Raw genomic sequence first — 57,671 nt, 5'->3', positions numbered from 1 at the left:
TTGTTGACGATGACGAAGATCGTCTTCGTTCCCAGCTGCGCTGCGGTGTACAGGGCCGTGAGTCCGTAGTTCGCAGACCCGTCGCCGACGGTGGCGACAATGGTCTTCTGGGGGTCACCGATCGCCATCCCCACCGCGACCGGCAGACCGAAGCCGAGCCCTCCCGAGGCCGGGAAGTGGTACATGCCCGGTCTGTCGATGACGATCCGCTCGAGGTATTCGAGGTCGAGCGTGGTCGTCTCATTGACGTAGACGACGCTGTCGTCGACATGATCGTTGAGCACGGCGAGCACCTCGACGCCGGACATCCCCTGCTCCGTTCGGGCGGGCGCGGTCACGGTTCGGGACCCGCGGTCGCCTCGGCGCGTTCCTCGATCCGCCGTCGCCTCCGCCAAGTCGGCGAGCGCAGTCGCGACGTCCGCGACGACGGCGCGACCGAACGGTGCCCGCGTCGCTTCCCTCGGATCTTGGGTGATCTGGATGACCTCGGTACCCGGCTCCAGATAGTTCGCCGGCTCCCAGCGGTGGTACCGGAACGTGGCTGCACCGATGACAAGGACGACATCGTGGCCGGACAACCGGTCGCGCACCGACTTGATGCCCGGGACGAGGACGCTTTCGAAGTTCGGGTGCGTCGTCGGGAACGGGCAGCGTGTCGGTGATGGGGCGACGAAGACGGAGGCATCGAGGCGTTCGGCCAGAACCATGGCATCCTCATAGACGCTCGGATCAGCGACTGCGGCGGCATCGACCTGCGGGCCGAGGACGAGGGCAAGGTTCTTCGCCCCGTCGAGGACGTCGGTGAGTTCGCGGCGCAGCGACTCCGGCATGGTTCCCGCCGTCGCCACCGAACGCTTTGCCAACAGTGCGTCATCGGGAAGGGCCGGTTCGTCCCAGTCGTCGAGCGGAACCGAGACGTAGACGGGACCGCTCGGGTGAGTCGTGGCCTCGAGCGCCGCCTGCGAGAGTGTGCGCGGCACGTCGGTGGCCGACAGCGGCTCGTGTGAGTACTTCACCAGCGGAGCAGGCAGGGTCGAAGCATCGACGCTGGCGAGCATCGTCTCCTGACCGACGGTGCGGCGCACCTGCTGACCTGCGAGGACGACGAGCGGAACGTGGCCGTAGCGGGCGTTCGTCAGCGCACCCATGCCGTTGCCCGACCCTGAGGCGGCGTGCAGATTGACCAGCGCCGGTCCTCCCGCGGCCCGTGCGTATCCTTCGGCCATGCCGACGACGACCTGCTCATGCAGACCGAGGACGAACCGGAAATCCTCGCCGAGTCCTGCGAGGAACGGCAGCTCGTTCGAACCCGGATTTCCGAAGATCGTCGTCATCCCGTGAGCACGGAAGACCTCCAGACTCGCGTCGAGGACTGTCATCTCTCCGTCGTCTCTGTCGGATTGGTCGGCCATGGTGCCTCTGCTTTCGTTCGTGGTGCTCTCGCGGAGGGGTCGAGTTGTGTGGCGCCTCTCTCACCTCACCATATCCGTTGGCGCATCAGCCCAGCACGCGGATCGGCTCTCCTGCGATCCAGGCTGCGATGTCCTCGACTGCCTGAGTGAAGAAGATCCGATAGGTGTCTTCGGTGACGTATCCCAGGTGCGGGGTGAGCACGGTGCGCGGTGCGCTGCGCAGGCGATGGTCCACCGGCAGCGGCTCTTCGTCGTGGACGTCGAGTCCGGCGCCACGGATCCCACCGGCCTCCAGCACGGTGATGAGTGCGTCGGTGTCGACGAGTCCGGCGCGCGAGGTGTTGACGAGGATGCTGTCGGACTTCATCGCCGCGAGTTCGGCGGCTCCCACGAGTCCTCGGCTGCGCTCGCTGAGTTTGTAATGAAGAGTCACCACGTCGGCGGTGGAGAACAGTTCGTCCTTGCTCACCGCGCGCACGCCCAAGGCGTCCGCCCGTTCCGCGTCGAGGTTCTGGCTCCACGCCACGACGTCCATGCCGAAGGCCGCACCGACCCGCGCGACCTTCGTTCCCAGACGTCCCAGACCGACCACGCCGAGGCGGTGCCCATCGAGGTCTCCCCCGACGGTCGACTGCCAACCGCCGCCTCGGACGGCGGCGTCCTCGGCCGGGATGCTGCGCAGAACGGAAAGGATGAGCCCCCAGGTCAGCTCGGGTGTCGCCGAGGTGGTCGACTCGGTTCCGCAGACCACGATCCCCTGCGCACGCGCCGCCTCCACGTCGATGGAGGCGTTGACCCGTCCCGTGGTCACGAGCAGACGCAAGTTCGGCAGCCGTTCCAGCCGGACGGCGGTGAAGGCGGTTCTCTCTCGCATCGCCACAGCCACCTCGGCGCCGGAGAGGACCTGCACCAGGTCATCGTCGTCGACGATGGGACGATCGATGAACTCGACCTCGGCGTCGAGACCGCTCCAGTCCGCGAACCTGCATGCCACCTGCTGATAGTCATCGAGAACGACGATGCGCATTGTGTTCCTCTCCTGAAGTCGTGTGACCTACATCCTAGAGCCGATAGGCTGGGCTGGTGAGTGCACCGATCATCCTGAGACAACGCAGCGGCCCCATCATCACGGTCATCGTGTGAGCATTCCTCGCTTTCCTCCTCGGCGACGCGCTGCTGCGCGGGGCGTGGGACACCGTCGGTCGTTTCGGTCCAGGACTTGTACTCATCGGCTGGCTCGCGTTCATCATCCTCTGGCGGCCGGCTCTCGTCGTCGGAGCCGACGAAGTGCATCCGACCGTGGAACGCTCCCGGAATGCCGCGACGGAAGATCGATTCCGGACTGACCGGCGGAACCCGACCGGAGTCTCTGGACAATCACCCCGCGTTCGAGCTGCTGCGTCGATGGGAGCATACCCAGGCCCATGCGCCTGAAACGGCTGTGCGAAGCGGTCCGTCCGGCGTTGCCGATCACGTCAGCACTCGATGGAGTCTGGGCGTCATCGGGGTGACTCTGGTGCTGGTGCTCCTGGTGGCAGTCGGACTCGTCTGAACACAGCAGGACCGGCCCCGTGGGGAACGTGATCCCACGGGGCCGGCAGTCTCGGAATGCTTCGATCGATCAGTGCATCACTTCTTGAAGCCGATCTCGGTCCAGTCGGGTGTTTCGAGCTGTCGCGGTCCGAGGTTGAGGACGTCATTCCTCACGCCCCACACATATGGTGTCGGGTAGAAGGGGATGAGCGGCTTGAGCTTGAGCACCTCGGCATCGCCCTCGTTCGCCAGCTTCTTCGCCTCGGCCGGATCGAGTGATTTCGTCGCAGCCTTGAACTTCTCGCCGATCGCATCGCTTGAGATCTTCGAGTGGTTCTGCGCGGAATCCGCCGGGTAGAACAGGTTCGATCCCGAGGAGATCGGGAAGGCTGTACCCTGCCAGGTGAACGTCGCCATCTCGAAGTTGCCGTTGAGCACGTGGTCGGCGAAATACGCGGCGACCGGAACGGTTTCGATTTCGACCTTGAAGCCGATCTCGTTGAGGTCCTTCATCAACTGTTCGGCACGCTGGGCATTCGAAGCGGTATCGGCGGGAACGACGATCTTGAACTTGAGCTTCTCTCCGTCCTTCTCGCGGACTCCCCCGTCGCCTTCTTTCCAGCCGGCGTCGTCGAGGATCTTCTTCGCCTTCTCCTGGTCGAAGTCGAGGCTGCCGGCGGTGTTGTCCCGGTAGCCCTCCTGGCCGGGCATGAATGTGACGTTGTTGATGAGAGTCACCGGTGCTTCGACGGGGCCGATCGCAGCCTGGGCGATGGCTTCGCGGTTGATCGCATGACCGATCGCGTCACGGACTTCCTGCTCCTTGAGCGCACCCTTCTTCGCATTCATCGTCAGGTGTGTGTATTCCATGCCCTGCGACTTGTACATCTCTCCGTCTTCGCGCTTGCCGGCGGTCTTGTAGGAGTCGCCATCGGTGCCGACATCGACAAGGTCGATCTCCTTGTTGGCATATTCCTGAGCCTGCTGTGCCTGAGAGACGACCTTGAAGATCACCTTGTCGAGTTTGGGTTCCTGTCCCCACCATTTGTCGTTCTTGACCATGGTGATGACGCCGGACTTCGTGTCGACCTTGTCGGCCTTGTAGGGACCGTTCGAAGGCAGGACTTTCTTCGTGTAGTCCTTGTTGAAGGAGTCGGCATCCTCGGTGATCTCATTGGGCAGGAAGGCGCCGATGTAGTTCGGCCAATCGATGTTCGGGGTCTTGAAGGTGACCTTGACGTCGTGCTTGTCCTTGCCGGATTCGATCTTCTCGATGTCCTCGTAGCCCTTGGTCGAAGCGACCTCGAACTCGTCGTGGTTTCCGTCGCGAGTCTGCCAGAACGCCTTGTAGTCGTCGACGTCGATCGGTGTGCCGTCCTCCCAGACGGCGTCCTTATTGAGCTTGACGTCGATGACCAGAGGATCCTCGCTGGCGATCTCGACGCTCTCGGCGTAGTTCTTGTCGACTTCCCAGGTGCCGTCATCCTTGATCTTGACCGGTCCGCCCAAGGTGGTGCCGTAGATGTTGTTGTTGTCCACGTGGGCGCCGTCGGCGTGGTAGTAGTTGAGGCTCGCGGGGATCTCGGTGATCGGGTAGGTCAGCGTGCCGCCGTCCTTGACCTCGTCGTATCCGGCTTTCTGGTAGTCGGTGGTGGGGAGTCCGGAGATCTCCTTGTCCGCCTTGTCGCTGTCGACTCCGCCGGAGTCCTTGTTCGCCTGCTGGCAGCCGGACAGTGCCAGGCCCAGCGCAGCGGTCGCGGCGACGACCATTGTCGCCTTCTTCCTCATTCTCATGAGTTCCTCATTTCTAGTGTGGTGTTCCTCGAGGTGGGCTAGGGGTGCGGCTTCAGGTCGCGGTGTCGAGCTCCGTGATCCGCTCCGCATGGTGGCAGGCGACGAGGTCGCCTTCCAGTGACCGCGGACGGGGGTCATCGGTCAGGCACATCTGCCTGTCCCCGTCCGGCAGCAGGTTGAACAGCGGGCACCTGGTGCGGAAGTTGCAGCCGGAGATCTCATCGGTCGGGCTCGGCAGATCTCCGGTGAGCAGCACCCGTTCCCGAGACCGTTCGACTTCGGGGTCGGGGACGGGGATCGCTGACATCAGTGCACGTGTATAGGGGTGCCGCGGCTGCCGATAGAGCGCGTCGGATTCGCCGTACTCGACGATCCGACCGAGATACATCACGGCGACATAGTCCGATATCTGGCGGACGACCGCGAGGTCGTGAGCGACGAACAGATAGGACAGTCCCAAGGTGTCACGCAGGTCTTCGAGCAGATTGATGACACCTGCTTGGACGGAGACGTCCAGAGCCGAGACGGGTTCGTCGAGGACAAGCAGCTTCGGGTTCGTCACCAAGGCCCGAGCGATGCCGATGCGCTGCCGCTGCCCACCGGAGAACTCATGCGGATAGCGTTCGGCCATCGACGCGTCGAGGCCGACGAGTTCGAGCATCTCGGCAACCTTGTCGTTGCGCTCCTGAGCCGACACTTTGTGCACGGTCAGCGGTTCGGCGATCACTTCGCCGACCGGCAGCCGCGGGTCGATGGCGGCCATCGGATCCTGGAAGACGACCTGGACGTCTCTGCGCATGGCCAGACGTTCACGCTTGTTCAGGTCCGCGACATCGATGCCGTTGATGACCAGCCGCCCCTTCTGCGGGGCGACCATCTCCAGGACTTCACCGATCGTCGTCGACTTCCCGCAGCCCGATTCGCCCACCAGTCCGAGGGTCTGGCCGGCCTTGATCTCGAGATCGATTCCGTCGACGGCTTTCACCGTGCCGATCTGTCGCTTGAACACGGCACCTTTGAGCAGAGGGAAGTGCTTCTGCAGACCGGTGACCTCAAGGATGTTCGGTGCTGCGTCGTCTTTCACTCGAGTCGCCACCGGGTCGGGGCGCGGGTAGATGTCCTTGGCTTTCAGATCGCCCCGGGCGATCTCGTCGGCACGGTGGCAGGCCGCCTGCACGCCGGTGACACCGTGTTCGACGAGTTCGGGCTCGACCTCGCGGCATCTGTCGACCGCGATCGGACAACGCGGTGCGAACGGGCACCCCGGCGCGAGATTCGACAGCGAAGGCGGTTTGCCCTCGAGCGGAACGAGTCTCTGGGTTCCCGCTGTGGCAAGGTTCGGCACCGAACGCAGCAGTCCTGTCGTATAGGGCATCTGCGGGCTGTGGAAGACCTGCTCCACTCCCCCGGTCTCGACGAGGCGGCCGGCGTACATGACAGCGATTCGGTCGGCGTTTCCAGCTACCACGCCGAGGTCGTGGGTGATCAGCACGATCGCGGCACCGGTGATCTCGCGTGCTTTCTGCAGCACGTCGAGGATCTGAGCCTGAATCGTCACGTCCAATGCCGTCGTCGGCTCGTCGGCGATGATGAGATCGGGATCATTGGCGATCGCAATGGCGATCATGGCTCGCTGCCGCATGCCTCCGGAGAACTCGTGCGGATATGACTTCACCCGCCGCTCCGCCCCTGGGATGCCGACGATTCTGAGCAGTTCGATCGCCCTATCGTTCGCGGCCTCTTTCGACAGGCTCGGGTCATGGATGATCAGACCCTCGGAGATCTGTTCTCCGATCGTATAGACGGGAGTCAGTGCCGACAGCGGGTCTTGGAAGACCATGGCGATCTCGCGGCCACGCAGCTTCGACATCTGGTGGTCGTTCATGTCGAGAAGAGACTGGCCGCGGTACCGGATGGAGCCGGCGATCTGAGCGGTGGAGGGAAGCAGACCCATCACAGCCATCGAGGAAACGGATTTGCCTGAGCCGGATTCGCCGACGATGCCGAGGAACTCGCCCGGTCTGACCTCGTAGTTGACCCCGCGCACCGCTTGAACGTCGCCCTTGGGGTTGGGGAAGGTCACCGTCAGGTCTCTGACCTCAAGGATGGGTTCTGCCGCGGTGACGGGGGCGAGGTCGATGTCGAGGGTTTCAGTCACGGTTGACTCCTGAGGTCGGATCGATCGCATCCCGCAGGGCATCGGCCATGAGGCTGATCGCGAAGAGCATGAGCACAAGCACCCCGGCGGGGAAGACGAACAGCCAGGGACGCGTGGCCGCCGCTCCGGAGCCTTCGGCCAGCAGAGTGCCGATCGACACGTCGGGTTTCTGAATGCCCAGATTGAAGTAGCTCAGGGAGGTCTCGGCAAGGATCGCGGAGACGACCCCGAGCGTCGCATCGACGATGAGGATCGAGGCCACGTTGGGAATGATGTGACGGCTGAGGATCTTCGGAGTCGAAACGCCCATATAGCGGGCGGCTCGGACGAAGTCGCGATCCTTGATCGCCTTGGTCTGGTTGCGCACGACTTGAGCCATGATCATCCAACCGAAGAGCACGAGGAAGACGACGATGGCCGTCCACGACAGCTGCCTCAGCAGAGGCGCCATGAGCACAAGGATGAAGAAGGACGGCAACACGAGCAGCAGGTTGATGAACCAGACGATGATCGTCTCGACTCGACCACCGAAATAGCCTGCCGCCGATCCGATGATGGCGGCCAGAATGCTCGCACACGGCCCGGCGATGATGCCGATGAGCAGGGATTTCTGCAGTCCCACGACGGTCTGAGCGTAGATGTCCTGGCCGATCGTGTTCGTACCGAACCAATGCTGGGCGCTCGGGCCCTCATTGAGTGCGAAGACATCCTGGTCGGTCGGCGAGTAGATGTTGATGGTGTTGCCGAACAGAGCGAAGAGAACAAAGAATGCGAGCAGGATCCCTCCGACCCAGAAACGTGGGGTCGAGCGCAGGCGGCGCCAGATGAGCATCGCCCGAGAGGTCGGCTTCGAACGCTTCGTCACCACCCCGGTGTCGGGATCTGTGGAGATCGGAATATCAGTTGCCAAGTCAGATCCTCACTCTCGGGTCGAGTGCGGCATAGAGCACCTCGGACAAGGTCGAGGCCAGGAGCGTGAGCACCGCGACGAAGAGAACGGAGCCTGCGGCCGCGTTGATATCGGACTGCAGGATCGAATTGATGGTGAACTGGCCCATGCCGTTCCACGAGAAGACGACCTCGAGCATCGACGACCCGGCGACCAGGGTGCCGAACGCGTAGGCGAAGTACGTCGACATCGGGATGAGTGCGACGCGCACGCCGTGCTTGACCAACGCGGTTCTGCGGGTGCGCCCTTTGGACCTGGCGGTGCGGATGAAGTCCGATGCAAGCACGTCGAGCATGACCGAACGCTGGTAGCGCGAGTACGTCGCGGCGCCCATGAGCACGAGCGCCAGGGTCGGCAGCAGCATATGTGACACCTGGTCGGTGAACCAGGGGAAGAAGCCAGGGTCGATATTCGCCGAGTAATCACCCGAGAAGCGGATGAGGGTCGTGCCGAGGGCATTGTTGAATCCGGTGGCGATGATCATGAGGATCACGCCGATGACGAATGTCGGAGTGGCGATGATGAGGTAGGACGCGTAGGTCACGACCTGGTCGGATGCCTTGTACTGCTTGACGGCTCCCCAGACTCCGAGGATCACGCCGAGGATGGCTCCGATGATCGATCCGATGAGCAGGAGCTTGAGGCTGACACCTGCCCGAACGAGGATCTCCTGCAGCACCGGTGAGTTGTGGACCGTCGTGCCGAAATCACCGTGGAGGAAGATGTTCGTCAACCACTGCCAGGTCCTCTCGAGGATCGGGACTTCGGGGTTCGTGCCGTGGCCGTTGAGGATGGACCGAATCGAATCTTCTGACAGCGGCGGATTCTGACCACGGTACCGGGAGGCCGGATCCATGAATGAGCTGGAGGTGATGTAGGCGGTGACCGTCGCTATGAACGCGAGGATGAAGTAGTTGATGAACCGCCGCAGGACGTACTTTCCCATGGTGCCGACTACGACGCAGGGATCAGACTGCCCTCACTGTGATCCGCGGAATGGTGCATCGGGCCGGGAAGCTGGGAATAGATCTCATGGCGAATCGGGAAGGTGGTGACAGTCATCAACGTTCAAGGTTCCCTTGCGCGAATTTTCCTCTGATCAGCCACTATGAGTGAACCATCAATGATTCATCACAGAAGACTGAACGTAAATCGCACTGTATCCCCATGTGACCTGTTGCACAAACCTCCCTTGCAGTATTGATTGCGACAAGGCGCCGTGTCCCCCGGAAATCCGCGCGACACGCCGAAGTAACTTTTCGGTGACTGCAGTCTCGTGTCGCCGGGTCGGAACGGTCAGTGCTGCCTTCGGGAACGTTGCGCACCGAAATCGCCGAGGCGGTGCAGACTTGAGTCTGCACCGCCTCGGCGATGGGGGAACCGCACCGTATTGCTGAGCGTCACACGAAGGTGAGCGGAATCAGCAACGGACCTTGAGGTGGGTCAGAAGCAGACCGCGCCCTTCGACGCCGACTGCACGAGCTTTGCGTACTTGCCGAGCACACCGGTGAGACGGTGGTTTTCGGGTAGCGTCCAGGACTTGCGACGCTCGGCCAGCACCTCTTCGTCGACGTGGAGTTCGATCGAACGAGCCGCGATGTCGACGGTGATCTTGTCCCCGTCCTCGACGAGCGCGATCGGACCGCCGTCGACCGCCTCGGGGGCGATGTGGCCGATGCACAGACCGGTCGAACCGCCGGAAAAGCGACCATCGGTGAGCAGCAGGACGTCCTTGCCGATGCCCGCGCCCTTGATGGCGCCGGTGATCGCGAGCATCTCGCGCATTCCGGGTCCGCCCTTGGGTCCTTCATAGCGGATGACGACGACGTCGCCCTTCTTCAGCTCTCCGTTCAGCACGGCGTCCATCGCCGGCTGCTCCTGGTCGAAGACGCGAGCGGTGCCTTCGAAGACGTCGGCGTCGAAGCCCGCGGACTTCACGACGGCGCCTTCAGGCGCCAGCGATCCCTGCAGCACGGTGAGGCCGCCGGTGGCGTGGATCGGGTTGTTGAGCGCGCGCAGGATCTTCCCGTCCGGGTCCGGCGGGTTGATCGACTCGAGGTTCTCGGCCACGGTCTTGCCCGTCACGGTCAGGCAGTCGCCGTTGAGCAGACCGGCGTCGAGGAGGGCCTTCATGATCACGGGCACGCCGCCGATCTTGAAGACATCATTCATCACGTACTGGCCGAAGGGCTTGACGTTGCCCAGGTGCGGAACCTTGTCTCCGATGCGGTTGAAGTCATCGAGCGCGAGTTCCACTCCCGCCTCGTGGGCGATGGCCAGCAGGTGGAGAACCGCGTTCGTCGAACCGCCGAAGGCCATGACCACGGCGATCGCATTGTGCAGCGATTCGCGGGTGATGATGTCCTTCGTGGTGATGCCCTGGCGCAGCATATTGACGACAGCCTCACCCGACTTGCGGGCGAACATCGTGCGGTTGCGGTGGATGGCCGGCGGAGCGGCCGAACCCGGCAGGGACATGCCCATGGCCTCGGCGGCCGAAGCCATCGTGTTCGCGGTGTACATTCCGCCACAGGCACCCTCACCAGGGCAGACGGCCCGCTCGATGGCGTCGACATCCTTCTGGGACATGGTGCCCGCACGGCAGGCGCCGACGGCTTCGAAGGCGTCGATGAGGGTGACTTCCCTCTCCGAGCCATCCTCCATCTTCGCGGTTCCGGGCATGATCGAACCGTTGTAGAGGAAGACGCTCGAGAGCCCGAGGCGGGCGGAGGCCATGAGCATTCCGGGGATCGACTTGTCGCAGCCGGCCATGAGCACGGAGCCGTCGAGGCGTTCGGCGCTCATCACGGTCTCCACGGAGTCAGTGATGACCTCGCGGGAGACCAGCGAGTAGTGCATTCCCTCGTGGCCCATCGAGATTCCGTCCGAGACGGAGATGGTGCCGAATTCCAGGGGGAAGCCACCGGCCTCGTGGACGCCTTCCTTGGCAGCCGAACCGAGACGCTGCAGCGACATGTTGCAGGGGGTGATCTCATTCCACGAGGTCGCGATCGCGACCTGCGGCTTCACCCAGTCGTCGTCGCCCATGCCGACGGCGCGCAGCATTCCGCGCGCGGCGGTGGCTTCGAGGCCATCCGTGACATCGCGAGAACGGGGTTTGATGTCGGGAGTGGTGTTGTCTGTATCGATGCTCATGCAGGCATGCTACGCCCGATTTCAGCATCCGCACGCCGGACTCTCGCATGGTGGAACCTCTTGTGGGAACCATGCGAGAGTCCGACCGCGAGGCTGTGTTCCGGCCCTGCTTAGGTCAGATTCGCGTGACCTATTGCCGGCGACTCAGGCCCGCGGTTCGCTGCGCCTCGGGCCCCAGCTCACGGCATCTCAGGCCTTGATGAGGTTGACCGGCTGCTCACCGTCGTTGATCCGCCTGACCTGCTCGGCGAGGATCTTCACGACCCGTGGTTCGAACGCCGAGGTGTCACCTCCGACATGGGGTGTGATGAGGGTGTTCGGGGTGCCCCACAGCGCGTGGTTGCGCGGCAGCGGCTCCGGGTCGGTGACGTCGAGTGCGGCATGGAGTCGGCCCGTGGCGAGCTCTGCTACGAGTGCGTCCGTATCGACGACCTTGCCGCGGGCGACGTTGACGATGAGCGCATTGTCGGGAAGCAGGCTGAGGAACTTCTCATCGACGAGGCGGTGGGTGCCCTCGTTGAGCGGAGTGATGAGCACGACCACCTCGGTGTGGGGCAGAAGTTCCGGCAGCTCGTCGACGCCGTGGATCTTCCCGCGCTCATCCTCACGTGCGGTCGAGGCGACGCGGGTGAGCTGGACCTCGAAGGGGTCGAAGCGGTCGGCGATGGCCGAGCCGATCTCGCCGACGCCGATGATCATCACCCGTCGGTCCTGCAGCGAGCGGTAACGCTGATGTTCCCATACCCGCGAGACCTGCGAGCGCACGGCGTCGTCGATTCCACGCAGACTGGCCAGGGTCAGTGCCACCGCGAGCTCGGCGGTGCCTCCGGTGTGCACACCGGAGGCGGTCGCGACCTGGATTCCACGCTCGGGCAGGTGGGCGACGGGGTCGTATCCGGTCGTCTGCGTGATGACGAGGCGCAGGTTGGGCAGCTCGTCGAGCAGCTCGATCGTCGGCCCAGAATTCAGGTACGGCAGGATCACGACGTCGACATCGTCACGGCTGAGCTTGGCCGACCGTTCGGCGTCGGAGAAGACGACGAGGTCGACGTTGGCGCGCTGGTGAGCGGGGATCCGAGCGATCACACGGTTGCGGAGCTCGGAGTTCGGGAAGGCGATTGTGGTGATGGACATGCCCTCATTGTGGCACGCAGCCCTGCCCGGTGCCGAGGGCTTCGTCACTCTGAGATGACGGGCCTCGTCACTCGGGCAGCGCTTTCCCGATCCGAGTGAAGACGGCCTCAATCACTTCGAGCTCGGCGTCGCTGACATGATCGAAGAAGACCTCGTCGACATAGCTCTTGTGCTGAGAGCCGGCGGACAGGAACGCCCGGGCCCCTGCCTCGGTCAGCGCCACATTGTGAGCACGCCCGTCCCCGGGACACTGAGTCTTCGTCACCAGCCCCGCGTCGACGAGGACCTTGATCCGGTAGTTCAGCCGCGACGGCGAGAAGACGAGCTTCTTCGCCAGTGCGCTCATCGTCAGCGTCCGCTCCGGCGCTTCCCACAGCAGGAGCAGAGTGTTGTAGTCGCTGACGTCGAGCCCCGCATCGTCCTTGAGCTGGACCTCGAGGGCCTGACGGAGACGCTGCGAAGTCTCGAAATAGGTCCGCCACGCATTCTGCGCCAGCGTCTCCCTGCCGAGCCCGAATCTGATCTCCGTCATCTCAGCCCTCGAGCAGCTGCGCGAAGGGAGTGACGTTCGCCGGGGCGAATTCGTCGACGATTCCGCGATTCGCCGAGGAGGTGCCCCCGGTCGCGCCCGCCCCTGCACCTGCGTGCGAATCGGGGTCGGCCACCTCGGCGAGGTCGTCATTTCCGGCCCCGATGATCGTTGCACTCAGGGACACGAGCTCCTCCCCCGCCTGACGGATCCGGGCGGTCAGCGCGCGGCCGCCTTCGACGGTTCCCCAGTCGTCGGTCGCGGCGAACACCGTGGTGGGCACGACGATGCCCTTGAGGTAGGACAGCATCGGCCGCAGCACCGCGTCCCCGGCCAGCGAATGGCGGGCGGTTCCGCCGGTGGAGGCGATGAGCACGGGTTTGCGGCTCAGCGCCTTGTCGTCGACGAGCTGCCAGAACAGGGTGTGCAGGCCGACGGGGGCGGCCTTGTACACCGGTGCGACGGTGACGATCGCATCGGCGGCGGCGATGGTCGCGAAGGCCTGCTCCAACGCTTCGGACCGGAACCCGGTCAGGGTCATATCGGTCAGCGCGGTGGCGAGGCTGCGGACGTTGATGACGTCCGTGGTCACGTCGATGCCCACCGATTCCCCCGCCGAGGCGGCCTGACCGAGGATCCGGTTCGCGAGCTTGAGCGTGGTCGAGTCCTCGCTCAGCGAGGTGGTCACGGCCACGATGTTCATCGTCTTCGTCATGCTTGGTCACCCCCTTCCTTGGCAGAGTTCTGGGCAGCTTCAGCGGCGCGGGCCTGGCGGTCTTCGAAGGCACGCGAGCCTTCTCCACCACCGGGGATCGGGTCGCGACCTTCGCGGCGACGGATGACCAGCGATTCGTGGGTCGGCGCATCGGGGACGTCGGCGGGACGCCCCTTGGCGAACTCCTCGCGCAGCACCGGGATGACCTCTTCGCCGAGGAGGTCGAGCTGTTCGAGCACGGTCTTCTGCGGCAGGCCGGCATGGTCGATGAGGAAAAGCTGGCGCTGGTAGTCGCCGGCCCAGTCGCGGAAGCTCAGGGTGCGCTCGATGACCTGCTGGGGTGACCCGACGGTCAGCGGAGTCTGCGTCGAGAAGTCCTCGAGGCTGGGCCCGTGGCCGTAGACCGGGGCGTTGTCGAAGTAGGGACGGAACTCGCGGACGGCGTCCTGGGAGTTCTTGCGCATGAATACCTGACCGCCGAGGCCGACGATCGCCTGGCTGGCCGTTCCGTGGCCGTAGTACTCATAGCGCTGACGGTAGAGCTGAATCATCCGCGCGGTGTGCGAGGTCGGCCAGAAGATGTTGTTGTGGAAGAACCCGTCGCCGTAGTAGGCGGCCTGTTCGGCGACCTCGGGGCTGCGGATCGATCCGTGCCAGACGAACGGCGGCACTTCGTCCAGCGGGGTCGGGGTGACGGTGAAGCCGTTGAGCGGCGTGCGGAACTTGCCTTCCCAATCGAGGTTCTTCTCACGCCAGAGACGGTAGAGCAGGTTGTAGTTCTCGACCGCCAGCGGGATGCCGGCACGGATGTCCTTGCCGAACCACGGGTAGACGGGACCGGTGTTGCCGCGGCCCATGATCAGACTGATGCGACCGTCGGAGAGGTGCTGCGCGTAGGAGTAGTCTTCGGCGATGCGCACGGGATCGGTCGTGGTGATGAGCGTGGTCGCCGTGGAGAGTTCGAGCCTCTCCGTCTGTGCGGCGATGTTGGCCAGCAGGACCGGCGGGTTGGCCGGAGCCACGAACGGCGGGTTGTGGTGCTGCCCAGTAGCGAAGACGTCGAGGCCGACCTCTTCAGCCTTCTTGGCGATCTCGACGGTGTTCTTGATCCGCTGGTTCTCGCTGACAGTAGTGCCGTCGGTGGGGTCAGTGGTGACATCCCCGATGGTGAAGATTCCGAATTCCATGACGCCTCCTGCATCTGGGCTGCTGCGGTTCTCGCGGTCGCCCGGCCGATTGGACTAGCTTCAATTTTGAAGTAACTAGTTGAAATCTTAACAGAAGTGGTCGCAAAAGTACTCCCGTCCCGAGTGAAGTGTTTCCTGTGGGCGGATCCGCCGCGATCCTGCTTTCGATTTCGGGATGGATCCACCCGGAGGAGACACGCTGGCTGTCGCTCATCAGGATCCGCATGAAGTCGACTGCGACACTTCCACCTGTGGGCAGCACGGGAGCGAAGCCGTCTGAACACCGGTTCCGCGAGGATCGACTCACACCCACAACCGCACCTACGCCAGAAAACTATCCACAAGAGACATCGCGAACCTCGACACAGGACTTCCGCATGCGGAGTCTTGGCGGCATGTGGCAATCAACGAAACAGAGTGTCGTCTTCAAATCTGTGCCCCTGCCTTTCACCGCCGCCGAAGCAGCCGAGCGGGGCATCTCGGCCTATGCACTGACTGAGCACGATCGCTTCATCCAGATCTTCCGCGGTATCTGGGTCGACACCGAATCACTGACCGACGCGCCGACACCGCAATGGGCCGACCATGAATGGCTCAAGACCTGGATGTATATGACCGGCATTCGCAGACTCCACCCCGCCTTGGCCGCGGACCACCTGACGGCAGCACGCCTGTATGGACTTCCGCTGCCGAGTCAGATCAAAGACAGAAACATCTACGTCGCCACACCTACGCGCGGCCAGCGCATCAAACGCCCCGGCCTCGTCGTCAGCCGACCGACGAGGCTGGCAACCGAATGGATCGATCTCCTGAGACTGCCGCTCGTCACCATTCCTCGCCTCGTCGCCTCACTCACACCGCTGCTCAGCCTCAACGAACTGGTAGCCCTCTGCGATGCCGCGACCGGCAGACAGGCCAGCGGCCCCTACATCACCATCGAACGGTTACTCTCGGACATCGACAATCTTCCCCGAGTTCCACAACGCCGCAAGGCACGAAAGGCGCTCGCTCTCGTTCGACCGACAGTCGAGTCGCCGCAGGAGACCTGGCTGCGCCTCTGGCTGACCGATCACGACTTCCCCGAACCAGTGGTGCACCCCGCCGTCTGCAGCGCGATCGACGGCTGCGTGCTTCACCCCGATCTCGGCTACCCAGAGCTGCGGATCGCGATCGAGTACGAAGGCGACCATCACCGATCGTCGCCTGGGCAGTATGCACAGGACATACGTCGCCGGGAACTGCTCGAGGCCGAAGGGTGGGTGCTTCTGAGGGTGGCGAAGCGCAGCGATATGGACTCGTTCGCCAGACGGCTGAGACACCTCATGGCCGAACGAAAGCTGTCACATTGAGAACAACCGTCTCCTGCGGGTGGATCCAGATCGATATCTCTGCACTTATCACGATGGATCCACCCGCAGGAGACACCGAACCCTCATCGCGAGGGGTACGCGCACCGGAGGAAGATGCGCACAGACAGAAGTTGCGAGAGCCTCAGATCCAGAGGGCCGGGTCCTCGAGGACGAAGTCCGGGCGCTTCGTCGAGGCTTCGGCCCCTTCCTTCGCCGAGGCGGCCCCGTCCTTCTTCTTCGAGCGCACAGTTGCGGGGATGCCCACGGCACTCGAGTCGGCCGGGACGTCCTTGACGACGACCGCGTTGGCTCCGACCGCGGAATTGTCGCCGACGACGACCGGGCCGAGGATCTTCGCGCCGGCCCCGACGAGCACATGGTTGCCGATCGTCGGGTGGCGCTTCGTCTGCGCCATCGACGTGCCGCCGAGCGTGACCTGGTGGTAGAGCATGACGTCGTCGCCGATTTCCGAGGTCTCGCCGATGACGACGCCGTTGGCATGGTCGATGAAGAATCGACGCCCGATCTCCGCTCCCGGATGGATCTCGACCCCGGTCAGCGTCCGCACGAGCTGGGACATCAGTCGAGCCGGTACCTTTCCCGCGTCGTGCTGCCACAGCCGGTGCAGTCCGCGGTGCGCCCAGATGGCGTGCATGCCGGGGTAGGAGACCAGGGAGACGAAATCATTGCGTGCCGCCGGGTCGCGTCGCTTCACGGTCTCAAGGTCTTCTTTGAGCGTCTCGCGCACACCGGGTCGGCTCAGTCCATAGGCTGCCGCACCCACGGCGGCCGCGGCCGTTGCCCACAGTGCCTTCATCGTTGACTCCCTTGCTCATCAGTCTCGGTCTATCTCGTGCAAGTCGGATCCGGTCGAAAGAATTCCCACGCCTCTCTGACGCAGAACTCCTCAGACAGCGAGGGCGCCAAACCGAAGTCTGACGCCCTCACGCTGATCACTCGATGTCAGTCGAGGTATTCGGAGAACAGCGGTGTCGACAGGTAGCGCTCACCGAAGTCGGGGAGGATGACGACGACGCGCTTGCCGGCGTTCTCCGGGCGTGCGGCGACTGCCTCGGCGGCCGCCAGTGCGGCACCAGAGGAGATGCCCACGAGCAGGCCCTCTTCCTTCGCGACCTCACGGGCGCGCTCGATGGCCGCATCGTTGTCGACGGTGGCGACCTCGTCGTAGATCTCGGTGTTGAGCACCTTCGGCACGAAGTTCGCACCGAGTCCCTGGATCGCGTGCGGTCCGGCCTTGCCTTCGGTCAGAAGCGGCGAGGCGGCGGGCTCGACGGCGACGATCTTCACATCCGGGTTGGCCTCGCGCAGGGCGGCGCCTGCGCCGGTGATGGTGCCGCCGGTGCCGATGCCGGCGACGAAGATGTCGACCTTGCCGTCGGTGTCAGCGAGGATCTCGGGGCCGGTGGTGGCCTTGTGGATCTCAGCGTTTGCCTGGTTCTCGAACTGGCGCACGAGAACGGCACCGCCTGCGGCGAGCTCCTCGGCCTTGGCGACAGCGCCCTTCATTCCGTCGGCCTTGTCGGTGAGGACGAGTTCGGCACCGAAGGCGCGCAGCAGAGCGCGACGTTCCTTCGACATCGACTCGGGCATCGTCAGCTTGACCTTGTAGCCGCGGGAGGTGCCGACCATCGCCAGAGCGATGCCGGTGTTGCCGGAGGTGGCTTCGACAATCGTGCCGCCGGGCTGCAGTTCGCCGGACTTCTCGGCTGCGTCGATCATCGCCACACCGATGCGGTCCTTGACGGAGTTGCCCGGGTTGTACGATTCGAGCTTCGCAACGATTTCGGCACCGGAGCGCTCGCTGGCCTTGTTGACGCGGATCAGCGGAGTACGGCCGACCAGATCGGAGACGTTGTTGAAGATGGTCAAAGTAAGTCCTTTCACGCTTCTGTGTGCACCCGCCGTCACAGGCCTCTCACCACTCGGCAGAGCTGTTCCGGCAAGGGTTGAGCGACAGCTTTCATCTCGTGGTCCGAGACGGCTTGCCCTCATCATAACCACGCCGACCCTGAACGTGTTCCCAGATATGTTGCTCAACAATCTGTGTTCGCTGGGGGCGAAACTTTATGACAACACCTATCACATACCCGAGATAGCCGCATATCCATCCACCCACTTGAGCGCGGGATGCGATCAACCGCTGAGCAATCGGTGGACACGATCACCGAGGCGGCCCTCCCCCCGAGATCGCGCCCGAGCGCTGCGATCGGGCGGAGTCTGAGACGGTCTCAGGTGACCGATACGATTGTCCTCATGGCTATTCATCCCATCGTCGTCTACGGCGAGCCCGTTCTGCATCGTCGTGCCGAGAAGATCACCGAGTTCGACGAAGACCTTGCCGAACTCGTCGCAGACATGCACGAGACGCTCGACGCCAGCAACGGTGTCGGACTGGCCGCACCGCAGATCGGTGTCGGCAAGTCCATCTTCGTGTTCAACGCCGACGATGACTATGGTGTGCGTCGTCGCGGCACCTTCGTCAATCCCGTGCTCATTGCCTCGAAGGTTCCCGACACCCGTCCCGATCCCGACGATGAGACCGAAGGATGCCTGTCGGTTCCGAGTCTCGATTTCCCCCTCAAACGTGCCGACAGGGTCACCGTCAACGGCTTCGACGAGAAAGGCGAACCGGTGACCCTGAGCGCTGACGGGTGGTTCGCCCGCATAATGCAGCACGAATACGACCACCTGCAGGGCACCCTCTACGTCGACCGCCTCGACAAGCGGTGGTCGAAGAAGTGGAAGAAGGCCCAGGAGGCTCACGGCTATGATCAGCCGGGCCTGTCCTGGATGCCGGGAGTCGACCCCGATCCCTTCGGTCACTGAGCCGGGAGCGGGCGGGCCGACGAGCTGAGACACGTCGGCGAACCAGGATCGGCCGACCACTGAACCAGGGCCGAACTCAAGCCTCGAGTTCGTCCACGGACTTTTGAGCCGCAGCCAAGCGGGAGTCGAAGTCGTCGAAATCATCGGCAGTCTGGTCGAGTTCGGCGACGAGCCCGGAGATGATCGACGACTGCGAATCCGCATCGATGCGCAGCTCCCTGAACTGCCAATCGGCTGAATCATCAGCTGCGGTGCGAGACAGCACGTCGAGCACCCGATCGCCGAGCTCGCGGGAGCGTTCGGAGTTGTGCAGCAGCATCAGCTGCTGGTCGAGTTCGAGGAGGCGCTCGTAGTATTCGTGCATCGACTCCACGCGGCGGGCCATCGACGAGAATGCGACGGCCAGCTTCGACAGATAGGTCTCCACCGACTTCGCGGTTCCCGCATCGCGGATGCCTTCGATCTCCTCGCGCAGGCTGACGAGTTCCTGCAGCCGCACTCCGATGGAGGCCACAGCATGGTCGAGGTCGACGCGGGACACGTGGTCTTTGAGGATCGGGTGGGTCCACGCGCGGGTGCGCACGATCTTGCGAGCGATTGTGACGGCGAGATGGAACAGACGCTGCTCGTCGGTGTCCCGGCCCTCCTTGCGCCCGGGCAGATAGCCGAGACTGGCCGGAGTCACCCACTGGGCGCCTGAGACCTTGCGCCGGTTCTTGCGGCTCAGTCGCTTCGGATCACGCAGGTATTTGGGGCCGGTGACGGCGGCGAAGATTCCGGTGCCCAAGGCTGTGGCCGCGCCCATCCCGCCGAAGGTCAGTGCCGCATCGGCGAACCCCGAGACCAGCGCCAGTCCCCCAGGGGCTGCGAAACCAGCGGTGACAGCGGTGCCAGCAGCGGTTCCGCCTTTGAACAGGGCACTGGAGCGGAAGAAGTTCCGGCTCATCCCGCCGCTGAGCATCATGGCGCTCGGTGCTCCGGCGGAGTAGCGGTAACCGCGCGCATTCCAGGCCCGCAGCACTGCCTCGTTGACACTCTCGGGCACCAGCACACGATAGATCGGGGCGGACTTACCGCATTCGCTCTTCCACAGCGACTTCCACTCAGACACCGTTTCACCTCCATGCGTGTGGGTCACACACTCGGCCCTGCGGGCCATCTGCTGCGGGGAATGCGAACAGCCACACCCTCCGCTGTGCTTGGAGAACCGATCGGTTCCCTTGGACGCACAGTCTAGAGGGTGTGGCTGGATCAATCCTGAGTCCTGCTCGGCGCTGTCAGGCGCCGGCGTCGACCAGGATCGGAGTCGGACCTGGACTCAGACGCCCAACTTGGCGAGGATGAGGTTCTTGGCCTTTCCGGCATCGGCCTGTCCGCGAGTGGCCTTCATGATCGGGCCCATGAGCGCGCCGATGGCCTGCATCTTTCCGCCCTTGATCTTCTCGACCACATCGGGGTTGGCCGCGATGGCCTCCTCGACGGCGGCTTCGAGTGCACCGGTGTCCTCGACGATTTCGAGGTCGCGGGCCTTCATCACCTCGGCGGGCTCGCCTTCGCCGGCGACGACTCCGGTGAGCACATCCTTGGCCAGCTTGTCGTTGAGCTTGCCCTCGTTGATGAGATCGACGAGTCCTGCCACCTGTGCGGGTGTGACGATCTCGGTGGGGTGCTTGTCCTCCTGGTTGGCCAGGCGGGCGACCTCACCGGTCCACCACTTGCGTGCCGCGGCCGGCTTCGCACCGGCGGTGACGGTGTCCTCGATGGCTTCGAGAAGTCCAGCGTTGACGATGTCGCGCATCTCCAGGTCGGAGAACTTCCATTCCCCGAGGAGGCGGCGGCGCTTCTGCGCCGGCAGCTCGGGCAGGCTCGCCCGCAGCTCCTCGACCCATTCTCGGGACGGCTGCAGCGGGACGAGGTCGGGCTCGGGGAAGTACCGGTAGTCGTCGGCGTCGGACTTCGGACGCCCCGAGGAGGTCTCTCCGGTCTCCTCGTGGAAGTGACGGGTCTCCTGGACGACCTTCTCCCCCGCCTCGAGGAGGGTCGCCTGGCGGGCGATCTCGAAGCGCACTGCGCGTTCGATCGAGCGGAAGGAGTTGACGTTCTTCGTCTCCGTACGGGTGCCCAGCGGTGCCTCGGGATTCTCCCGCAGGGATACGTTGACGTCGGCGCGGACATTGCCCTGTTCCATGCGCGCTTCGGAGACGTCGAGGGCGCGGAAGATGTCCCTCAGGGTCCGCACATAGGCGGCGGCCACCTCGGCGGCCCGCTCCCCCGTCCCGGTGATCGGGTGGGTGACGATCTCCACGAGCGGCACACCGGCACGGTTGTAGTCGACGAGGGAATGGTCGGCGCCCTGGATGCGGCCGGTGGCCCCTCCCACGTGGGTGTTCTTGCCGGCGTCTTCCTCCATGTGAGCTCGCTCGACGGGGACGGTCACGAAGGTGCCGTCTTCGAGCTCGACCTCGACCTGGCCTTCGGCCGCGATGGGCTCATCGGACTGGCTGGTCTGGAAGTCCTTGGGCACGTCCGGGTAGAAGTAGTTCTTGCGGGCGAACCGGCAGGTTTCGGCGATCTCGCAGCCGAGTGCCAGACCGATCTTGATCGCGTACTCCACCCCCTTCTCGTTGACCACGGGCAGGGACCCGGGCAGCCCGAGGGAAGTGGGGGTCACGTTCGTGTTCGGTCCCCCGCCGAAGGTGTTGGGGGCGGCGTCGAACATCTTGGTCGCGGTGCCGAGTTCGACGTGGACCTCGATGCCGATGACCGGATCGTATTTCTTGATCGCGTCTTCGTATTTCACTTGGCGTTCAGTCCTTCCGCGAGAGTGTCGAGCACGCGTCCGCCGTCGGATTCTAGTGCGGCTTCCAGTGGTCCGGCCACCTCGTAGAGCTTGATGTCCTCACGGGCCGGAGCCAGGATCTGGAAGCCGACGGGCAGACCATCGGCCAGGCCAGCGGGCAGGGACAGACCGGGTATGCCGGCGAGGTTCGCCGGGATCGTCGCCACGTCGCCGAGGTAGAGGGACATCGGGTCGGCGGCCTTCTCCGCACCGAACTTCAGTGCGGTCGTCGGGGTCGTCGGGGACACGAGGACGTCGCAGTCGGCGAAGGCCTTCGCGAAGTCGTTCTGGACCAGGGTGCGGATCTTCTGCGCCGAACCGTAGTAGGCGTCGTAGTAGCCGGCCGACAGAGCGTAGGTGCCGAGGATGATGCGGCGCTTGACCTCCGATCCGAAGCCTGCGGCACGAGTGGCCGACATGACGGTCTCGGCGGTGACGGGACCGGATTCCGGTTCGACGCGCAGGCCGTAGCGCATGCCGTCATAGCGGGCGAGGTTCGAAGACACCTCGGAGGGCATGATGAGGTAGTAGGCGTCGAGGGCGTAGGAGATCGACGGGCAGTCGACCTCGACGATCTCGGCTCCGGCAGCGGCAGCGGTTTCCAGCGCTGCCGTGAACGCGGTGCGGACTCCGTCCTGGTATCCTTCACCGGCCAGCTGCTTGATGACACCGAGCTTCTTGCCCTTGAGCTCGCTGGTCTGGGCGGCGCTCAGGAATCCGCCGACCTCATCGGGCAGCGAGGTCGAGTCGAGCGGATCATGTCCGGCCAGCAGCTCGTGCAGGGCTGCGGCGTCGGCGACGTTTCGGCCCATCGGTCCGACCTGGTCGAGGCTCGAGGCCATGGCGATGATGCCGAAGCGCGAGATCGACCCGTAGGTCGGCTTGACGCCGACGGTGCCGGTGAACGCGGCGGGCTGGCGGACGGATCCGCCGGTGTCGGTGCCCACCGACAGCGGGGCCTGGAAACCGGCCAGCGCTGCGGCCGCGCCTCCCGACGATCCTCCGGGCACATGGTCGAGGTTCCACGGGTTGCGCGTGTTGCCGAAGGCCGAGTGCTCCGTCGTCGAGCCCATGGCGAATTCGTCGAGGTTGGTCTTGCCGAGCACCGGCAGTCCTGCGGCCTTGACCTTGTTGTGCACGGTCGATTCGTAGGGCGGAACCCAGTTCTCGAGCATCTTCGACCCGGCGGTCGTACGCGTGCCTTCTGTGACGACGAGGTCTTTCAGCGCCACCGGAACACCGGCGAGGGCGTGCAGGTCCTCACCGGCGGAACGCTTGGCGTCGACGGCCTTCGCGGTCTCCAGAGCGAGTTCGTCGGTGACGGTGATGAAGGAGTTGAAGTCATCCTCGGTGGCGGAGATGCGGTCGAGGTGCGCCTGTGTGACGTCGACGGAGGAGAACTCGCCGGATTTCAGTCCTGCGGCGAGTTCGAGGGCGCTCTTGTTCGTCAGTTCAGTCATCTCATTCCTCTCCGAGGATCTGCGGGACGAGGAACTTGTCGTCCTCGGCGGCCGGGGCCGAGGCCAGTGCCTGTTCGCTGGAGAGCGTCTCGCCCACGACGTCGGGGCGCATGACGTTCGTCAGCGGGATGGGGTGGCTGGTTGCGGGCACATCGTCGCCGGCCACTTCGTTGACCCTGGCGACGTTTCCCAGAATTGTGCTCAGATCACCGGCGAGCGATTTCAGCTCATCGTCGCTCATGGCGATCCGAGACAGTGAAGCCAGATGCTCCACCTGTTCGGGGGTGATTGCGGAAGACTCCGTCATTCCCTGCCTTTCATCGTCGTTTTCACTCGCCCCCAGTCTAGTCTCTCCCCCGGGCCCGCTCCCGCCGTTGCGCTGTGACCTTCCCTCAGGACTACCTGACGGCGGCCCAGCAACCTCGCGCGAGGTTGCTGGGCCGCCGTCAGGTAGTAATTATTAGGCGGGGAAGCGTTCGGGCCAGGTGCGGGTGCCTTGGATGTATCCGGCCATGTCGGCCACGACGCGGTCGGCGTCGGCCTGGGTGAACTCTCCGGCTGAGACTCCGGCCTGGAGGTCGGCGGCGAGATCGGCGATGCGGGTCCGGGCGTCGGCCGCGGTGGCGGCGACGAGGTCCGTGCCGGCTGACAGTCTGCCGGCCGCCTGACTTGTGGTGAAAGCCGATCCGTTCGGTGTGACAGCACCGGACGATCCGGTGTTCGCCGAGGCGGTGCCGGTGAGCGAGGTGCCGACTGCAGAATCGTCGACGATCGTGCCTTCGATGACCTCGTAATCCTCCGTCGAGATGCCGGCGAGCGTGATCGTCGACTCCTCGGTCCGCGCGGTGACCGGGGCGGCCGGAGTGCGCATGGACGTCAGTTCAGGCTGCGCATTGCGTTTGGTGCTGTTCGGTCCCGGCCCCAGCACCAGGTCGGCCAGGCCCGCCGTAACCGGCACTGCGGTCAGGGCCGCGGCGACGACCACGCAGGTACCGGCGAGAACTTTGGGGATCCATCTCATGTCCCACACTCTTCCACTCGAAGCTGTCTCTGAGCTTGGCTGAGTCTGAGCCCCGACTTCGAGTTCGGTCACGAACGAATCACAGCCGCACCATGGAAACTCCAGGACCCGCGAAGTATTCCCTCCGGCAGCGAGGCACCAGGGACCAGGCACGAGGCCCGGGCACATCTCAGTCGAGGCTGCCGGTCTCCAGCAGAACCCTGAACTGGTCCTCGTCGAGGACGGGCACGCCCAGCGACTCCGCCTTCTCCAACTTCGAGCCGGCATTCTCACCGGCGACGACATAATCGGTCTTCTTCGAGACCGATCCCGCCGCCTTGCCGCCGGCACCGAGGATCGCCTCCTTGATGCCATCGCGGGTGAACGAGCTCAGCGAACCGGTCGCCACGATCGTCAGCCCCTCGAGGGTCTGCGCGGCGGCTTCGACCTCGTCGTCTTCCATCCGCACCCCGGCGGCCGCCCAGGTCTCGACTATCTCGACGTGCCAGTCGATCTCGAACCAATCGCGAATGCTCTGGGCGATCGTCGGACCGATGCTCTCGACGGCCGACAGCTCCTCGAGGCTTGCCTCGCGGATGGCCTCAAGGGTGCGGAATTTCGCGGCCAGGGTCCGTGCTGCGGTCGGTCCGACGTGGCGGATCGACAAGGCGACGAGCACGCGCCACAGATCCTGATCCTTCGCTTTCTCCAGCTCGTCGAAGAGCTTCTTCGTGTTCGCGCTCGGGGCGCTCGGCTTCTTCGCGGTTCCCCGGGTGTAGAAATACGGGACAAGCTCTCGCTCACCGGTCTCCACTCCCTTGGACTTCTTGTTCCGCCAGATCTTGACATCGCCCAGATCCTCGGGGGTGAGGTCGAAGAGGAAGGCCTCCGACGTCAGCGGGGGCGTGTCCGGTTCGGCCGGCGCCGTCAGCGCCAGTGCAGCCTCCTCGCCGAGAGCTTCGATGTCGAAGGCGGCGCGGGAGGCCAAGTAGAAGATGCGGTTGGCCAGCTGCGCCGGGCACGATCGAGAATTCGGGCACCGCAGGTCCTTGTCGCCCTCCTTCTGCTCACCGAGCTCGGTCCCGCAGGACGGGCAGTGGGTGGGCATGACGAATTCGTGCTCGGATCCGTCCCGCAGCGCCGCGACCGGGCCGAGCACCTCGGGGATGACGTCGCCGGCCTTGCGCAGGGTGACGGTGTCGCCGATGAGCACGCCCTTGCGTCTGACCTCGTACCCGTTGTGCAGGGTCGCCCGCTCGACGGTCGATCCAGCCACGGTGACCGGTTCCATCACGGCGAATGGGGTCACGCGCCCGGTCCGACCCACCTGCACCTGGATGTCGATGAGCTTCGTCGTGACTTCCTCCGGCGGGTATTTGAAGGCGGTCGCCCACCTCGGTGCGCGAGACGTATAGCCCATCGTCTCCTGCACGGCGATATCGTCGATCTTGATGACGATTCCGTCGATCTCGTGGGTGACATCGTGACGATGTTCGCCGTAGTAGGAGATGAAGTCTTCGATCTCGTCGACGGTGTCGAGGACCTTGAAGTAGTCGCTGATCGGCAGACCCCACGACCGGAACTGCTCGTAGACCTCGGACTGGTGGGCAGGCTCCGGATGCGAATCATCGGCCTTGGTCCACACGGCGATTCCGTGGACGAGCATGTGCAGGGGCCGACGCGCTGTGACAGCCGGGTCCTTCTGCCGCAGCGAACCTGCAGCGGAGTTCCGCGGGTTCGCAAAGGGGGCCTTGCCCTCAGCGACGAGGGAGGCGTTGAGTTCGGCGAAGTCCTCGACGGGGAAGAACACCTCACCGCGGATCTCCACCTCGGCCGGCGGGTGCTCGGTGTCGAGGTGGTGCGGGATATCGGAGATCGTGCGCACATTCGCGGTGATGTCCTCACCGATGCGTCCGTCGCCGCGGGTCGCCGCGCGCACGAGTTCGCCGTTCCGGTAGAGCAGATTGACGGCGAGGCCGTCGATCTTGAGTTCGCACAGGAACTTCGACTTCACCGAGGTGGCCGACCGCACCCGTTCGTACCAGGCTCGCAGTTCCTCATAGTCGAAGACGTTGTCGAGGCTGTACATCGGACCGATGTGTTCGACCGGGTCGAAGGTCGAGGTGTCGACGACGCCGCCGACGGTCTGCGTCGGCGAGGAGTCGGTGACGAGTTCGGGGAACTGCGCCTCGAGGTCTTCGAGACTATGGACGAGTTCGTCGTACTCGGCATCGGAGACGAGCAGGGAGTCCTGATAGTAGGCGGCCCGCAGCTCCTCGATCCTCTCGGTCAGCTGGGCATGTGCCTGAGCGCGAGCGGTCGCGTCGGTGAGGTCGAGGCCCTGCAGCTCGGGTGTGGTCGAATCCGAGGTCTGGTGCTCGGGCGTCGATGAGTCGGCGTTCTCCGGTGTCGTGGTCATTCGATCTCCTCAAGAGCCCGCCGCAGACCGGCGGCGATGGTCATAGTTCCCCGATTGTGCTCGGGCCCGATCCCCTGCTGGTCCTCCAGCAGCGGCGGGTAGGTCAGCGGCAGTTCGGGTCCGGCGATGATCCCGAATTCGCGCAGACTCGTGACCCCCATGCCGATGCGCGACCACGGGGTGCGGATCCGCTCGCACCAGTGATTGACCGCGTCCGATCGCCCCCCGGCCGTTGGCGGCAGGTGGATCCAGGTGCCGAGCCCCGCCTCGGCGAGGGTCGCGAGCTGCTCCCAGCTGTGTGATCTCAGGCTAGCCAACGGCACTGACACGGATCGGGCGCCGGTGCGGCGGACCGCCTCGGCGGCGGGAATCTCCTTGCCCTGCAGATGCAGAGAATCGAGGTCCGGCAGGGCGAGCACGGTGGGTGGGAGGTGGCGCAGCGTGGATTCAAGGGCCGCCCACACCTGGGTTTCGCTGATGGCGGGCAGACTCGCCCACCCGGACACTGTCGGCCAGGTGCCGGTCAGGACCGGGTTCAGGCGGGATTCGACAAGGCGGACGGTCGGCTGCATGCCCAAGCCTGCGATGCGGTCGGTGAAGGCGGCGATGCCGAAGGCGTAGGCCTGGACGACGTCTCGGCGTGCCCCATAATCGCCGAGGACGCGGGCGCCGGAGCTCAGGCTCAGCGCGGTCACGAGCGTCCACGGTCCCGGCAGGCTGATCTGGACCTGCCCGGGCCGGAACCCACCGTATTCGGCGATCGCGTCGAAGGCTTCGATCAATGCCGAGTCCTCGAGCCGTTCGTCTTTGCCCGCCGAGGCGGTCAGCCGCCATCCGTAGGATGTGCGGTCGACGTGGAGTTCGGTGAGCAGGCCGCCGGCTCGACCGATGGCGTCGGCGCCCCATCTGCCCTCGGATTGATGCGCGGTCAGGGGCACCGGCGGAAGCTGGTCGGCGAGGAGATCGAAGCCGGAGGCCGCGGCCTCCCGGACCGGACTTGTCGCGATATAGCTGCGGCGCGGATCGCGGGCTCCGGGCAGCCAGATTCCCGAGGTCGTGGCGGCGGGCAAGACGGACGTCGGGACGTCGGGGACGGCCGGCTCGGTGGGGGTGGAGTCCGGCCGGTCACGGTCGGAGCTTTCGCGGTCGGAAGTTCGGGGTTCAGCCATGCTGGTGGGCTCGGGGGATTCCGAAGACGTCGACATAGAATCCGAACTCGCTTTCCAGGGAATCGATGATGGTTTCGGCGCGGACGAAGCCGTGGGACTCGCCCTTGTACAGACGGTAAATGTACTCCACTCCGGCCAGTTCGAGTGTATCGACGAATTCCTGCGCCTGTGAGGGTGGGACGATCGGGTCGCGGTCGCCTTGCATGACGGCCACGGGCACCGTGATATCGCTGGTCCGGCGAATCGGCGACCGAGTGATGTACTCGTCCTGAGCTGCGGGCCAGGGCCCGACGAGGCCGTCGATGTAGTGGGATTCGAAGTCGTGGGTGTCGACGACGAAGCGCATGAGGTCGGTGACTCCGAAATACGAGGTGCCGCAGGCGAACACGTTCGTCGAGGCCAGGGCGGACAGCACCGTCCACCCGCCCGAGGAGGCTCCGGAGATGGCGATGCGATTCGGATCGGCGAGTCCGGCTGCGACGAGTCCGTTGACAGCGGCGACGGTGTCCTCGACGTCGATGACTCCCCACCCGCCGCGCAGCCGGTCACGCCAGGCACGGCCGAATCCGGTCGACCCGCCGTAGTTGACTTCGAGGACGCCGATGCCCTGGGAGGTGAAGAAGCTCGTGCGGGCCGTCATCTCCGGGGTCGCCTGCCCCGTCGGTCCACCGTGGATCGAGACCACGAAGGGCGGGAGTTCGTCGACGGGAGCTGCGAAGCGAGGGTTGTGGGGCGGGTGGATGACGACGGGCACTCCTCCGAGCTCACCGACCTGCGCGCGGGAGTAGTAGCCCTGGTGGGTGTCGAGGCGTTCGCTGGCGATCTCGGTGAACAGTCCTGTCGCCCGGTCGACGGCATAGAGGACTCCGGGGCGCCTGGTCGACTTCACCGTCAGCAGCAGGTGGGTGCGTCCGAGGTCGAGGAGTTCGATCGTGCCGAAGGTCTCCCCTGTCGTATCGATGGTCTCCCAAGTCGTGTCGGAAGGGGTGAGCGTTTTGTCGGATAGGCTCAGCCGGCGGCGCACGAGTGTTGCGGTGGCCGCCTGAGAATGCGCCCACACTTCATCCCCGTCGTTGAGGTGCCACCGCGTGCCCAGCTGCCAGAGGGCGCCGCCGATCTCCTCGCCGGTGTCGATGACCGGTCGCAGCCGGTCGAATCCGATTCTTTCGGGCGCCGGCGCCTGACGGTCGTCGGTGACCAGGGGACGCGCGGCGACGGGGTCGAAGTCGAGCTCGAATAACGACCAGTGCCCTTGATGGTCTGAGATGACGTGAAGCGAGGAATCGGAGGTGAACTCCGGCTGGAGCAGGGAGATGCCCGGATCGGTCGGGCTCGGCATGCTCGGATCGGACCTGCGCGGGCGTTCGATCCCGTCGCCGCTGAGCACGGCAACCGCAGGCGTGGCCGGCGTGCGCACATCGACCAGCCACAGGGTAGTTCCGTCCCAGGGCATGTTCGGGTGCTCCCAGCCGATGAATGCCAAGGTGCTGCCGTCGGGTGAGAGCCTGGGCCAGGCCATGAAATGAGAGTGTGTCGAAAGCACATTCGTCGTCCCGTGCTTGGTCAGCAGCACGATCGCGCGTTCACGACGGGTGGCCCGGCAGTCCTCGCGCACGCACAGCAATCCCCACGGACTCATGCGCAGATCTCCGTAGCGGATCCGCCCCGAACTATCCGGGGTCAGGGCATGCGGGGCTCGCCCGGGAATGATCTGCCAGACGCGCTGATCTGCGGCGTTGACGAAGTAGATAACCTCGCTGTTCTGGTCGAGAGCCCACGAGGCTCCCCCGTATTCGTGGACGGCGGAGCGGATGTTGAACCCGGTCGGAATGACCTGCTCTCGCTCTCCCGGACGTGACAGTGACGTACGGACGAGGCCGGTGCGGGCCTTCTCGGCGGGAATCTTCGTCGAATAGAAGATCTCGTCTCCGCGGAAGGCGGCATCGAAGATCGGAGCGGCACCGGCAGCCACCTCGGCGGCGCCCAGAGGTGAAGACCAGGTTCCATAAGGTGCCGTGACGACATCTTGGGGACTTTCCTTCATGCCCCCAGAGTATCGCCAGTGGCCGACATCGGCCCCCCAGCCCTCGCCTCGACTTGCGGAAGCGGCTCAGGCTCCGGCGAACTCGGGTGCCGGGGTGATGCGGTCCTTCGCCGTGGAGTCGATGGTGGCCTGGCCGAGCACACGGGTGCCGCGGTAGACCACCATGGTCTGCCCCGGGGCCACTCCGGACAGCTCCTCATCGACGTCGACGTACATGAGCTGCCCGGCCGGACGTGCGGCAGGCACCTCGACCTCGTCGACGATGGGGTTGACTTCATGCTCGGGCGCCTCGGCGACGAACTCGCCGAGCCAGGCACGGGCCGCCACCGGATCGGCGTGGGCACGAATCTGCACTTCGCAGTCGATCCCGGTCTCCGGAGTCGAACCCATGTCCGACGGCGCTGCACCGGCCCACGAGGTGCGGATGCCGGTCAGATGCGAGACCGCGAGGTCGGCGCGCGACCCGACGGTGACGGTGTTCGTCGCCGGGTCGAGGCCGGTGACGAAGCGCGGCTTGCCATCACGAGCGGGCTTCTCGATGCCCAGCCCCTTGCGCTGACCGATCGTGTACGTCATCGCCCCGTCGTGCTCGCCGAGAACCTCACCTTCGGAGTCCTTGATGAGTCCGGGACGCATCGGAATCTTGTCGGCCAGCCACGCCTTCGTGTCCCCGTCGGGGATGAAGCAGATGTCGTAGGAGTCGGGCTTGTTGGCCACGGAGAAACCGCGCTCGGCCGCCTCGGCGCGCACTTCGGCCTTCGACACGGTCGCCCCGATCGGGAAGTAGCAGTGCTCGAGCTGATCGGAGGTGAGCACACCGAGGACGTAGGACTGGTCCTTGGCCAGATCCTCACCGCGGTGCAGTTCGGGCCGGCCCTCGTCGTCACGCAGCACCTCGGCGTAGTGGCCGGTGGCGATGGCGTCGAAGCCGAGCGCCAAGGCCCGGTCGAGGAGGGCTGCGAACTTGATGCGCTCATTGCAGCGCATGCAGGGGTTCGGAGTGCGTCCGGCGGCGTATTCGGCGATGAAGTCATCGACGATGTCTTCTTTGAACCGCTCGGAGAAATCCCAGACGTAGAAAGGGATGTCGAGCATTCCCGCCACGCGGTGGGCGTCGCGGGAGTCTTCGATCGTGCAGCAGCCGCGCGATCCGGTGCGCAGGGTCCCAGGCATTCGGGACAGAGCGAGGTGAACGCCGACGACTTCGTGTCCGGCGTCGACGGCACGGGCGGCTGCGACGGAGGAATCGACTCCGCCGGACATGGCGACGAGTACTCTCATGATGCTCCTTGCATCCATCGGGGTGTTGCCGAAACCATCCCGGCTCGGCGTGCCTGGTCGACGACCTCGGGAACGGCCGCGAGCAGGGCATCGACGTCGGCTTCGGTCGTGTCGTGACCGAGCGTGAAGCGTTGGGTGGTGCGGGCGCTGTCCTCATCCATCCCGCAGGCCAAGAGCACATGGGAGGGACGGGAGACGCCGGCAGAGCAGGCCGATCCCGTCGAGGTGGCCAATCCCCTGGCATCGAGACCGAACAGCAGTGAGTCCCCTTCGCAGCCCGGGAACGTGAAATGGGCGTTGGCCGGCAGGCGGTCCGCTCCGCGCGGGCCCGAGAGCACGGCACCGTCGATGCTCGATTCGATTCCCGCGATGAGGCGGTCGCGCAGCCACGACAGTCGGGCCGCCCGGGACTCAAGGTCTGCAGTGACGAGGTCGACAGCGGCGGCGAAGGCAACGGCACCGGCGACGTCGAGGGTGCCCGAACGCACGCTGCGCTCCTGTCCCCCGCCGTGGAGGATGGGCGTCGGGCTCGCTGCGCGGTCGAGCAGGAGTGCGCCGATGCCGACGGGACCGCCGATCTTGTGCGCGGTGATCGTCATGGCCGTCGCCTTGAGTGCGGCGAAGTCGAGCGGAATCTGTCCGAGTGCCTGCACGGCGTCGATGTGGAAGGGAATGCCGAGTTCGGCGGCGATCTCACCGATCTCGGCGATCGGCTGCAGAGTGCCGATCTCGTTGTTCGCGGCCATCACGCTGATGAGCGCGGTGCGTTCTGGGTCGCGGCGCAGTTCAGCGGTCGCCGCGTCCAAATCGAGACGCCCCGCCGAGTCGACGTCGAGGTACACGGCTTCGGCGCCGAGGCTCTCCAGCCACTCCACGGTCTCGAGGATCGCGGGATGTTCGATCGTCGTCGTCAGCACCCGCGGGCGGGCAGGCTCCGTGAACGTTCCGTTGTTGCGGGCGAGGTAGAGGCCCTTGAGAGCGAAATTGTCGGCCTCGGTGCCTCCGGATGTGAAGATCACCTCCGACGAGGTGGCCGCACCGACCGCGCGGGCAATTCCTTCGCGTGCTTCTTCGATGCGCATCCGTGCCGCCTGTCCGACCGCATGGAGGGCCGAGGGGTTGGCCCGACGGGCCAGCTCCTTCGTGTACACCTCGAGCACCTCGGCGGGCATCGGCGAGGTGGCTGCGTGATCGAGATAGATGGGCACCCTGCCATTTTAGGGCGTGAGCCAGGCTACGGCCAGGATCCGTGCGGCATCTCACCTGCCAAGCGACACATCCGGACGAGTTGCCGGCTGGTATGGCCGACTAAACTGGTCTCCGTGTTCACCGTTTTCACCATCGTCCTCTATGCCGCCACCGGCATCCTGACCCTGTGGTCGATCGTCGAGACCATCCGCAACCGTCCGGCCGGCAAGGCTCTGCTCGGCGGTGCCGCTCTGCTTCTGCTGCTGCTCATCGTGCAGCTGATCGTCTCGATTGCGACCTTCGGCTCCACGCATGATGTCGACCCGCTGCTCTACTTCGGCTACATCATCACAGCGATCATGGTCATGGCGCTGGCCGGGTTCTGGGCGTTTGCGGAACTGAGCCGTTGGGGGCCGGGTGTGCTGGCCGCGGCAGGACTGACGGTGATCGTGATGATCGAGAGATTGGACCAGATTTGGCAGTGACCAGGAGCAATCGGTTCGGCGGGGATTCCGCCGACGATGCGGACTCAGCAGGCAGCGCGAACGCGGCGGACAACCCGGACTCCTCGGCCGCCTCGGCGAGGGGAAAGACGGGACGGTCACCGTTCTCGGCGATGCATACCGGACCGGGACGGGCGCTGACTGCCGTGTACGGGGTCTTCGCGCTCTCGGCCACGGCCCGCGCGGGCTACCAGCTCATCCGCGAATTCGATGTCGCGCCGATCGCGTACTCGCTGTCCGCGCTGGCCGCGGTCATCTACATCCTCGCCACGGTCTGCCTGGTCATCGGCAACCGCGTCTCACACCGGATCGCCGTCGCGGCCTGTGCGATCGAGTTCCTCGGCGTCATCGTCGTCGGCATCCTCAGCCACACCCACCCCGAGGACTTCGCGAAGCCGTCGGTGTGGTCGAACTTCGGCAGCGGATACGGTTATATTCCGCTGCTCCTGCCGCTCATCGGCCTGTGGTGGCTGCTGCGAGTCGGCCGCCGCGCCAGCCACGGCTGACAAATCGCGCGAACCGCGGCTGAGCGCGGTTCACTCCACCTTGGAGGACAGGACGTTCCAGTCGGTGGCGACGGCGGTGAGTTCGTCTCCGGTCTTCATCAGCACATAGGGGTGCGCGGTGTCGACCTTGATGGTGTCGCCCTCTTTATCGTTCGTCTTCACGGCTTCGACGGTGTCGCCGAGGTCGAGTGCGTAGTCCGACGGTGCCTTGATCGTCAGGGTGCACCGCACTTCGCCCATTCCGATCGCGCCGTTCTCGGTGCTCAAGGTCATGTCCTCGAACTTGAGGTCCTCATAGGGCTTGCAGTCGACGTCGACCTTGTCGAAGCCGGAGTCCTTGTCCCGCAGGTCACCCAGGTAGTCACGGAACCCCTTGAATCCGCCTTCCTTGAGTCCCTCGGGACCCCCGGATTTCGCCTTGCCGTCGACGAGGAACGATGAGACGTCACCGGACGCGGTCGTCAGATCCTCGGAGAAGTCCTCCGACCCCGTCTCCACGGCGCCGCGGTCATCGGCCATGAGGGCGGGCATCTGCTCGGTGGGAATATAGGACGCCGAACGCACGAGCGGATCGGTCGACGCCGATTCCCGCGTCACCAGCATCACCTGGGTCAGCTGCTTGTCCCCATCCGTGGACTTCTTGTCCGCGGTCCCGAAGGCGTAGAACCACATCGGGTATTCGGTGAAGTTCGGGCTGCCGGCGACAACCTCGGTGAAGTTCGGTGCGCGCAGCTTCTGCTTCGCCTTGTCCGCGATCTGGATCTGCGCACGGGTGTGGTCGATGAGCGGTGCCGCCTGGATCTTGTCGAGGTCGGAGCCCTTGTCGCCGAGGGTCTTGTCCAGCGATTCCGTGTAGTTCGTCATGAACTTCCCGGCCTCACCGGGGCGCACCGCCGTGCGCTCGTACGGGGTGGTGTCCGGGCTGCTGGGTTTGGCGATCGGCATATTCGCACAGCCGCTGAGCACGAGCCCGGTGCCCAAGACGGAGGCCGTCACTGCGCGGAAGGACCGCCGGTTCCGCAGATCCCGTCGCCGAGGTGGCGCCTGGCCGCCCGTGTCCGGCTGCACTGTCGAGATCGGCTGGGTCGCGGGTCCCGGCTCGCCCTTGGCTGTGCGGTCAGCGGCCGGTCCCCCGCCGTCGCGGCCGGAACCGGTGCCGCCTCCTGGTCCGCTGTCGCTGCTGTCAGGTCCGCTGCCTCCCCCGGGTCCGCTGCCGCTCGGGAGTCCGACGTCCTTCTTCGGCGGGCGGATGCGCGAGGCCCACCAGCGCATGAAGAGGAACACCGAGAATCCGGCGAGCATGATAGTCCCGGCAATGCCGAGCAGGCTGAGTGCGAACACGCCCTTGCCGCGCATCTGGAGACTCACCGTCGTTCCATCAAGACTGTCATCGGAGTTCGCAGGAGCGATGATGAGCACCTGCGGTTCGGCATCGAGGTCGAAGGTCTTCGCGACCGTCTTGCCCGTGTCCGTGCTGATCCACCAGTCGCGATCGGCGATATCGGCGTCCGGCTTCGCGTCGCCGGGAGTGAACCGATGGGTCGCGGAATTCGGGAACGACACATCACTGATCTGCTCCTGCGCCACCCCATCGAGGTAGCTGTCGGCGTCGACCCCGCTGGCGGTGCCGACGAACAGCTCCGTGCCCTTCGAGTTGTTCGCCGTCACGGTCACGCTCGAACCCGAATAGGGCACGATCGCCTCATCGAGGACGACGGCGTAGGCACCGTCCTTGACCTTGAAGGTCGGAGTCTCGGTGATCTCGTCGGTGCCGACGACCGAGAGCGCAGAGATGACCAGTCCGGCGAGCGTGAGTGCCGCTGCGCCGAAGAGGATGGCGGTGATGAGTCGGATTCGCTGGATCAGAACAGTGCCCTCATGAGTGCGGTCCGAGCCTTGGTCACGGCTGGGTCGTCGGAGCCGAGGACCTCGAAGAGATCGAGGACCCGCAGGCGTAGGGATTCCTTCTCATCACCCGCGGTGGTGCGGATGAGAGAGATGAGTCGGTTGAAGGCGCTGCCGGCATTGCCGCTGACCACTTCGGCGTCGGCCGCGGCCTTCGCGGCCTCGACGTTCTTGGGGTCCGCATCGGCGGCGGCGATGAGACCGGTCGGTTCCTGGTCGATGAGGCGGCGGCCCAGGCCCGCACGGGCGAGACCGAACTTCGCCTCCTCATCGGCGGGAGAGTTCGCCAGCGCGGCTTTGAACAGTTTCTCGGCGGTGTCGAAGTCGCCCTTGGCGAGTGCCTCTTCGGCCTCCGGGTGGGCGGGGCCGGCCGGTTCGGGCTCGGCTCCCCCGACGGCCGCATGCCCGGTCACACCGTTCTCACCGGCGAGCTTGAGCAGCTCGTCGAAGTACGCCTGGACCTGAGGTTCGGGCAGAGCGCTCTGGAACAGCGGCACGGGCTGACCCTTGATGAGGGCGACGACCGTGGGGATCGACTGAACACCGAAGGCCTGCTGCAGACGCGGGTTCGCATCGACGTCGACCTTGGCCAGGACCAGACGTCCCCCGTACGCGGTGACGACGCGTTCGAGGATCGGCGAGAGCTGTTTGCAGGGTTCGCACCATTCGGCCCACAGGTCGATGACGACGGGCACGCGGTCGGAGAGCGCCACCAGGCTGGTGAACGTCGATTCGTCGACGTCGAAGACCAGTCCCGGAACGGCGACCGCATCCGGGTCCCCACCGGCCTGGTCACCGGCAGCACCGTTAGCACCGGCTCCCGCACCGGCGGCGTGACCGGCCTGACCGCCCTGCTCGGCGGGCATGTTCTTGCTGCGCACCGCCGACAGGTCGAGTCCCTGGTTTGGCTGCGTGCTCTCCTGCGAGGGATCCATTGACACGTGGTCTCCTTTGTGACGCGGTCGGTGGGCTCGGCGCAAGCCGTGACGCACCTGGTCCATGCTTATCCAACAGAACGTATCAACACCGGTGCGCCCACGGCTATTTCCTCAGCCGTCAGGGAAGGAACACCACGGTGCCGACCCTTCCGCCTCAGCCTGCTTCGGCTCCGGCGAGAGTCTCGAGACCGCCGATGAGCTTGACCTTGCCGTCCTTGGGGACGAGGAAGGTGAGCACCTGGGTGGTCTTCGTCGTCACCGGCTCCTTGGTCGTCGCGGAGCCGACGAGTTCCTTCTGCGGCGACGACAGCGACAGGGTGCCGGTGCGACCCTCCTTCGACTCGGGGCTGATCGTCGATTCGGCATCGATGACTCCGGTGACGATGGCGGCGTCGCCGGCGGTGCCCTGGGCAACGAGTTCTTTGCCCGGAGTGTACTTGTAGTCGACTTCGGCCTTGCCTTCTTCGGCGCTGGCCTTCTGGTCCTTCTGGTTCTTCCAGATGGACTTCGAGAAGTCATCGGACTCGAACTTCTTCGCCTCCTTCGAGTCCGCTCCGCTGCCGAGGGCCTTCGCGTAGTCGGCGACGGCCTTCTCCGGAGTGGTGACGAAGTCCTTGGATCCGGGTTCGAGCATCTTCGCGCCCTGACGTGAGTCGGGCAGTTCGGGCAGCTTCGTGCCGGCCGTCAGCTGGGTCTGCGACCACAGTTTGTAGTTGCTGCGCGGATCCTCCTGGGTCAGCACGAGCAGCTGCGAATTCCCACCGGCGGAGGTGATCAGGCTGGTCACGCGCGGCCAGGCATCGGTGGCCGAGGTGTAGTTGGCGACGATCTCTTCGCTGGCCACCTCCGGCGCCATCTTCTGGTCTTCGACGTCGTCTTTCACCTTGTACAGGTCTTCACGCTGCTTGAGCGCGGGACCGGCGGCGCGTTCGGCCAGTGCCTTCTTTTCGGTCTTCTTGTCCGCGGCTTTGACGTCGGCGGCCACGGAGTCGAGGATCCGCTTGGCCTGGTCATCGGTGACACCCGCGGCCGCGGAGCTCGGAGCCTCGGAGGGCTCGGGCTTCGGCAGCTCTTCGGGACCACAGGCACTGAGTGCGAGCACAGGGACGACGGCGAAGGCGGTGCCGTATTCGGCGAGCTTGCGGCGGCGCTCCTGGCGCGCCTTGCGGCGGTTCGCTTCCTTCTTCGAATTGTTCGCACCGAGGAAGAGGAGGACGACGCCGACGACGAAGAGGACACCGCCGATGATCATCAGCGGGAGCGCCCAGGGAGTCTCGGCATGGTTGGGCCAGGTGAGGGTCACGGATTTGACCGCTCCGGCTTCGCCGTCACCGGCGACGAGGAATCCGGTGCGGTTGGCCTCGTCGTTCCACTCCAGCTCAACCGAATCGGTGCCGGTGACTTCCGACTGCCACAGATCGGCCCCGGCGGGGTTGGGAACCTTGCCCTCACCATCGGTCGCCTTCGTCGTGAGCTTGCCGCCTTCGGCGAGTCCGGTGACGCGGTCATAGGCGGACTGTCCCGCCCAGGCTTCGACGTTCTCGATCGGGGCTTGGGCGATCGTGAGGTCGCCGCTGCCTTTGACCGTGAGTGTGGTCGGGGTTTCGTAGAGGTTGAGCATTCCGGGGTCGACGATGACTGCCGGTTTGTCGGCATCGATCTGTGCGGTGGCAGTGATCGTATCCTCCGGAGCCCACAGGGTCTTCTGCAGGATGCCGAGGCCACCGACGACGACACCCACCACCATGAGAATCACAGCGAATGTGTAACGCACGAGCGAACCTTCCCTCAGCCGAGCAAAAATGGCACCCCAGTTCGGGGACTCTTCAAGTTTAAGTCACATACCGGACATCGACTCTGTGCGCACGCTCAGTGTGTGTCGACGTTCACACGCCCAACTCTCCCCCGGGCCGTTCCCGACCAGTCCGACGTTCCCCCTCGCCCAGACCTCCACCCTCGCCGAGGCGGCCGTGACCCGGCCGCCGAGGGGCTCCGATTGCACCCCGGGATGTCCCGTTCCCTGCTGTCTGCCCTAAGCTGGGCGGGTGAGCAACAACAGAATTGTGTGGATCGACTGCGAAATGACCGGCCTCGACGAGGTGCGGGACGAACTCATCGAGGTGGCTGCGATCGTCACCGACTTCGAGCTCAACCCCCTCGACGACGGAATCGACATCGTCATCAAGCCCTCGGCGGATGCACGGGCGAACATGAACGAATTCGTCACGAACATGCACACCACCTCGGGCCTGATCACTGAGCTCGACGCGGGCACCACCGTCACCGAGGCGCAGACCCGGGTCCTCGAATACGTGAAGAAGCATGTCCCCGAGGCCGGCAAGGCACCGCTGGGAGGGAACTCGGTCGGCACCGACAAGGTGTTCCTCACCAAGCAGATGCCCGAACTCGTCGAGTACCTGCACTACCGGATCATCGATGTCTCCTCGATCAAGGAACTGTCCAAGCAGTGGTTCCCGCGCGCCTACTTCCAGGCACCGGCCAAGCACGGTGGCCACCGTGCACTCGGAGACATCATCGACTCGATCATCGAGCTCCAGTACTACCGGAAGGCCGTGTTCTCCGCCGAGGGTCCGAGTTCCGATGAGGCGAAGTCGATCGCCGCCGAGGTGGCCGAGAACTACCCGAAGCAGACCGACGAGAGCTGACCGCCGCCTTCCCGGGCGATTGTGAGCACAGCGATCGTGAGCAGAGCCCGGTTCCGCAGTTGCGGGACCGGGCTTTTCACTGCCCGAGACTCCCACCGGCTGTCTCGTGAGACTGCGAACCGGTTTCCTTGTGTCCACGATATGATGATTTCATCATGGCATTGAATCAGTCCCAGACGCCCCTGTACGAGGTCAAGGCGAACCTCTTCAAGGGCCTCGCTCACCCTTTTCGCATCCGCATCCTCGAACTCCTCTCCGGCAATGACGAGGTCAGTGTGGCCGAGCTGCAGAACGAGACCGGGCTCGAAACATCACACCTGTCTCAGCACCTCGCAGTCCTCCGCCGACACCGCCTCGTCGAGTCCGAACGCCGGGCCAGTCATGTCTACTACCGACTGGCCGACCGGCGCACCGCCGAACTGCTCGCGGTGGCCAGGGGTCTGCTGCTGAACATGCTCGAAGACGACGAGCAGCGCCTCGCCGAGGCCCGCTCCCTGCCCCGGATCCCCGGGACGGACACTGCATGAACGCCACGCCCCTGACTCGGCATGCGCGGTCGCTGCTGCCCTCTCCCGCCGATTACCGTGAGTCCCGGCGGTCCTGGCCGAAGGATCTGCTCGCCGGCGCCACCGTCGGCATCGTCGCCCTGCCCTTGGCATTGGGCTTCGGTGTCAGTTCGGGCCTGAGCGCCGAACAGGGCCTCATCACCGCGATCATCGCGGGTTTCCTCGCCGCCGTCTTCGGCGGTTCGCACCTGCAGGTCTCCGGCCCCACGGGAGCCATGGCGGTCGTGCTCGTGCCCATCGTCGCCAGCCACGGGGCCGATGCGGTCATCGCGGTCACCCTCGTCGCCGGCATCATCGTCGCTCTCGCCGGTCTGCTGCGGCTGGGCCGCAGCGTGTCGTTCATCCCGTGGCCGGTGATCGAAGGCTTCACCGTGGGCATCGCGGCCATCATCTTCCTTCAGCAGGTGCCGTTCGTGACGACTCCTGCCGATCTCGCTCCCGGTGAAGTGAGCACGAACGCCTTCGTCGCCGCGGTGCAGCTCGTGTCCTCGGCCGACTGGTCGTATCTGCCGTATTCCCTGACCGCCGTGGCGATCGTGGCCGTGTGCATGATCATCGCGCCGAAGATCCACCATGCGATCCCCGGTTCGCTCATCGGCATCATCGTCGTCACCGTCCTCGCCGGACTCGTCCCGAATCCCCTGGCGACGATCAGCGCCATCCCGCAGTCCCTGCCGGCCCCGAGCCTGCCGAGTTTCGACCTCACTGCCCTGCCCAGCCTGCTTCCGGCTGCCGGGACGATCGCTGCGCTGGCGGCGATCGAATCACTGCTCTCGGCTCGGGTCGCCTCGTCGATGTCGGATGCCGGTACGTACCAGCCCGACCGTGAACTCGTCGGTCAGGGCATCGCGTCGATCGGGTCATCGCTCTTCGGCGGCATCCCCGCCACCGGCGCCATCGCCCGCACCTCGGTGAACATCCGCGCGGGAGCACGCACCCGACTGGCCTCGATCGTCCATGCCTTCGTGCTGCTGCTCATCGTGCTCGTCGCCGCAGCCCCGGTCAGCCGGATCCCGCTCGCGGCCCTCGGCGGCGTCCTCTTCGTCACCGCAGTGCGGATGATCAATGTCGGCACGATGCGATCGATCCTGGCCTCGACGAAGTCCGATGCCGCAGGATTCGTCATCACCGCGCTCATCACGGTCTCCTTCGACCTCATCGTGGCTGTGGGAATCGGTGTCATCGTGGCCGCATACTTCGCCCTGCGCAAGCTCTCAGCGACGACGACCGTGGGCATCGAGCGCCTCTCCGAGTCCGACGATGCCCGGGCCGGCGATGAGTCGATTGCGGTCGTCGCCTTCCGGGGACCGCTGTTCTTCGCCTCCGCCGATCGGATCTTCGATGAGGTCATGGCCCTCGACGGCGTGAGCGTGGTCGTGCTGCGGATGTCTCAGCTCGAACTCGTCGACGCCACCGGCGCCCATATCCTCGCCGATATCGTCACAGGGTTCGAACGCCGTGGAAAGACGGTGCTCATCAAGGGCGTCAAGGACGGGCATGCGGGCCTGTTTCGGCAGGTCGGGGTGCTGCGAGCCCTGCGTCACCAAGCGCATCTCTTCGACGATCTGCCCTCGGCGATCGCCCATGCCCGCTCCCATGTGGAGCGGGCGCGGGCGCAGAGTTAGCCGGCCTTCTTCTCCGGTCGCGCGAAGATGTTCGCGGGGAACGCCCCGGATTGGGCGATGACCTTGATGATGGTGCGGCTCGGTGAGAGCAGCGCTTCGATCTGATCATCATCGAGCACGGACCAGGCAGCGGTCACGGTGCCGTCGGTGAGCTGCTCGACCTGCTCCTTGAGCTCACGTCCCGCCTCGGTGATGACGGGCAGGTCAAAGCCGCGATCGTCGGTCTCCACGGTGATAAGCCCCGCCTCGGCGAGCTTGGTGCGGTCTGCCATTCCTCATCGGTGTAGCCGCGGGTCTTCTGCGCCGCTCGCGGACGGAATCCGGCGCCGGTCGCGACATCGAGCATGAGCGCGTCGATGCCGGGAACACCGGCGGTCACCAGCGAGGCGACGTGACCGTCGCCGCGGAACTCGCGCGCCACGGTCGCCACATCCCACAGCGCCTCGAACGCGGTGCTCGGCTCGTGAGCGCCGATGACATCGGCGGTGGCCGCCGACAGTGTGCGCCCGGCGAAGTCCATGGCCGCGAGCACGGGGGCGAGCGCCTCCGACAGCTGCGTGGCCGCCTCGGTGAGCAGGGCGATGTCATCACGGTCGCCGAAGAGCTCGGCCATGAACGCACTCACCGCGTCGAAGCGGGCCCGGACCATCTGCTCCGGAGTGACAGTGTCCCACAGGCGGGGAAGCATCTCGGCGACGAAATTCGGGGAGTAGTTGTAATAGGCTGCGCTGACGACTCCGGGGTTCACCCGGCCCAGCGGTGCGGAGCGGGCGGCCATATTGCCTTCGACGCCGGGTTCGAGTCCCTGCTTCGCGTAGACGGCGCCGACGGTCTGCGAGAAGTAGATCGACGAGTGGAATGAGTTGATTCGGGCGGAGACCGCTCGGATGTTCGGTGTGCGCTGGGATTCCATAGCGTCATCCTAGGGTGGGCGACGGCCCAGGTAAATGGGTGTCAGCGGGCCGCCTCGGTGCGGGAATTTAGCGCAGACGGATGCGACGTAAATCGCTGCACCACCGGTGCGAGCGGAGTCGTTCCGCATCGGTTCGGCACCCGGCCGCGCCGCGACAGCGCAGGTGTTTGCGCTGTCGCGGCGCGGTGCTACGGTCAGAGCACGGAGTGACAAGGACCGTTTCCGACCTCGCTCGGTCGGAGTGCGATCCTGGCTGCTGCAACCGCATATCGTCCGGCTTGGAGGTCAGATGAGGATCGCACTGTTCGCCACCTGCATCGTCGATGCGATGTATCCCGAGGTTGCACAGGCAACCGTGCGGGTACTGCGCCGCCTCGGCCACGAAGTGATCTTTCCCGAAGGCCAGTCCTGCTGCGGGCAGATGCACATCAACTCCGGCAAGTTCGCGCAGGCCGAACCGGTCATCGCCAACCACGTCCGTGCCTTCACCGACACCGAATGGGACGTCGCGGTCGCCCCCTCCGCCTCCTGCGTGGCCTCCCTGGGCCACCAGCAGCCGATGGTCGCGAGAAGGATGGGCAACGACGCCCTGGCCTCGGAAGCCGCCGACGTGGCCGACCGCACCTATGAGCTCACCCAGTTCCTCACCGACGTCGAGGGCGTCACGGATGCCGCGGCCGACCTCGGTTCGTACTTCCCGCACCGCGTGACCTACCACCCCTCGTGTCACGGAATGCGGCTGCTGCGCCTCGGCGACCGGCAGTCCTCCCTCGTCCGGTCCGTCGAGGGCATCGACTTCGTCGAATTGCCCCTGGCCGATTCGTGCTGCGGGTTCGGCGGCACCTTCTCCGTGAAGAACCCCGAAGTGTCCTCGGCGATGCTCGCGGACAAGGTGCGCACCATCCAGGCCACGAACGCCGACGTCTGCACCGGCGGCGACGCCTCCTGCCTGCTGCACATCGGCGGCGGGATCTCCCGCTTCGAACGCACCGGCAGCTTCGACGGTGCCCCGGACGTCACCGCCGTCCACGTCAAGGAGACGAGCTCGACCGATGCTCAAGGACACACGACTGAGAAGCTGACGACCGTCGTCGGCGCCGACGACGACCACCACCTGACGCCCGGCGAACAGGGTACCTCACCGGTGGAGCCGAGCCGATCCCAATCCGGGTTCCGCGTCGGTCAGGCCGCGGTGCATCTGGCCCGGATCCTCGCCTCGACGAAGGAGGACCCGCTGCGGGTGCCGGGTGAAGGAGCCGAAGTGAGTGGAGGGAGCCTGCGATGACGTTTCTGGGAATGCCGCTGCTGCCGTCGAAGCGACGCAGCGACCTGCCGGGCGGGCAGGGCAATATCATCGAAGCCGAAGTCTTCCCGGAGGCTTCGCATCAGCACCTGTCGAATCAGCAGCTGCGCAACAACATCGGTCATGCGACCTCGACGATCCGGGAGAAGCGCGCCGAGGTGGTCTCCGAACTCGACGACTGGGAGGCCCTCCGCGATGCTGGTGAGGCCACGAAGAACGAGGTGATGGAGAATCTGCCCGAGTACCTCGCGCAGTTCGAAGAGGCGTTCACCGCCGCCGGCGGCGTCATCCACTGGGCCCGGGACGCCGATGAGGCCAACGCCATCGTCACCGAGCTCGTCGAGGACAATGCTCCGGTGCTCGAGTCCGGTCGCCGGGAGGTCATCAAGGTCAAGTCGATGGCCACGCAGGAGATCGGCCTCAACGAACACCTGGAGACGCAGGGCATCGACGCTTTCGAAACCGACCTGGCAGAGCTCATCGTCCAGCTCGGTGAGGACAAGCCCAGCCACATCCTCGTCCCCGCCATCCACCGCAACCGGGATGAGATCCGTGAGATCTTCATGGACAAGATGCCCGATGCCGGTGAGCTGACGAACGAACCGGCGGTGCTGGCCGAGGCGGCGCGCAAACATCTGCGCCACAAGTTCCTCACCACGAAGGTCGCGATCTCCGGAGCGAACTTCGGCATCGCGGAGACCGGCACCCTCGGCGTTGTCGAATCCGAGGGCAACGGCCGCATGTGCCTGACCCTGCCGGAGACGCTCATCACAGTCATGGGCATCGAGAAGCTGCTGCCGAAGTTCGCCGATCTCGAAGTGTTCATGCAGCTGCTGCCGCGGTCGTCCACGGGTGAGCGGATGAACCCCTACACCTCGTTCTGGACCGGCCGATCCGAAGGCGACGGGCCGCAGAACGTCCACCTCGTCCTCCTCGACAACGGCCGCACCCGGGCACTTGCCGATGAGCACGGGCGCACCGCACTCAACTGCATCCGCTGCTCGGCATGCATGAACGTGTGCCCCGTCTACGAACGCACCGGTGGGCACGCCTACGGGTCGACCTACCCGGGACCGATCGGCGCGATCCTCTCCCCGCTGCTCACCGGCGTCGAAGAGCAGGGCAACGGTTCCCTGCCGTACGCCTCCAGCCTGTGCGGAGCCTGCTACGACGTGTGCCCGGTGAAGATCAATATCCCTGATATCCTCGTCCACCTGCGCAACGAGGATGTCAAAGCCAACCACTCCCCCGTGTCGTCCCAGCTCGATGCCGCCCTCACCGGGGCGTCATGGATGATGGGAGACGGCAAGCGGATGACCGCAGCCGAGAAGGGTCTGCCCCTGGCGCACAAGGTCACCGGCGGTGAGCAGATCAACTCTCTGCCGGGAATCGCTGGCGCCTGGACGTCGAGCCGTGACATCCCGGCCCTGCCGGAGAAGAGCTTCCGGCAGCAGTGGGCCGAAGAGGAAGCGGATCGCCGCGAAGAGGAAGACGAGAAATGACCGACACCGCCCGCGAGGAGATCCTCGCCCGCATCAATGAGGCTCTCGGTCGCCGCGGCGGCGGAGAGTACGTGTCCTCGACGCCGGGCAGCTCCGCACCCGCAAACGGTGCAGGGGCAGCGAACGGTGCTGACACCGCTTCGGCGGAGGTTACCGCCACCGCCGCCGATTCCGGATACCACCACGAGGGCACGCACACGGGCGAGGACCTCGTCGAGCTCCTCATCGACCGCCTCGTCGACTACAAGGCCAACGTCCACCGGGCCTCCGGCGATCCCAGCGAGACGATCGCACAGCTGATCGGGGCGCATGGTTCGGTCGTCGTGCCCACCGGCCTCGACTCCTCCTGGCTGGCCGGTTTCTCCGGCGGGATCCGCGTCGATGCCCCGGGTGAGGAACTCAGCGTCGACGATCTCGACGCTCAGGGTGGAGTAGTGACCGCCTCGGCGGTGGCGATCGCGCAGACGGGCACCATCGTCCTCGACGGATCAGATGAGTGCGGACGCCGGGCGATCACCCTTGTGCCCGACCACCATGTGTGCGTCGTACGCACCCGCGACATCGTCGACATCGTGCCCGAAGGGATCGCCCGCCTCGACGCCCACGCGCCTCTGACCTTCATCTCCGGCCCGTCGGCGACGAGCGACATCGAACTCAGCAGGGTCGAGGGAGTGCACGGTCCGCGCACCCTCGACGTCATCATCCTCAGCGACTGATGACCACGGCCAGGACCCTCGAATACCCTCAGCCTGACAACGGTCGACCGCCGCGGCGGCGCCGGAGGACGACGTTCATCGTCTCTGCGATCGTCATCGTCCTCACCCTCATCATCGGAGCGATCGCGGCCGATCGGATCGTCGACTATACGACCGAGCAGCGCATCGCGCAGGGCCTGACGGACTACGGTGAGGCCGACGTCTCGGTCGAAGGCTTCCCCGTGCTCACCCAGATGGCCGCCGGAACGCTGAATGAAGTGCATATCACCGCTGATGAGGCGACCTATGAGGGAGTCGACTTCACCGACGTCGACGCGAAGCTCTTCGACCTCCCGACCGACACGACGCATCCCATCGGCACTGTCGATGCCACCGCGGTCCTCCCCCACTCCACTCTCGACGAGCGCGCCGCCGAGCACGCGAACCTGCCGGAGGGGATGACGTTCACGACCGTCGACGGCGGGCTCTTCCTCAAAGGCCCGATGCTCGGCCAGGATCTGCTCATCGGCATCGACCCGAAGGCCGAAGGCAGGCGGGCCGTCGTCGATGCATCGACGATCCGCCTCGGCTCGGCGGAGATCTCCGTCGAGCGTCTGCCCGGGTTCCTCACCTCGGCGATCTCCGATATCGTCATCGATCTCGACTTCCTGCCTGCCGGACTCGAACTCACCGATATCACCGCCACCGAGGCGGGGCTCAAGGTCCGCCTCCACGGATCCGGGGTCACGCTGGAGTAGACGGACAGGGCCGCCTCGGCGATCGGTCGGTGTCCCCTCTCGGGTAATGTTCCGGACGTGACGACTCCCATCCCCGCCGAAACGACCGACGACGCCCGAAGGTACCGCCCCGATCCCTCAGTGCTCACGGCACTGACCTCGCCGAGGCTGCTCACCCGAGAGGTCCTCGCCGGCCTCGTCGTCGGGCTGGCCCTCATTCCAGAAGCGATCGCGTTCTCGATCATCGCCGGGGTCGACCCGAAGGTGGGCCTGTTCTCCGCCTTCATCATGGCCACCTCGATCGCCTTCCTCGGCGGCCGTCCGGCCATGATCTCCGCGGCGACCGGCGCGGTGGCCCTTGTCATCGCTCCGGTGGCCCGCGAACACGGGATGGACATGTTCATCGCCACCGTCATGCTCGCCGGTGTGTTCCAGATCCTGCTCGCCGTCTTCGGGGTTGCGAAGCTCATCCGCTTCATCCCCCGCAGCGTGATGGTCGGCTTCGTCAACGCCCTGTCCATCCTCGTCTTCGCAGCCCAAGTTCCCCATATCATCGGGGTCCCCTGGATGGTCTACCCGCTGCTGGCCATCGGCATCGCAGTCCTCGTGTTCATGCCGAAGCTGACAAAGGTCGTGCCGGCACCGCTGGTCACGATCGTGCTCATCACCGGCATCGCCGTCGTCTTCGCCATCGACGTTCCCACCGTCAGCGACCAGGGCGAACTGCCGCGCAGCCTGCCCGAGCTCTTCATCCCCCATGTTCCGCTGACCTGGCAGACCCTTTCGACGATCGCCCCGTATTCGCTGGCAATGGCGCTGGTCGGGCTGATGGAGTCGCTGATGACGGCGAAGCTCGTCGACGAGATCACCGACACCCACTCGAACAAGACCCGCGAGTCCTGGGGGCAGGGGGCCGCGAACATGCTCTCGGGCCTCTTCGGCGGGATGGGCGGCTGCGCGATGATCGGGCAGACGATGATCAACGTCCGCGCCTCCGGGGCGAGGACCCGGATCTCGACATTCATGGCCGGAGCATTCCTGCTCGTCCTCGTCGTCGTCCTCGGCGACATCGTGGGCATGATCCCGATGGTCGCGCTCGCTGCGATCATGATGATGGTCTGCATCGACACCTTCGAGTGGCATTCGATCCGGATCTCGACGCTGCGCACGCTGCCGAAGTCCGAGACCTTCGTCATGATCGCCACCGTCGCGGTCGTCGTCGCCACCGGCAACCTCGCCATCGGAGTCGTCGTCGGCGTGTTCGTGGCCAGCGTGCTCTTCGTCCGCCGCGTCGCCCACTTCGTCACCGTCGAACGCACGATCGTCCCGCTCGATCCGGACGAGGCCGGGACCGCTGCGGACGGGGCCGGCGCCGATCCCACCGACACCGAGGCGGTCGCCCACTATGTTGTCCGCGGCGAGCTCTTCTTCGCTTCCTCGAACGACCTGACCACGCAGTTCCACTACACCCATGATCCGGGTCGGGTCGTCATCGACATGACCGAATCGCACGTCTGGGACGCCTCGACCGTGGCCGCTCTCGACGCGATCGTGACGAAGTACGAAGCGCTGGGCACCAAGGTCGAACTCCGCGGCATGAATGAGTACACCGAGGCGCTCCACGCTCGACTGTCCGGCGGGCTGGGGTAGCAGTCCGGTGGGCTGGGGTAGCGTCCGGTCTGCGGTGGCAGAGCCCAGCCGGTTTGGGGCAGCCGTACTCAGTTCCCCCGATAAGTGGGGCCAGATTGCCAGTTTCGTCACAGACTGCCCCACTAGGCTTCGAGGCGTCCCCAGTTCAATCCCCGCGATCAGCATCGACAGAGCATTCGACCGACACGAAGGACCGTGCCATGGCATTCGACAAGTTCCTCGACAAAGCCAAGAACCTCGCCAACGACCCCAAGGTCAAGGACAAGCTCAATTCGGAGAAGGCCGAGAAGGTCACCGATTCGATCCTCGACAAAGCGGCAGGCGTCGCAGAGTCGCTGACCGGCGGCAAGCACTCGGACAAGATCAAGAAGGCCCGTGATGCCGCCGACAACGCGATCGGTTCGGACCGTGGCCAGACCGGTGGAACGACCCGCGGCGACGATGTTCCCAGAAATGATGTCCGCGGAGACGAAGTCCGCAGAGATGATCGCGGCGACGGTGGTTTCGGCAGCGACAACGGATCTGCCGGAAATCGCTGATCACGGACCTTCTGCTTGATCTCATCGAGCCCCTGCCGACCGCGGCAGGGGCTCGGTTCGTTTCGACGGTACGTCCGGGCCGGCGGCACGGACTCAGGAATCGATCTCCGGGGTCGGCAGGGACTTCGGGTCGACGTCGATCGTGATCCGCACTGCGTCGATGACGGTGTGATCGTGCAGAAGATCCTCTCCCGATACCGTCCAGCCGTCTCCCTTCTTCTCCCCGCACGGCTCGCCGTACGGGGAGAAGACCTCACAGTCGACGGCAGTGATCGGTGCCGCGGACTCGATGACGAGGTCTCCGCGATCCAACGGGCGGAAGTACACGACGACGCCACGGTCCTCGTCTCCGTACACGTTCGCTGCCGGCATCGCTGCCCCGGCAACCTCGTAGTCGAGGACTCCTCGGTGCGATCCGCCAGCGAGCTCATCCGTGGAGAAGCCGATATCGACCGAATGCATCTCTGACTCGATGGTCGCATCGGCAGGGGTCGAATCGATGGTCCCCTGCGGATTCGAATAGTGCGCACGCAGATACGGCGGCAACAGGGAATCGGTATCGGGCAGGCGGAACCCGTCATGGATATCGCCGCCGAACGACCAGGTGGTCTCCAGCGCCAAGTCGACCTCTGTGGCCATCTGCACCGAGTAGCTGCCATCGTCTGCGATGTCGAGCGTGTGAGTTGTGGTCTTGCCACGCAGCGGATTAGGCGCGGCATCGACCGCCTGCGACAATGGAACAGCCGTTGCGAAAGTCGCGGTCACGGCGAGCGCTGCCGCTGTGGCGACTAAGCGGCGGGCTCTGAGCCCTCGCTGAACGATTCTCATCACGGCCTCTCATAGGAGGTTGTCGGAGTGACGGTCGTTCCGCTCGGCGGGCTGAACGCGAAGACTTTGCGGCTGTCCGTATACGATTTCCGCCAGACCACTTCTGTGCTGTCATCGTTAGTCGACGTCGTCCCTAACGCGCAGGCATCGCCGAGTTCGAAGTCGACGTTGTCGGCCGGACAGTGCACCGGCCCGTCGGTGTCGATGCGCAGAACATTCCGTTCCAAGGCCGCATAGCTGTTGCCGATGCTCGGCACGGGAATGGCGAAGAACTCTTCACCAGCCACGGTCAGAAACACATTGTCGAAGACATACTCCAGCTCAATGACATGACGACCTTCGCTCCACTGCCCTGCTTCTCCGTCCGAATCCTTTGGTGAGAACGAGAAGTGCGCCTCTGGATAGTCGAAGCCCGGTTCCTTCTCCTCTTCGACGGCGATGTCCAACTCCCCCAGAGTCTTCGGCGAGGCCTGCGTCGAATCGGCAGAAGTGCTCAGCTCGACAGCACTCAACGACGAGATCTTCGGCAGCATCGACATCCGCTTTCCGGTCTGTGGGTTCTTCCCCAGTCCGGCAGTGGTGATCCACAGTCTCACTGACCCGTTGCCCACTTGTCCCTCATCAGCGGGCGGGGTTTCGATGATGAGCCTTTGGCGGATCTGCACGGTCCCATCGGTGCGCGGGGCCACCTCGGTGACGGTTTCCTGCGGGGTCAGCGCATGCTCCGACAGCCTCTCTGGAACCGGTCCGGGCTGGGAATATCGCAGCACCAGCACGGTCACGATCACGCCGACGACGATGACGGCAACGGCGGTGAAGGCGATGCCGACGAGGAGGAACAGCTTGGGACGGGTCATGGTTCCAACCTATGGCTGAAACGCATGGCAGATGCCGCACACGAGGTGGCAGACCTGGAACAATCGCCGAGCTCCGTTAGCTCTGTCACTGACCATCGGCGCAACGTGGGCGAGTGTGTGAGAATGGCAGTCTGCGTCAAGCCACGCTGTGCCGACCGACCCCAACTGCCACAGGAGGTGCCATGCGATCGCCCATTCCGGATTTCCTCGATGAGACGCTTGATCGTTTCCGTCCCGACCGGTCCGGTGAGAATGCGGACTACATCCCGGCTCTCGCTGCCGCCGATCCGGAGAAGCTCGCTATCTGCATCTCCACCCTCGACGGCATCGAATACACCTCCGGCGATGCCGAGCATGCGTTCTCCATCCAGTCGATGTCGAAGCCGTTCATCTACGGCCTCGCCCTCGAACAGGAGGGCCTGGCGGGAGTCTTCGAAAAGGTCGGCGTCGAACCCAGCGGGGAGAAGTTCAACGAGCTCTCCCTCGACAAGAAGTCGGGTCGGCCGCTCAACCCGATGATCAACGCCGGAGCGATGACCATCCACTCCATCCTCGGCGATCCGGGAGCGAGCCTGGCCGAACGCACCGAGATCGTCCGCTCCGGCCTCTCCCGCTTCGCCGGGCGGGAGCTGACCATCGACGAAGACGTCGCCGACGGCGAATGGCGTGAGGCCTACCGCAATGTCGCAATCGCGAACATGCTCCGGTCCTACGACATCTTCTACGACGACCCCGACGAGGTGGTCCGCGGCTACATCGAACAGTGCTCGATCCTCGTCACGGTCAAGGACCTCGCGATCATGGCCGCCACCCTGGCCGGAGGCGGCCTCAACCCGCTGACCGGCGAACAGGTGCTCTCCCCCAGGGTCAACCGGCATGTGCTCGCGGTCATGATGACCTGCGGCATGTACGACGCTGCGGGCGACTGGATGACGGAGATCGGGATGCCCGCAAAGAGCGGCGTCTCCGGCGGAGTTTTCGGAGTCATGCCCGGTCAGGTCGGCATTGCGACCCTCTCTCCGCGCCTGGACAGACACGGCACGAGCGTGCGCGGGGCCAAGATCTTCCGAGACCTCTCGGACCGGCTGAGCCTGCACATCATGGACGCCCCCGAACCGGCCCGTTCGATCATCCGCCGCGACCGCCGCTTCGTCGACGCGCAGGGCAAGATGGTGCGCATCTGCAGTCTGCAGGGACTCATCCAGTGGAGCGGGTCGGAGAACGTCCTGCGCGCGATGGACGAACCGGAATCGACCACCGACACCTTCGTCCTCGACCTGCGCCGAGTCAACGAGATCAATTCTGTGGCCCGGACCATGCTCACCGAGGCGCTGTCCCGCCTCGACGAAGAAGGCACCCGCGTCGTGCTCATGGATCCGGAGGACATCATGCAGTGCAAGGGACCGAACTCCGCACTGCCGGGCATCACGATCCTCGACTCGCTCAAGTCTGTCAAGGGACTCAAACGCGTCCGCGACGACCGCCGCCGGGAGATGGCCGAACGCGCCCGGTGAGGGTGGCATCGCAGGGCATTTGATAAGGTGAGCCTAACCGAATTCCTGCGCCGAGGCGGCTCCGCCGTCCGGACCCGGCCTCGAGCCCGCAGGGGTACCCCGCTTGAGAAAGGCTGTTGATGACGACCGCACCGAACACCCCCGAGCGCACTGCCCGACCTGCCCGCGCACAGGCGATCCTCACCGTCCTCGAGGTCACCGAGGTCACCCCGCACCTGGTGCGGATCCGCTTCGGCGGTGATGACACCTTCGACAACATCACCGTCAACGATGCGACCGACAAGTACGTCAAACTCCTCTTCGCCGACTCCGCCCACGGGCTCGTCCCGCCCTATGATCTCGACGAGCTGCGTGAGCAGGCTCCGGAGAAGCTGCCGAGTCGCCGCACCTACACGGTCCGTGAGATCGACGTCGACGAGAAGTGGCTGAGCATCGACTTCGTCATCCATGACGATGCCGGGATCGCCGGCCCCTGGGCGAAGAACGCCGCTCCCGGTGACAGGCTCGTGCTCTTCGGAGCCGGCGGCAAGTACGCTCCCGCCGCCGAGTCCGATTGGCACCTGTTCATCGCCGACCTGTCAGCGATTCCCGCAGTGAGCACGGCCCTCGAGGCGATGCCTGCCGATGCGCGCGGAGTCATCATCGCCCATGTCGCCGAGGCGGCCGACCGGGTTCTGCCCGAGATGCCTGCCGGCATCGAGGTGAAGTGGGTGGACTCGTATGACGAGCTCATCAGCAGCGTCCAGGAATTGGAGTGGCTTGCCGGCACCCCGCAGGTCTTCGCCCACGGCGAGCGCGAGGCGATCAAGTCGATCCGCAAGGTGCTCAAGGAACGCGAAGTGCCGCGCGAGGCACTGTCGATCTCGGCCTACTGGGCCGATGGCCGTGCCGAGGACCAGTTCCAGGCCGAGAAGCGCGAACCCATCGGCAAGATCGACTGAGTCGAGCGTCCGCCTCCGAGACACCCACATTCACCGACCGCTCATGCTGCCGTCGAACGCTCACCGCATAACGCGGTACAGCGACGGCACCATGAGCGGTCGGCGTTTGGTGTCAGCGGCGGCGGCGGCGCGTCAGCAGGAAGGCTGCGACCCCGATGGCGATGAGTCCGAGGGCGATGCCGCCGAGGATGAGGTACTGACCAAGGTCAGCGCCTGTGCGCGGCAGCGGGTCCCCATCGGAGTCCGCAGAGTCCTCGGAGCCTTCCGCAGAACCCTCGGCGTTCGCGGTGTCTTCGGCACCGTCGGCGGACTCATCGGGTCCGGACGACGCACTCGAACCGGCGGTTCCCGCGTCGGAGTCCAAGCCAGTGCCGTCGGCGTCGGAATCCGAGCCGGTGCCGGCTGAATCGGAACCGGTACCGCCGGCGTCCGATCCCGCGTTGGATTCGCTGCCCGCACCATCGGCGCCGGCCGCGGCGTCCGCACCGGCACCCGCATCCTCGTCAGACCCAGCGTTCTCGTCTCCGTCGTCTTCAGCGCCGTCATCTCCACCGCCGTCGGCCAGGTCCGCCACCGAATACAGGCTCGTGGTTCCTGAGACCTCATTGCCGACGACGAGCGCAGCCTCACCCGTCGGCGACTCATCGGCGCCGAGGAACGTAATGCCCTCCGGCCCGAGGTCTCCGGCGCCCGCGAGCAGCGCACCAGGATCCGAGACATCTCCGATCTCGTCCTCTACGGAGACAGAGAAGTCCCGATTGTTGAAGTAGGTCGCGAACTTCGGCGCGCTCGGGTCGCTGAGGTCGAAGGCGGCGATTCCGCCGATGCGCTCGAAGCCGACGAACGCGTAGGTCGTCTCCCCCACCTCGCCGATGGTCAGCGCCTCAGGCTCGGGGCCTTTGTCATCGCTGCGGCCTTCGAGGTTCGACTCGGAGTGGTTGGAGTTGAAGAATTCCGGCACCGCCTCGGCGGTCAGCTGTTCGAACTCATCCCCCGAATCGGCGACGAGCTTCCCATCCGTCGTCCACACGGAGAACGACCGGCCGCCGAAAGCCACGAGCTCCTCGTAGCAGTCCCCGGCCTCGTTCAGGCCCAGATCCGTGATGATGTTCAGTCGTCCGAGATCCTCATCGCCGATTTTGTCCGCCAGCGGCGAGGTCTCACAGACCGGGGCGAGGCCGTCCTCGCCGAGGTCCTTGACCCTGGCCGCATCGACGAAGTCGCCCCATTCGCGGGAGTCGCCCTCGTTCGCGGTCACCAGATAGTCGGTGCCACCCGAGGTGAACGTCGAGATCGTGTCGGGCATATACGCGCCCTTGAGACCTTCGTGTTCCGTGATGTTCACGGTCGGGGCATCCTTGGGATCGCGGTCCGAAGCATCAAGTCCGTTGCCCGCCTGACCATGGTCTTTCAATCCCAGCGGCAGGATCTCCTCCACCGTCGCCGAGGCGATGTCGACGACCGCGATCGCGTTCGCCTCCTGCAGGGTGGCGTAGGCCTTGTCACCAGCTACGGTGATGTATTCGGGTTCGAGGTTGCGCGAGATCGGCAGGTCATCTTCGGGTGTGGGTCCGAAGATCCGCACATCCTCCGGCAGCGTCTTCGCTCCCCCGTCCTCGAATTCGTGGAAGTCCGCGGTGTGCACATCCGAATCCGACGGCGCAGCCACCTCGGCGGGGAGGTCGATGACGGACACCGAACCTTCGGGATCGGTCGAGAAATCATCGGCCGGTTCGCCCTCGTTCGCGACCAGGGCATGGCTGCCGTCCGGAGTGACGGTCACCATATCTGGCAGGGACCCGACAGGAACCTCGCCGAGGATGTCCGCCTCGGGGTCGTTCGCGTCGAAGAACATCACGGTTCCGGGCTGCGTCTTGTCCTCGTCTTCGAGGGCGATGACGCCGAGGCCGTCCTCGCGGATGGAGATCGAGTTCGCCACCCCGGTGCCGGTGATCTCGGAGACCTTCTGCGGGTTGGTCGGGTCGGAGGCGTCGATGACGTCGACGGTGGCCGCCTGCGCGTTGACGGTGAAGACGGTATCGCCGTGGACGGCGGTGATCTCGGCGGCGGATTCGTCGAACTGTCCGGTCTCGTGGGAGCCGAGGAAGCCCATCTCGATCTGAGCGTCCGAGGCCGAGTAACTGATGGGATCGTCCACTTCCGCTGCGTAAGCGGTGCTCGTGCTCGGCGTCGTACCGCCGACGGTGAAACCGGTGGCCAACAGGAGAGCGGCCGCCGAGGCCGTGAGCGTCTTCGCGGACAGTGGGATCGTCATCGGTTCTCCGGGATCGATTGGGCGTCGCGGGCCGGCTGAACCCGCGTACACCTATTCATAGGCACCCGGAATGGACCGGCTCCGAACCGCAGATGGACGGATGGTGAACACACTCAGCGACCGCTTCAGTTAACGTCGACCGCTCACGCTATACAGTGAGCGCTCGGCGCTGAGGCGAACGGTCTGCGACGTCGCCAGGGAAAACTCAGCCGAGATCGAGGTTGTCGGCCACCTCGGCGACCTTGCGCTTCGCTGCCGCATCGAGGTCACGCACCGGCAGAGGCAAGGTGTCTGCACCCACGAGCCCGAGATGTTCGGCGATGGCGGCGGTCACGCGCAGGCTTCCGCCGAATTCGGTGAACAGATCCCACAGCGGCTGCAGCTCGGCCGAGAGTTCGCGGGCGAGCTGCGCATTGCCGAGTTCCGCGGCCCGGGTGATCTCGAGCATCGGCTCTGGGATGGTGCCGCCGACTGCCGTGTACCAGGCATCACAGCCGGCGATGAGGCCCTCGGCACCATGGGCATCGCCGGAGATGCCGATCGTCACCTCGCTGCCGATGGCCGCACGGATCTCGCCGATGCGCTCGTCCCATCCGGCGGGCGAGGCAGGTGCTCCGGGGATCTTGATCGAGGCCACACCGTCGAGCCCGGCCAGACGCGAGTAGAGCTCGGTGGTGAACGTGAAGTGCGTGGTGCCCGGATTGTCGTAGACGACGACAGGCAGGTCGGTGGACTCGGCGACCGTGCGGAAGAGTGCGAACACCTCGTCCTCGGTCAGCGGCTGATAGCTCACCGGTGCCAGCAGCAGTCCCTGCGCTCCGGCGGATTCGGCGGAGGCGACATTGTCCAGAACGTCTCTCGTCCGCAGCGCACCGACCCCGATGAAGACCGGGATGTCGAGAGCGGATTCGACGGCCACCTCGGACACCCGGGCACGCTCGTCGAGGTTGAGGTACGCGTACGAACCGGTCGAGCCCAACGCCGTGATCGAGTCGACTCCGGCGAGGACGAGACGTTCGATGAGTCCGATGAAGGCGTCCTCGTCGATGGCTTCGTCCTTCAACGGAGTGAGCGGGAAGGCGCTCAGTCCTGTGAACAGGGACGGGTCATATGTGGGGGCGTTCATCGTCGGGCCTCCTGGGGTTGCCGCTGTTGGGTCCGTGTGTGTTCAGTCTGTCAGGTCAGTCGAGTGCTGACAGATAGGTCTCAAACCGATCGAATTGCGGTTGCGCCGAGGCGACTTTCACGACCGCGGCGCCGACGGCATTGGCTGCCCGCAGCGCGCGTTCCGGTTCGAGTCCGCTGGTCAACCCCAGGGTCAAAGCAGCGCAGTAGGCGTCCCCGGCGCCGACGGTGCTCACGGGTTTCGCCGGGACTGCCTCGGCGAAGGCGATCTGCTCACCGCGGGCCAGCAGCGCTGATCCTTTCGCCCCATAAGTGACGGCCACGAGCTTCGCCGTCTGCAGCTGCGGCAACTGGGAGTGTTCGTACTCATTAACGATGATGAGATCGGCACGGTCGACTACCTCGGCGGGCAGAGGAAGTGCGGGGGCCGCATTGACGGCGAGGAACCCGGGCACGCGGGTCGCGAGTTCGCTGATGAGGTCAAGCGAGATCTCGAGCTGCGTGAGCACGGCTTCGTCCGCGCCGAATTCGATTCCGTCGAGACTGACTGAAGCATTCGCGCCTTCGCACACGGCGATCTGATTCTCACCGTCGGCGTCGACCATGATGAGCGCAGCCCCGGTCTCGGCGGCCACCTCGGCGATGTCGTCGGTGTTCACTCCGGCTGCGCGGAGGGCGTGCAGCATCGCCTGCCCGTCGGAGTCTGCACCGACCGCGCCGATCATGCGGGTCCGGGCGCCGAGGCGGGCGGCAGCGGCGGCCTGGTTCGCGCCCTTTCCGCCGGGCGATCGGCTGAGACGGCCGCCTCCCACGGTTTCGCCGGCGGCGGGAAGACGGGTGGTGGTGGCGGTGAGATCGGCGTTGATGCTGCCGACGACCGTCAGGGAGCAGTCGATGGTCATGGCTCCATTATCGACGATCGGCTGCCGAACTATCGACGATCGGCTGCCGAACTATCGACGATCGGACACCGACAGCGGAAGAGCGGACAGGACGATGCCGAGGGGGCCGCTAGTCGACGTGCTCGACCGTGAGAGAGTCGCGGATGTCGAGAACCACCTGCGGGAACTCTTCTTCAGCAGGAGAGGTCTTGATCGCGATTGACAGCTGAGTCCCGTCCACGTCCAGAAGTCGATGCTGTTCCCGCGTGTGGTAGGTATCGAAGTCGTCGATGTACTCAAACCCGGGCGCATCGTAGCCGCCGATTGAGATGGTCTCGAGAGTGTCATAATCCAAGTAGTTGGTTCCGAATACTTCGCACTTCTTCGACGACAGGTTCTCGGGTGTGCACTTGTGCGGCCACCCATCGCGCACCTCGACCTGGAACCACTCATCTTCGCTGACTTCATTGGACGTGTACATGATCACGCCCCTCTTGACCCTGTCTCCCGGACCCCAGGAGTACCACGATTCTGGGGCCGTGATCGTCACTTCGGCAGTGCCGTCCTGGTTGGCTGCAGTGAGCTTCTCCGTCAGCGCCTCCGACGAATCAGCCCCTCCTTCTTTGGAGCCGTTGCCGTCGGTGGCGGAATTGCCGGGGTCGGAAGCTTCGCTGGCGTCGTCTGAAGTGCCGGGGTCGTTCGCGCCGCATCCGGTCAGCGGCAGCAGCAGGCGGCAATCACGAGAGAAGTAGTTTTTCGCACGAGCGGACCCTATCAAGGATCCGACGTCCACACGAATGCAGTGGACCGCCGGGGCACGCCGGCTTGTGACAAACAGAGGATTCGAGCCCACAACGGCGCCCGACAAAACAAAAACGCCCCACGATCCCTGATTTCTCAGGGATCGCGGGGGGGACTGATGCAAAGAAAGGTGACAGTTTGAGTGTCAAGCTGCGAGAGCAGCTGGCTCTATGATTGCTTCGTACTCTACTGGTGTCAATCGACCCAACCGGGCTTGTCGGCGACGTCGGTGATATGT

The 57,671-nt window shown here is 65.1% G+C and carries 48 protein-coding genes and 1 pseudogene (1 of these 49 running past the window's edge); 16 read left to right on the top strand and 33 right to left on the bottom strand.

Features of this window, described 5'->3' with window-relative positions; translation table 11 throughout:
- On the bottom strand, positions 1–1,412 hold the 5' portion of the coding sequence (gene mdlC / locus BI49514_RS04060) for a benzoylformate decarboxylase (RefSeq protein ID WP_208634986.1). 235 nt of this gene lie to the left of the window's left edge; 1,412 of the gene's 1,647 nt are visible here — the first part of the coding sequence; it begins with the start codon at positions 1,410–1,412; its stop codon lies beyond the left edge, outside the window.
- A gap of 85 nt (positions 1,413–1,497) precedes the next feature.
- On the bottom strand, positions 1,498–2,439 hold the full coding sequence (locus BI49514_RS04055; RefSeq protein ID WP_101544513.1) for a D-2-hydroxyacid dehydrogenase family protein: 942 nt from the start codon (positions 2,437–2,439) through the stop codon (positions 1,498–1,500).
- A 288-nt stretch (positions 2,440–2,727) separates the two neighbouring features.
- On the opposite strand from BI49514_RS04055, the gene BI49514_RS04050 reads away from it, so the two are divergent.
- Complete coding sequence (locus BI49514_RS04050) at positions 2,728–2,964, top strand: hypothetical protein (RefSeq protein WP_101544511.1); 237 nt, start codon at positions 2,728–2,730, stop codon at positions 2,962–2,964.
- Between the two features lie 77 nt (positions 2,965–3,041).
- On the opposite strand, the gene BI49514_RS04045 is transcribed toward BI49514_RS04050, so the two are convergent.
- From BI49514_RS04045 to BI49514_RS04005, 9 genes are all read right to left on the bottom strand, one after another.
- Complete coding sequence (locus BI49514_RS04045; protein ID WP_101544509.1) at positions 3,042–4,739, bottom strand: ABC transporter family substrate-binding protein; 1,698 nt, start codon at positions 4,737–4,739, stop codon at positions 3,042–3,044.
- A 52-nt stretch (positions 4,740–4,791) separates the two neighbouring features.
- Entirely contained in the window at positions 4,792–6,897 is a 2,106-nt protein-coding gene (locus tag BI49514_RS04040; RefSeq protein WP_244195155.1) for an ABC transporter ATP-binding protein, read from the bottom strand.
- Positions 6,890–7,807 (bottom strand): ABC transporter permease, encoded by a 918-nt coding sequence (locus BI49514_RS04035; protein WP_101544678.1) that lies wholly within the window; start codon positions 7,805–7,807, stop codon positions 6,890–6,892. Before BI49514_RS04035 ends, BI49514_RS04040 begins: the two co-directional genes overlap by 8 nt.
- 1 nt (position 7,808) lies before the next feature.
- Positions 7,809–8,792, bottom strand: a complete 984-nt coding sequence (locus tag BI49514_RS04030; protein WP_101544505.1) for an ABC transporter permease — start codon at positions 8,790–8,792, stop codon at positions 7,809–7,811.
- Positions 8,793–9,289: 497 nt separating this feature from the next.
- The gene (gene ilvD, locus BI49514_RS04025) at positions 9,290–11,002 is read right to left on the bottom strand and encodes a dihydroxy-acid dehydratase (protein WP_101544502.1); all 1,713 of its coding nucleotides are present in this window, start codon (positions 11,000–11,002) and stop codon (positions 9,290–9,292) included.
- A 189-nt stretch (positions 11,003–11,191) separates the two neighbouring features.
- Positions 11,192–12,136 (bottom strand): 2-hydroxyacid dehydrogenase, encoded by a 945-nt coding sequence (locus tag BI49514_RS04020; protein ID WP_101544499.1) that lies wholly within the window; start codon positions 12,134–12,136, stop codon positions 11,192–11,194.
- A 67-nt stretch (positions 12,137–12,203) separates the two neighbouring features.
- Entirely contained in the window at positions 12,204–12,668 is a 465-nt protein-coding gene (locus BI49514_RS04015) for a MarR family winged helix-turn-helix transcriptional regulator (RefSeq protein WP_101544496.1), read from the bottom strand.
- A gap of 1 nt (position 12,669) precedes the next feature.
- Complete coding sequence (locus BI49514_RS04010) at positions 12,670–13,380, bottom strand: NAD(P)H-dependent oxidoreductase (RefSeq protein ID WP_244195156.1); 711 nt, start codon at positions 13,378–13,380, stop codon at positions 12,670–12,672.
- Entirely contained in the window at positions 13,377–14,567 is a 1,191-nt protein-coding gene (locus BI49514_RS04005; protein ID WP_101544493.1) for an LLM class flavin-dependent oxidoreductase, read from the bottom strand. The genes BI49514_RS04010 and BI49514_RS04005 overlap by 4 nt, the downstream gene beginning before the upstream one ends.
- A gap of 395 nt (positions 14,568–14,962) precedes the next feature.
- Between BI49514_RS04005 and BI49514_RS04000 the strand changes: the two genes are divergently transcribed.
- On the top strand, positions 14,963–15,916 hold the full coding sequence (locus tag BI49514_RS04000; RefSeq protein ID WP_101544490.1) for an endonuclease domain-containing protein: 954 nt from the start codon (positions 14,963–14,965) through the stop codon (positions 15,914–15,916).
- A gap of 142 nt (positions 15,917–16,058) precedes the next feature.
- Here BI49514_RS04000 and epsC read toward each other — a convergent pair whose 3' ends face one another.
- Together epsC and cysK are read right to left on the bottom strand one after the other, a co-directional pair.
- Positions 16,059–16,733, bottom strand: a complete 675-nt coding sequence (gene epsC, locus BI49514_RS03995; RefSeq protein WP_101544488.1) for a serine O-acetyltransferase EpsC — start codon at positions 16,731–16,733, stop codon at positions 16,059–16,061.
- Between the two features lie 146 nt (positions 16,734–16,879).
- Complete coding sequence (gene cysK / locus BI49514_RS03990) at positions 16,880–17,806, bottom strand: cysteine synthase A (RefSeq protein ID WP_101544486.1); 927 nt, start codon at positions 17,804–17,806, stop codon at positions 16,880–16,882.
- Between the two features lie 384 nt (positions 17,807–18,190).
- Between cysK and def the strand changes: the two genes are divergently transcribed.
- The gene (def, locus tag BI49514_RS03985) at positions 18,191–18,763 is read left to right on the top strand and encodes a peptide deformylase (RefSeq protein ID WP_208634987.1); all 573 of its coding nucleotides are present in this window, start codon (positions 18,191–18,193) and stop codon (positions 18,761–18,763) included.
- Between the two features lie 76 nt (positions 18,764–18,839).
- Here the strand turns inward: def and BI49514_RS03980 are convergent, their stop codons facing one another.
- The 10 genes from BI49514_RS03980 to BI49514_RS03935 all read right to left on the bottom strand — a co-directional run bounded on the left by BI49514_RS03980 (position 18,840) and on the right by BI49514_RS03935 (position 32,183).
- Entirely contained in the window at positions 18,840–19,874 is a 1,035-nt protein-coding gene (locus BI49514_RS03980) for a hypothetical protein (RefSeq protein ID WP_244195157.1), read from the bottom strand.
- Between the two features lie 207 nt (positions 19,875–20,081).
- Entirely contained in the window at positions 20,082–21,563 is a 1,482-nt protein-coding gene (gene gatB / locus BI49514_RS03975) for an Asp-tRNA(Asn)/Glu-tRNA(Gln) amidotransferase subunit GatB (RefSeq protein ID WP_101544483.1), read from the bottom strand.
- Positions 21,560–23,062 carry an Asp-tRNA(Asn)/Glu-tRNA(Gln) amidotransferase subunit GatA gene (gene gatA, locus BI49514_RS03970; protein WP_101544481.1) on the bottom strand — a complete coding sequence of 501 codons (1,503 nt, stop codon included), beginning with the start codon at positions 23,060–23,062 and terminating at the stop codon, positions 21,560–21,562. Before gatA ends, gatB begins: the two co-directional genes overlap by 4 nt.
- A 1-nt stretch (position 23,063) precedes the next feature.
- Positions 23,064–23,369: an Asp-tRNA(Asn)/Glu-tRNA(Gln) amidotransferase subunit GatC gene (gatC, locus tag BI49514_RS03965; protein WP_101544479.1), complete on the bottom strand. Its 306-nt coding sequence runs from the start codon at positions 23,367–23,369 to the stop codon at positions 23,064–23,066.
- Positions 23,370–23,522: 153 nt separating this feature from the next.
- Positions 23,523–24,083 (bottom strand): hypothetical protein, encoded by a 561-nt coding sequence (locus BI49514_RS03960; protein WP_101544477.1) that lies wholly within the window; start codon positions 24,081–24,083, stop codon positions 23,523–23,525.
- A gap of 169 nt (positions 24,084–24,252) precedes the next feature.
- Positions 24,253–26,481: an NAD-dependent DNA ligase LigA gene (ligA, locus tag BI49514_RS03955; protein ID WP_101544476.1), complete on the bottom strand. Its 2,229-nt coding sequence runs from the start codon at positions 26,479–26,481 to the stop codon at positions 24,253–24,255.
- Positions 26,478–27,650: a uroporphyrinogen decarboxylase/cobalamine-independent methonine synthase family protein gene (locus BI49514_RS03950; RefSeq protein WP_244195158.1), complete on the bottom strand. Its 1,173-nt coding sequence runs from the start codon at positions 27,648–27,650 to the stop codon at positions 26,478–26,480. Before BI49514_RS03950 ends, ligA begins: the two co-directional genes overlap by 4 nt.
- Positions 27,643–29,694: a S9 family peptidase gene (locus tag BI49514_RS03945; RefSeq protein ID WP_101544474.1), complete on the bottom strand. Its 2,052-nt coding sequence runs from the start codon at positions 29,692–29,694 to the stop codon at positions 27,643–27,645. Before BI49514_RS03945 ends, BI49514_RS03950 begins: the two co-directional genes overlap by 8 nt.
- A 66-nt stretch (positions 29,695–29,760) precedes the next feature.
- Positions 29,761–30,975 (bottom strand): tRNA 2-thiouridine(34) synthase MnmA, encoded by a 1,215-nt coding sequence (gene mnmA, locus BI49514_RS03940; protein WP_101544473.1) that lies wholly within the window; start codon positions 30,973–30,975, stop codon positions 29,761–29,763.
- Complete coding sequence (locus BI49514_RS03935) at positions 30,972–32,183, bottom strand: cysteine desulfurase family protein (protein ID WP_101544471.1); 1,212 nt, start codon at positions 32,181–32,183, stop codon at positions 30,972–30,974. Before BI49514_RS03935 ends, mnmA begins: the two co-directional genes overlap by 4 nt.
- Positions 32,184–32,297: 114 nt before the next feature.
- Here BI49514_RS03935 and BI49514_RS03930 point away from each other — a divergent pair, with 114 nt between their 5' ends.
- Together BI49514_RS03930 and BI49514_RS03925 are read left to right on the top strand one after the other, a co-directional pair.
- Complete coding sequence (locus BI49514_RS03930; RefSeq protein ID WP_101544469.1) at positions 32,298–32,648, top strand: hypothetical protein; 351 nt, start codon at positions 32,298–32,300, stop codon at positions 32,646–32,648.
- Between the two features lie 131 nt (positions 32,649–32,779).
- Positions 32,780–33,172 (top strand): hypothetical protein, encoded by a 393-nt coding sequence (locus BI49514_RS03925; protein WP_101544670.1) that lies wholly within the window; start codon positions 32,780–32,782, stop codon positions 33,170–33,172.
- A 30-nt stretch (positions 33,173–33,202) separates the two neighbouring features.
- Here the strand turns inward: BI49514_RS03925 and BI49514_RS03920 are convergent, their stop codons facing one another.
- The 3 genes from BI49514_RS03920 to BI49514_RS03910 all read right to left on the bottom strand — a co-directional run bounded on the left by BI49514_RS03920 (position 33,203) and on the right by BI49514_RS03910 (position 37,789).
- Positions 33,203–34,867 (bottom strand): hypothetical protein, encoded by a 1,665-nt coding sequence (locus BI49514_RS03920; RefSeq protein ID WP_244195159.1) that lies wholly within the window; start codon positions 34,865–34,867, stop codon positions 33,203–33,205.
- Positions 34,868–35,034: 167 nt separating this feature from the next.
- Positions 35,035–36,012, bottom strand: a complete 978-nt coding sequence (locus BI49514_RS03915) for a tetratricopeptide repeat protein (protein WP_101544465.1) — start codon at positions 36,010–36,012, stop codon at positions 35,035–35,037.
- Between the two features lie 157 nt (positions 36,013–36,169).
- Positions 36,170–37,789, bottom strand: a complete 1,620-nt coding sequence (locus BI49514_RS03910) for a hypothetical protein (protein WP_101544463.1) — start codon at positions 37,787–37,789, stop codon at positions 36,170–36,172.
- Between the two features lie 307 nt (positions 37,790–38,096).
- Here BI49514_RS03910 and orn point away from each other — a divergent pair, with 307 nt between their 5' ends.
- The 3 genes from orn (at position 38,097) to BI49514_RS03895 (ending at position 40,872) form a co-directional block, all read left to right on the top strand.
- The gene (gene orn, locus BI49514_RS03905) at positions 38,097–38,681 is read left to right on the top strand and encodes an oligoribonuclease (RefSeq protein WP_101544461.1); all 585 of its coding nucleotides are present in this window, start codon (positions 38,097–38,099) and stop codon (positions 38,679–38,681) included.
- A 155-nt stretch (positions 38,682–38,836) separates the two neighbouring features.
- A complete protein-coding gene (locus tag BI49514_RS03900) occupies positions 38,837–39,208 on the top strand; it encodes an ArsR/SmtB family transcription factor (protein WP_101544459.1) in 372 nt (123 codons plus the stop codon).
- Positions 39,205–40,872 carry a SulP family inorganic anion transporter gene (locus tag BI49514_RS03895; protein ID WP_101544457.1) on the top strand — a complete coding sequence of 556 codons (1,668 nt, stop codon included), beginning with the start codon at positions 39,205–39,207 and terminating at the stop codon, positions 40,870–40,872. Before BI49514_RS03900 ends, BI49514_RS03895 begins: the two co-directional genes overlap by 4 nt.
- Here the strand turns inward: BI49514_RS03895 and BI49514_RS03890 are convergent.
- Positions 40,869–41,785 (bottom strand): annotated as a pseudogene (locus tag BI49514_RS03890) (SCO6745 family protein). The gene BI49514_RS03895 and the pseudogene BI49514_RS03890 sit on opposite strands and share 4 nt — an antisense overlap.
- Positions 41,786–42,074: 289 nt before the next feature.
- Here BI49514_RS03890 and BI49514_RS03885 point away from each other — a divergent pair.
- From BI49514_RS03885 to BI49514_RS03860, 6 genes are all read left to right on the top strand, one after another.
- A complete protein-coding gene (locus tag BI49514_RS03885) occupies positions 42,075–43,070 on the top strand; it encodes a (Fe-S)-binding protein (RefSeq protein ID WP_101544668.1) in 996 nt (331 codons plus the stop codon).
- Complete coding sequence (locus tag BI49514_RS03880; RefSeq protein ID WP_244195162.1) at positions 43,067–44,590, top strand: lactate utilization protein B; 1,524 nt, start codon at positions 43,067–43,069, stop codon at positions 44,588–44,590. The genes BI49514_RS03885 and BI49514_RS03880 overlap by 4 nt, the downstream gene beginning before the upstream one ends.
- A complete protein-coding gene (locus BI49514_RS03875) occupies positions 44,587–45,306 on the top strand; it encodes a LutC/YkgG family protein (protein WP_101544455.1) in 720 nt (239 codons plus the stop codon). Before BI49514_RS03880 ends, BI49514_RS03875 begins: the two co-directional genes overlap by 4 nt.
- The gene (locus BI49514_RS03870; RefSeq protein ID WP_101544453.1) at positions 45,306–46,043 is read left to right on the top strand and encodes an LmeA family phospholipid-binding protein; all 738 of its coding nucleotides are present in this window, start codon (positions 45,306–45,308) and stop codon (positions 46,041–46,043) included. The genes BI49514_RS03875 and BI49514_RS03870 overlap by 1 nt, the downstream gene beginning before the upstream one ends.
- Positions 46,044–46,112: 69 nt before the next feature.
- Positions 46,113–47,672, top strand: a complete 1,560-nt coding sequence (locus BI49514_RS03865) for a SulP family inorganic anion transporter (protein WP_208635011.1) — start codon at positions 46,113–46,115, stop codon at positions 47,670–47,672.
- 200 nt (positions 47,673–47,872) lie between these two features.
- Entirely contained in the window at positions 47,873–48,211 is a 339-nt protein-coding gene (locus tag BI49514_RS03860) for an antitoxin (protein WP_101544449.1), read from the top strand.
- A gap of 93 nt (positions 48,212–48,304) precedes the next feature.
- On the opposite strand, the gene BI49514_RS03855 is transcribed toward BI49514_RS03860, so the two are convergent.
- Positions 48,305–49,039 carry a hypothetical protein gene (locus BI49514_RS03855; RefSeq protein WP_115614078.1) on the bottom strand — a complete coding sequence of 245 codons (735 nt, stop codon included), beginning with the start codon at positions 49,037–49,039 and terminating at the stop codon, positions 48,305–48,307.
- A complete protein-coding gene (locus BI49514_RS03850) occupies positions 49,039–49,896 on the bottom strand; it encodes a hypothetical protein (protein WP_101544446.1) in 858 nt (285 codons plus the stop codon). The genes BI49514_RS03855 and BI49514_RS03850 overlap by 1 nt, the downstream gene beginning before the upstream one ends.
- 182 nt (positions 49,897–50,078) lie before the next feature.
- On the opposite strand from BI49514_RS03850, the gene BI49514_RS03845 reads away from it, so the two are divergent.
- Both BI49514_RS03845 and BI49514_RS03840 read left to right on the top strand, forming a co-directional pair.
- Positions 50,079–51,410 (top strand): glutaminase, encoded by a 1,332-nt coding sequence (locus BI49514_RS03845; protein ID WP_101544444.1) that lies wholly within the window; start codon positions 50,079–50,081, stop codon positions 51,408–51,410.
- Positions 51,411–51,529: 119 nt separating this feature from the next.
- Positions 51,530–52,351: a siderophore-interacting protein gene (locus tag BI49514_RS03840; RefSeq protein WP_101544442.1), complete on the top strand. Its 822-nt coding sequence runs from the start codon at positions 51,530–51,532 to the stop codon at positions 52,349–52,351.
- Between the two features lie 112 nt (positions 52,352–52,463).
- Here BI49514_RS03840 and BI49514_RS03835 read toward each other — a convergent pair whose 3' ends face one another.
- The 4 genes from BI49514_RS03835 to BI49514_RS03820 all read right to left on the bottom strand — a co-directional run bounded on the left by BI49514_RS03835 (position 52,464) and on the right by BI49514_RS03820 (position 57,425).
- Positions 52,464–54,626 (bottom strand): choice-of-anchor I family protein, encoded by a 2,163-nt coding sequence (locus tag BI49514_RS03835; RefSeq protein ID WP_115614079.1) that lies wholly within the window; start codon positions 54,624–54,626, stop codon positions 52,464–52,466.
- Between the two features lie 205 nt (positions 54,627–54,831).
- The gene (locus tag BI49514_RS03830; RefSeq protein WP_101544441.1) at positions 54,832–55,752 is read right to left on the bottom strand and encodes a dihydrodipicolinate synthase family protein; all 921 of its coding nucleotides are present in this window, start codon (positions 55,750–55,752) and stop codon (positions 54,832–54,834) included.
- A gap of 55 nt (positions 55,753–55,807) precedes the next feature.
- Positions 55,808–56,653, bottom strand: a complete 846-nt coding sequence (locus BI49514_RS03825) for a ribokinase (protein ID WP_101544439.1) — start codon at positions 56,651–56,653, stop codon at positions 55,808–55,810.
- 109 nt (positions 56,654–56,762) lie between these two features.
- Positions 56,763–57,425, bottom strand: coding sequence for a hypothetical protein (locus BI49514_RS03820; RefSeq protein WP_145996178.1), 663 nt, complete (start codon positions 57,423–57,425; stop codon positions 56,763–56,765).
- Positions 57,426–57,671 lie beyond the last annotated feature (246 nt).

Source organism: Brevibacterium iodinum ATCC 49514, assembly GCF_900169265.1.
GTDB classification, from domain to species: domain Bacteria; phylum Actinomycetota; class Actinomycetes; order Actinomycetales; family Brevibacteriaceae; genus Brevibacterium; species Brevibacterium iodinum.
This window is presented reverse-complemented; position numbering and strand designations above follow the sequence as displayed.

Coding starts and splice junctions, on each gene's coding strand:
- BI49514_RS04055 (WP_101544513.1), bottom strand. CDS start 2,439: ATGCGCATCGTCGTTCTCGATGACTATCAGCAGGTGGCATGCAGGTTC.
- BI49514_RS04050 (WP_101544511.1), top strand. CDS start 2,728: ATGCCGCGACGGAAGATCGATTCCGGACTGACCGGCGGAACCCGACCG.
- BI49514_RS04045 (WP_101544509.1), bottom strand. CDS start 4,739: ATGAGAATGAGGAAGAAGGCGACAATGGTCGTCGCCGCGACCGCTGCG.
- BI49514_RS04030 (WP_101544505.1), bottom strand. CDS start 8,792: ATGGGAAAGTACGTCCTGCGGCGGTTCATCAACTACTTCATCCTCGCG.
- ilvD (WP_101544502.1), bottom strand. CDS start 11,002: ATGAGCATCGATACAGACAACACCACTCCCGACATCAAACCCCGTTCT.
- BI49514_RS04020 (WP_101544499.1), bottom strand. CDS start 12,136: ATGTCCATCACCACAATCGCCTTCCCGAACTCCGAGCTCCGCAACCGT.
- BI49514_RS04015 (WP_101544496.1), bottom strand. CDS start 12,668: ATGACGGAGATCAGATTCGGGCTCGGCAGGGAGACGCTGGCGCAGAAT.
- BI49514_RS04010 (WP_244195156.1), bottom strand. CDS start 13,380: ATGACGAAGACGATGAACATCGTGGCCGTGACCACCTCGCTGAGCGAG.
- BI49514_RS04005 (WP_101544493.1), bottom strand. CDS start 14,567: ATGGAATTCGGAATCTTCACCATCGGGGATGTCACCACTGACCCCACC.
- BI49514_RS04000 (WP_101544490.1), top strand. CDS start 14,963: ATGTGGCAATCAACGAAACAGAGTGTCGTCTTCAAATCTGTGCCCCTG.
- epsC (WP_101544488.1), bottom strand. CDS start 16,733: ATGAAGGCACTGTGGGCAACGGCCGCGGCCGCCGTGGGTGCGGCAGCC.
- def (WP_208634987.1), top strand. CDS start 18,191: ATGGCTATTCATCCCATCGTCGTCTACGGCGAGCCCGTTCTGCATCGT.
- gatA (WP_101544481.1), bottom strand. CDS start 23,062: ATGACTGAACTGACGAACAAGAGCGCCCTCGAACTCGCCGCAGGACTG.
- gatC (WP_101544479.1), bottom strand. CDS start 23,369: ATGACGGAGTCTTCCGCAATCACCCCCGAACAGGTGGAGCATCTGGCT.
- BI49514_RS03960 (WP_101544477.1), bottom strand. CDS start 24,083: ATGAGATGGATCCCCAAAGTTCTCGCCGGTACCTGCGTGGTCGTCGCC.
- ligA (WP_101544476.1), bottom strand. CDS start 26,481: ATGACCACGACACCGGAGAACGCCGACTCATCGACGCCCGAGCACCAG.
- BI49514_RS03950 (WP_244195158.1), bottom strand. CDS start 27,650: ATGGCTGAACCCCGAACTTCCGACCGCGAAAGCTCCGACCGTGACCGG.
- BI49514_RS03945 (WP_101544474.1), bottom strand. CDS start 29,694: ATGAAGGAAAGTCCCCAAGATGTCGTCACGGCACCTTATGGAACCTGG.
- mnmA (WP_101544473.1), bottom strand. CDS start 30,975: ATGAGAGTACTCGTCGCCATGTCCGGCGGAGTCGATTCCTCCGTCGCA.
- BI49514_RS03925 (WP_101544670.1), top strand. CDS start 32,780: ATGCATACCGGACCGGGACGGGCGCTGACTGCCGTGTACGGGGTCTTC.
- BI49514_RS03915 (WP_101544465.1), bottom strand. CDS start 36,012: ATGGATCCCTCGCAGGAGAGCACGCAGCCAAACCAGGGACTCGACCTG.
- orn (WP_101544461.1), top strand. CDS start 38,097: ATGACCGGCCTCGACGAGGTGCGGGACGAACTCATCGAGGTGGCTGCG.
- BI49514_RS03900 (WP_101544459.1), top strand. CDS start 38,837: ATGGCATTGAATCAGTCCCAGACGCCCCTGTACGAGGTCAAGGCGAAC.
- BI49514_RS03895 (WP_101544457.1), top strand. CDS start 39,205: ATGAACGCCACGCCCCTGACTCGGCATGCGCGGTCGCTGCTGCCCTCT.
- BI49514_RS03885 (WP_101544668.1), top strand. CDS start 42,075: ATGAGGATCGCACTGTTCGCCACCTGCATCGTCGATGCGATGTATCCC.
- BI49514_RS03880 (WP_244195162.1), top strand. CDS start 43,067: ATGACGTTTCTGGGAATGCCGCTGCTGCCGTCGAAGCGACGCAGCGAC.
- BI49514_RS03875 (WP_101544455.1), top strand. CDS start 44,587: ATGACCGACACCGCCCGCGAGGAGATCCTCGCCCGCATCAATGAGGCT.
- BI49514_RS03870 (WP_101544453.1), top strand. CDS start 45,306: ATGACCACGGCCAGGACCCTCGAATACCCTCAGCCTGACAACGGTCGA.
- BI49514_RS03860 (WP_101544449.1), top strand. CDS start 47,873: ATGGCATTCGACAAGTTCCTCGACAAAGCCAAGAACCTCGCCAACGAC.
- BI49514_RS03855 (WP_115614078.1), bottom strand. CDS start 49,039: ATGAGAATCGTTCAGCGAGGGCTCAGAGCCCGCCGCTTAGTCGCCACA.
- BI49514_RS03850 (WP_101544446.1), bottom strand. CDS start 49,896: ATGACCCGTCCCAAGCTGTTCCTCCTCGTCGGCATCGCCTTCACCGCC.
- BI49514_RS03845 (WP_101544444.1), top strand. CDS start 50,079: ATGCGATCGCCCATTCCGGATTTCCTCGATGAGACGCTTGATCGTTTC.
- BI49514_RS03840 (WP_101544442.1), top strand. CDS start 51,530: ATGACGACCGCACCGAACACCCCCGAGCGCACTGCCCGACCTGCCCGC.
- BI49514_RS03835 (WP_115614079.1), bottom strand. CDS start 54,626: ATGACGATCCCACTGTCCGCGAAGACGCTCACGGCCTCGGCGGCCGCT.
- BI49514_RS03830 (WP_101544441.1), bottom strand. CDS start 55,752: ATGAACGCCCCCACATATGACCCGTCCCTGTTCACAGGACTGAGCGCC.
- BI49514_RS03825 (WP_101544439.1), bottom strand. CDS start 56,653: ATGACCATCGACTGCTCCCTGACGGTCGTCGGCAGCATCAACGCCGAT.